Source organism: Sulfuriferula sp., from assembly GCF_054605375.1.
In genome coordinates, this window is record NZ_JBTSEG010000015.1 from 1 (window position 1) to 55,744 (window position 55,744).

56 protein-coding genes and 1 tRNA gene (1 of these 57 cut by a window edge) are annotated in these 55,744 nt (G+C 55.0%); 14 read left to right on the forward strand and 43 right to left on the reverse strand.

The window, feature by feature from the left end; translation table 11 throughout:
• Positions 1-124: 124 nt before the first annotated feature.
• The 6 genes from ACYCZJ_RS09725 to ACYCZJ_RS09750 form a co-directional block, all read right to left on the reverse strand.
• Positions 125-949 (reverse strand): type I-E CRISPR-associated protein Cas7/Cse4/CasC, encoded by an 825-nt coding sequence (locus ACYCZJ_RS09725; RefSeq protein WP_461554022.1) that lies wholly within the window; start codon positions 947-949, stop codon positions 125-127.
• Positions 950-994: 45 nt separating this feature from the next.
• On the reverse strand, positions 995-1,480 hold the full coding sequence (gene casB / locus ACYCZJ_RS09730) for a type I-E CRISPR-associated protein Cse2/CasB (RefSeq protein WP_461554023.1): 486 nt from the start codon (positions 1,478-1,480) through the stop codon (positions 995-997).
• A complete protein-coding gene (gene casA / locus ACYCZJ_RS09735) occupies positions 1,477-3,120 on the reverse strand; it encodes a type I-E CRISPR-associated protein Cse1/CasA (RefSeq protein ID WP_461554024.1) in 1,644 nt (547 codons plus the stop codon). The genes casB and casA overlap by 4 nt, the downstream gene beginning before the upstream one ends.
• Entirely contained in the window at positions 3,117-5,768 is a 2,652-nt protein-coding gene (cas3, locus tag ACYCZJ_RS09740; protein ID WP_461554025.1) for a CRISPR-associated helicase Cas3', read from the reverse strand. Before cas3 ends, casA begins: the two co-directional genes overlap by 4 nt.
• A 131-nt stretch (positions 5,769-5,899) precedes the next feature.
• The gene (locus tag ACYCZJ_RS09745; protein WP_461554026.1) at positions 5,900-6,904 is read right to left on the reverse strand and encodes a helix-turn-helix transcriptional regulator; all 1,005 of its coding nucleotides are present in this window, start codon (positions 6,902-6,904) and stop codon (positions 5,900-5,902) included.
• A gap of 571 nt (positions 6,905-7,475) precedes the next feature.
• A complete protein-coding gene (locus ACYCZJ_RS09750; protein ID WP_461554027.1) occupies positions 7,476-7,886 on the reverse strand; it encodes a hypothetical protein in 411 nt (136 codons plus the stop codon).
• 213 nt (positions 7,887-8,099) lie between these two features.
• Between ACYCZJ_RS09750 and ACYCZJ_RS09755 the strand changes: the two genes are divergently transcribed.
• From ACYCZJ_RS09755 to ACYCZJ_RS09775, 5 genes are all read left to right on the forward strand, one after another.
• A complete protein-coding gene (locus ACYCZJ_RS09755; RefSeq protein WP_461554028.1) occupies positions 8,100-8,444 on the forward strand; it encodes a DUF6164 family protein in 345 nt (114 codons plus the stop codon).
• Between the two features lie 224 nt (positions 8,445-8,668).
• Positions 8,669-8,821 carry a DUF3096 domain-containing protein gene (locus ACYCZJ_RS09760; protein ID WP_461554029.1) on the forward strand — a complete coding sequence of 51 codons (153 nt, stop codon included), beginning with the start codon at positions 8,669-8,671 and terminating at the stop codon, positions 8,819-8,821.
• A gap of 311 nt (positions 8,822-9,132) precedes the next feature.
• Complete coding sequence (locus ACYCZJ_RS09765; RefSeq protein WP_461554030.1) at positions 9,133-10,125, forward strand: hypothetical protein; 993 nt, start codon at positions 9,133-9,135, stop codon at positions 10,123-10,125.
• Positions 10,126-10,556: 431 nt separating this feature from the next.
• Positions 10,557-10,961: a hypothetical protein gene (locus ACYCZJ_RS09770; protein ID WP_461554031.1), complete on the forward strand. Its 405-nt coding sequence runs from the start codon at positions 10,557-10,559 to the stop codon at positions 10,959-10,961.
• Between the two features lie 68 nt (positions 10,962-11,029).
• A complete protein-coding gene (locus ACYCZJ_RS09775) occupies positions 11,030-11,293 on the forward strand; it encodes a putative signal transducing protein (protein ID WP_461554032.1) in 264 nt (87 codons plus the stop codon).
• An 88-nt stretch (positions 11,294-11,381) separates the two neighbouring features.
• Here the strand turns inward: ACYCZJ_RS09775 and ACYCZJ_RS09780 are convergent, their stop codons facing one another.
• The 5 genes from ACYCZJ_RS09780 to rnr form a co-directional block, all read right to left on the reverse strand.
• Positions 11,382-12,131 (reverse strand): S-methyl-5'-thioinosine phosphorylase, encoded by a 750-nt coding sequence (locus ACYCZJ_RS09780; RefSeq protein WP_461554033.1) that lies wholly within the window; start codon positions 12,129-12,131, stop codon positions 11,382-11,384.
• A 7-nt stretch (positions 12,132-12,138) separates the two neighbouring features.
• On the reverse strand, positions 12,139-12,972 hold the full coding sequence (locus ACYCZJ_RS09785) for a Tim44 domain-containing protein (protein WP_461554034.1): 834 nt from the start codon (positions 12,970-12,972) through the stop codon (positions 12,139-12,141).
• A gap of 102 nt (positions 12,973-13,074) precedes the next feature.
• Entirely contained in the window at positions 13,075-13,629 is a 555-nt protein-coding gene (locus ACYCZJ_RS09790) for a hypoxanthine-guanine phosphoribosyltransferase (RefSeq protein WP_461554035.1), read from the reverse strand.
• Positions 13,622-14,371: a 23S rRNA (guanosine(2251)-2'-O)-methyltransferase RlmB gene (rlmB, locus tag ACYCZJ_RS09795; RefSeq protein ID WP_461554036.1), complete on the reverse strand. Its 750-nt coding sequence runs from the start codon at positions 14,369-14,371 to the stop codon at positions 13,622-13,624. The genes ACYCZJ_RS09790 and rlmB overlap by 8 nt, the downstream gene beginning before the upstream one ends.
• Positions 14,372-16,720, reverse strand: coding sequence for a ribonuclease R (gene rnr / locus ACYCZJ_RS09800; protein ID WP_461554037.1), 2,349 nt, complete (start codon positions 16,718-16,720; stop codon positions 14,372-14,374).
• A gap of 40 nt (positions 16,721-16,760) precedes the next feature.
• Between rnr and ACYCZJ_RS09805 the strand changes: the two genes are divergently transcribed.
• A tRNA-Leu gene (locus ACYCZJ_RS09805) sits at positions 16,761-16,847 on the forward strand.
• A gap of 132 nt (positions 16,848-16,979) precedes the next feature.
• Here the strand turns inward: ACYCZJ_RS09805 and ACYCZJ_RS09810 are convergent.
• From ACYCZJ_RS09810 to ACYCZJ_RS09915, 22 genes are all read right to left on the reverse strand, one after another.
• Entirely contained in the window at positions 16,980-18,272 is a 1,293-nt protein-coding gene (locus tag ACYCZJ_RS09810) for an adenylosuccinate synthase (protein WP_461554038.1), read from the reverse strand.
• A gap of 27 nt (positions 18,273-18,299) precedes the next feature.
• A complete protein-coding gene (locus ACYCZJ_RS09815; protein ID WP_461554039.1) occupies positions 18,300-19,457 on the reverse strand; it encodes an ATP phosphoribosyltransferase regulatory subunit in 1,158 nt (385 codons plus the stop codon).
• Complete coding sequence (locus tag ACYCZJ_RS09820; protein WP_461554040.1) at positions 19,450-19,647, reverse strand: DUF2065 domain-containing protein; 198 nt, start codon at positions 19,645-19,647, stop codon at positions 19,450-19,452. The genes ACYCZJ_RS09815 and ACYCZJ_RS09820 overlap by 8 nt, the downstream gene beginning before the upstream one ends.
• Positions 19,648-19,650: 3 nt before the next feature.
• Positions 19,651-20,523, reverse strand: coding sequence for a protease modulator HflC (gene hflC, locus ACYCZJ_RS09825; protein WP_461554041.1), 873 nt, complete (start codon positions 20,521-20,523; stop codon positions 19,651-19,653).
• On the reverse strand, positions 20,520-21,707 hold the full coding sequence (hflK, locus tag ACYCZJ_RS09830) for an FtsH protease activity modulator HflK (RefSeq protein ID WP_461554042.1): 1,188 nt from the start codon (positions 21,705-21,707) through the stop codon (positions 20,520-20,522). The genes hflC and hflK overlap by 4 nt, the downstream gene beginning before the upstream one ends.
• Positions 21,708-21,711: 4 nt before the next feature.
• Positions 21,712-22,869 carry a GTPase HflX gene (hflX, locus tag ACYCZJ_RS09835; RefSeq protein WP_461554043.1) on the reverse strand — a complete coding sequence of 386 codons (1,158 nt, stop codon included), beginning with the start codon at positions 22,867-22,869 and terminating at the stop codon, positions 21,712-21,714.
• A gap of 74 nt (positions 22,870-22,943) precedes the next feature.
• Positions 22,944-23,183: an RNA chaperone Hfq gene (gene hfq / locus ACYCZJ_RS09840; RefSeq protein WP_124705921.1), complete on the reverse strand. Its 240-nt coding sequence runs from the start codon at positions 23,181-23,183 to the stop codon at positions 22,944-22,946.
• 89 nt (positions 23,184-23,272) lie between these two features.
• Positions 23,273-25,096, reverse strand: coding sequence for a putative bifunctional diguanylate cyclase/phosphodiesterase (locus tag ACYCZJ_RS09845; protein ID WP_461554044.1), 1,824 nt, complete (start codon positions 25,094-25,096; stop codon positions 23,273-23,275).
• A 103-nt stretch (positions 25,097-25,199) separates the two neighbouring features.
• Positions 25,200-26,285 (reverse strand): galactose-1-phosphate uridylyltransferase, encoded by a 1,086-nt coding sequence (locus tag ACYCZJ_RS09850; protein ID WP_461554045.1) that lies wholly within the window; start codon positions 26,283-26,285, stop codon positions 25,200-25,202.
• A gap of 26 nt (positions 26,286-26,311) precedes the next feature.
• A complete protein-coding gene (gene der, locus ACYCZJ_RS09855) occupies positions 26,312-27,724 on the reverse strand; it encodes a ribosome biogenesis GTPase Der (RefSeq protein ID WP_461554046.1) in 1,413 nt (470 codons plus the stop codon).
• A gap of 49 nt (positions 27,725-27,773) precedes the next feature.
• Positions 27,774-28,934 carry an outer membrane protein assembly factor BamB gene (bamB, locus tag ACYCZJ_RS09860; RefSeq protein ID WP_461554047.1) on the reverse strand — a complete coding sequence of 387 codons (1,161 nt, stop codon included), beginning with the start codon at positions 28,932-28,934 and terminating at the stop codon, positions 27,774-27,776.
• Positions 28,931-29,569 (reverse strand): YfgM family protein, encoded by a 639-nt coding sequence (locus ACYCZJ_RS09865; protein ID WP_461554048.1) that lies wholly within the window; start codon positions 29,567-29,569, stop codon positions 28,931-28,933. The genes bamB and ACYCZJ_RS09865 overlap by 4 nt, the downstream gene beginning before the upstream one ends.
• A gap of 2 nt (positions 29,570-29,571) precedes the next feature.
• Positions 29,572-30,837, reverse strand: a complete 1,266-nt coding sequence (gene hisS, locus ACYCZJ_RS09870) for a histidine--tRNA ligase (RefSeq protein ID WP_461554049.1) — start codon at positions 30,835-30,837, stop codon at positions 29,572-29,574.
• Between the two features lie 74 nt (positions 30,838-30,911).
• Positions 30,912-32,180, reverse strand: coding sequence for a flavodoxin-dependent (E)-4-hydroxy-3-methylbut-2-enyl-diphosphate synthase (gene ispG, locus ACYCZJ_RS09875; protein ID WP_461554050.1), 1,269 nt, complete (start codon positions 32,178-32,180; stop codon positions 30,912-30,914).
• Between the two features lie 3 nt (positions 32,181-32,183).
• On the reverse strand, positions 32,184-33,017 hold the full coding sequence (locus ACYCZJ_RS09880) for a RodZ domain-containing protein (protein WP_461554051.1): 834 nt from the start codon (positions 33,015-33,017) through the stop codon (positions 32,184-32,186).
• Positions 33,014-33,790, reverse strand: a complete 777-nt coding sequence (gene pilW / locus ACYCZJ_RS09885) for a type IV pilus biogenesis/stability protein PilW (RefSeq protein ID WP_461554052.1) — start codon at positions 33,788-33,790, stop codon at positions 33,014-33,016. Before pilW ends, ACYCZJ_RS09880 begins: the two co-directional genes overlap by 4 nt.
• Positions 33,787-34,869 (reverse strand): dual-specificity RNA methyltransferase RlmN, encoded by a 1,083-nt coding sequence (gene rlmN, locus ACYCZJ_RS09890; RefSeq protein WP_461554053.1) that lies wholly within the window; start codon positions 34,867-34,869, stop codon positions 33,787-33,789. Before rlmN ends, pilW begins: the two co-directional genes overlap by 4 nt.
• 39 nt (positions 34,870-34,908) lie before the next feature.
• The gene (ndk, locus tag ACYCZJ_RS09895) at positions 34,909-35,334 is read right to left on the reverse strand and encodes a nucleoside-diphosphate kinase (RefSeq protein ID WP_461554054.1); all 426 of its coding nucleotides are present in this window, start codon (positions 35,332-35,334) and stop codon (positions 34,909-34,911) included.
• A gap of 81 nt (positions 35,335-35,415) precedes the next feature.
• Positions 35,416-36,771 (reverse strand): tRNA lysidine(34) synthetase TilS, encoded by a 1,356-nt coding sequence (tilS, locus tag ACYCZJ_RS09900; RefSeq protein ID WP_461554055.1) that lies wholly within the window; start codon positions 36,769-36,771, stop codon positions 35,416-35,418.
• On the reverse strand, positions 36,740-37,708 hold the full coding sequence (locus ACYCZJ_RS09905) for an acetyl-CoA carboxylase carboxyltransferase subunit alpha (RefSeq protein WP_461554056.1): 969 nt from the start codon (positions 37,706-37,708) through the stop codon (positions 36,740-36,742). Before ACYCZJ_RS09905 ends, tilS begins: the two co-directional genes overlap by 32 nt.
• Positions 37,709-37,807: 99 nt before the next feature.
• Positions 37,808-38,287, reverse strand: coding sequence for an FKBP-type peptidyl-prolyl cis-trans isomerase (locus tag ACYCZJ_RS09910; RefSeq protein WP_461554057.1), 480 nt, complete (start codon positions 38,285-38,287; stop codon positions 37,808-37,810).
• Positions 38,288-38,351: 64 nt separating this feature from the next.
• Positions 38,352-38,816 carry a peroxiredoxin gene (locus tag ACYCZJ_RS09915; protein WP_461554058.1) on the reverse strand — a complete coding sequence of 155 codons (465 nt, stop codon included), beginning with the start codon at positions 38,814-38,816 and terminating at the stop codon, positions 38,352-38,354.
• A gap of 173 nt (positions 38,817-38,989) precedes the next feature.
• Here ACYCZJ_RS09915 and ACYCZJ_RS09920 point away from each other — a divergent pair, with 173 nt between their 5' ends.
• Complete coding sequence (locus tag ACYCZJ_RS09920; protein WP_461554059.1) at positions 38,990-40,048, forward strand: JmjC domain-containing protein; 1,059 nt, start codon at positions 38,990-38,992, stop codon at positions 40,046-40,048.
• 187 nt (positions 40,049-40,235) lie between these two features.
• Here the strand turns inward: ACYCZJ_RS09920 and ACYCZJ_RS09925 are convergent, their stop codons facing one another.
• The 3 genes from ACYCZJ_RS09925 to ACYCZJ_RS09935 form a co-directional block, all read right to left on the reverse strand.
• A complete protein-coding gene (locus ACYCZJ_RS09925) occupies positions 40,236-40,457 on the reverse strand; it encodes a hypothetical protein (protein ID WP_461554060.1) in 222 nt (73 codons plus the stop codon).
• Between the two features lie 138 nt (positions 40,458-40,595).
• Positions 40,596-41,768 (reverse strand): pyridoxal phosphate-dependent aminotransferase, encoded by a 1,173-nt coding sequence (locus ACYCZJ_RS09930; RefSeq protein ID WP_461554061.1) that lies wholly within the window; start codon positions 41,766-41,768, stop codon positions 40,596-40,598.
• The gene (locus ACYCZJ_RS09935; RefSeq protein ID WP_461554062.1) at positions 41,765-43,150 is read right to left on the reverse strand and encodes a DNA recombination protein RmuC; all 1,386 of its coding nucleotides are present in this window, start codon (positions 43,148-43,150) and stop codon (positions 41,765-41,767) included. The genes ACYCZJ_RS09930 and ACYCZJ_RS09935 overlap by 4 nt, the downstream gene beginning before the upstream one ends.
• A gap of 173 nt (positions 43,151-43,323) precedes the next feature.
• Here ACYCZJ_RS09935 and ACYCZJ_RS09940 point away from each other — a divergent pair, with 173 nt between their 5' ends.
• Together ACYCZJ_RS09940 and ACYCZJ_RS09945 are read left to right on the forward strand one after the other, a co-directional pair.
• Positions 43,324-43,842, forward strand: a complete 519-nt coding sequence (locus ACYCZJ_RS09940; RefSeq protein ID WP_461554063.1) for a DsrE family protein — start codon at positions 43,324-43,326, stop codon at positions 43,840-43,842.
• Between the two features lie 51 nt (positions 43,843-43,893).
• The gene (locus ACYCZJ_RS09945) at positions 43,894-44,556 is read left to right on the forward strand and encodes a cupin domain-containing protein (protein ID WP_461554097.1); all 663 of its coding nucleotides are present in this window, start codon (positions 43,894-43,896) and stop codon (positions 44,554-44,556) included.
• A gap of 12 nt (positions 44,557-44,568) precedes the next feature.
• Here the strand turns inward: ACYCZJ_RS09945 and ACYCZJ_RS09950 are convergent, their stop codons facing one another.
• On the reverse strand, positions 44,569-44,952 hold the full coding sequence (locus tag ACYCZJ_RS09950; protein WP_461554064.1) for a tetratricopeptide repeat protein: 384 nt from the start codon (positions 44,950-44,952) through the stop codon (positions 44,569-44,571).
• A gap of 98 nt (positions 44,953-45,050) precedes the next feature.
• Between ACYCZJ_RS09950 and ACYCZJ_RS09955 the strand changes: the two genes are divergently transcribed.
• Positions 45,051-45,596, forward strand: coding sequence for a YaeQ family protein (locus ACYCZJ_RS09955; RefSeq protein ID WP_461554065.1), 546 nt, complete (start codon positions 45,051-45,053; stop codon positions 45,594-45,596).
• 30 nt (positions 45,597-45,626) lie between these two features.
• The gene (locus ACYCZJ_RS09960) at positions 45,627-46,079 is read left to right on the forward strand and encodes a YaiI/YqxD family protein (RefSeq protein ID WP_461554066.1); all 453 of its coding nucleotides are present in this window, start codon (positions 45,627-45,629) and stop codon (positions 46,077-46,079) included.
• A gap of 9 nt (positions 46,080-46,088) precedes the next feature.
• On the opposite strand, the gene ACYCZJ_RS09965 is transcribed toward ACYCZJ_RS09960, so the two are convergent.
• Entirely contained in the window at positions 46,089-46,493 is a 405-nt protein-coding gene (locus tag ACYCZJ_RS09965) for a DUF4870 family protein (RefSeq protein WP_461554067.1), read from the reverse strand.
• Positions 46,494-46,542: 49 nt separating this feature from the next.
• Complete coding sequence (locus tag ACYCZJ_RS09970; RefSeq protein ID WP_461554068.1) at positions 46,543-48,438, reverse strand: pyruvate kinase; 1,896 nt, start codon at positions 48,436-48,438, stop codon at positions 46,543-46,545.
• Positions 48,439-48,699: 261 nt separating this feature from the next.
• Here ACYCZJ_RS09970 and rlmM point away from each other — a divergent pair, with 261 nt between their 5' ends.
• Positions 48,700-49,761: a 23S rRNA (cytidine(2498)-2'-O)-methyltransferase RlmM gene (rlmM, locus tag ACYCZJ_RS09975; protein WP_461554069.1), complete on the forward strand. Its 1,062-nt coding sequence runs from the start codon at positions 48,700-48,702 to the stop codon at positions 49,759-49,761.
• Between the two features lie 98 nt (positions 49,762-49,859).
• Here the strand turns inward: rlmM and ACYCZJ_RS09980 are convergent, their stop codons facing one another.
• Positions 49,860-50,867 (reverse strand): molybdate ABC transporter substrate-binding protein, encoded by a 1,008-nt coding sequence (locus ACYCZJ_RS09980; protein WP_461554070.1) that lies wholly within the window; start codon positions 50,865-50,867, stop codon positions 49,860-49,862.
• Between the two features lie 314 nt (positions 50,868-51,181).
• On the opposite strand from ACYCZJ_RS09980, the gene ACYCZJ_RS09985 reads away from it, so the two are divergent.
• Entirely contained in the window at positions 51,182-51,706 is a 525-nt protein-coding gene (locus ACYCZJ_RS09985) for a c-type cytochrome (RefSeq protein ID WP_461554071.1), read from the forward strand.
• Positions 51,707-51,731: 25 nt separating this feature from the next.
• Here the strand turns inward: ACYCZJ_RS09985 and ACYCZJ_RS09990 are convergent, their stop codons facing one another.
• From ACYCZJ_RS09990 to ACYCZJ_RS10000, 3 genes are all read right to left on the reverse strand, one after another.
• Complete coding sequence (locus tag ACYCZJ_RS09990; RefSeq protein ID WP_461554072.1) at positions 51,732-52,418, reverse strand: cytochrome b/b6 domain-containing protein; 687 nt, start codon at positions 52,416-52,418, stop codon at positions 51,732-51,734.
• 123 nt (positions 52,419-52,541) lie between these two features.
• The gene (locus ACYCZJ_RS09995; RefSeq protein WP_461554073.1) at positions 52,542-52,850 is read right to left on the reverse strand and encodes an H-NS histone family protein; all 309 of its coding nucleotides are present in this window, start codon (positions 52,848-52,850) and stop codon (positions 52,542-52,544) included.
• A 211-nt stretch (positions 52,851-53,061) separates the two neighbouring features.
• Complete coding sequence (locus tag ACYCZJ_RS10000) at positions 53,062-54,483, reverse strand: DHA2 family efflux MFS transporter permease subunit (protein WP_461554074.1); 1,422 nt, start codon at positions 54,481-54,483, stop codon at positions 53,062-53,064.
• Positions 54,484-54,728: 245 nt separating this feature from the next.
• Here ACYCZJ_RS10000 and ACYCZJ_RS10005 point away from each other — a divergent pair, with 245 nt between their 5' ends.
• On the forward strand, positions 54,729-55,744 hold the 5' portion of the coding sequence (locus ACYCZJ_RS10005) for a cation:proton antiporter (RefSeq protein ID WP_461554075.1). 232 nt of this gene lie beyond the right edge of the window; only the first 1,016 of its 1,248 coding nucleotides appear in the window; it begins with the start codon at positions 54,729-54,731; its stop codon lies off the right edge, out of view.

Consider the following 55,744-nt stretch of genomic DNA (forward strand, 5'->3'; position numbering starts at 1 on the left):
TTGACGTTCTTGGCTAATTCAGCTGCCAGTGCTTTTAGCTTGTCCAGATCCATTTCCCTACCTATCGTTTTTTAACCCGTGAGGGTAGTTACAAATAGGCAGTTACACAAACTGGTTTACAGCCTCACATGCGCCCGAACAACGCGAGATCAACAGCTTTGCCACCATCCATCACCTTGGCTAATACTTTCCCTAAAGCCGACAATCCCTTTTTCCCATTGTTTAAAATCTCGCCGACTTTTTTCTCCCACTCTGCCAACTCATCTTTCTTGCGCTTCTTTGGCGCTGTTTTTCCAGTGGCTGCCTCGTCAGGCGGGATTGGATTCACTGAATCCAATCCTTCTTTCAGCACAATGATAATTTCATCAAGATTATTTTCTATAGCGGTAATTTTCTCGTCGCTTATTTTTTTCACTTCCTTGTCAATTTCCAATGCTCTGAAAATGGCTTGCATCTTGATGTCATCTGGCTCATCAGCATAAAGCGCTTTCGATATGGCCTTCTTAAGGCTGGACAGTCGTGCAGATGGATCGCCGATTTCATCCCACTTCTCATGAATCAGGTCTGCCAGCTTTGCAATTTCAGTTTCACCAAGAAACATCAGGTATTCCGTTTTTTCATTCTCTTTGAACACGAAGCCCATAGAGTTCATTGCGAGAGTAATTTTTTCTTTCGCCGCTATTTCGGCTCTTTCATGTTTTTCAAGAAGTAGGGTGATAAGCTTACCAAGGATTCGTTTTGTCCGAATTGCCAATTCACCGTCTTGGAACAACCCTATTTTTTTCTTTTGGTCGAAGTGCTGTCGCACTGCCCGCTTGAGACACTGGCTGGAGACACGGGCGCGGCGAGTGCCGCCGAAAAAAGCATCCTTTGGAGCACCAGTGTCATCTCTGTTCAAGTTTGACGGGGCAAAGTTTTGCAAGGCATGAATCTCGATAATTGTTTTCATTCGTCAATCTCCTTTTTCGTGTGATGTTTTGTATCAGTTCGTAATTCAATCTCTGTAGAAGTCTCGCGCCCATTCGGTCTGGGTTCGCTTCTGCTCGTCATTCCAGTTAAGAAGACCCACTTTCTTGTCTTCGTCCCACAGCATCATTGAAAAGTCCAAGTTGTGTTTCTTAAGCAACGCAGCCATTTGGCGCAGGCGATGTGCTAGCTGATCGCGGTCGGAATCAAGCAGGTTAATGAAACGTCGTTCTGTGCTGCTTGAATTACTTTCATCTCGGTATTTTGCGCACGCTTCCCCGATGCCTATCGGTATACCAGTTCGACCTTCACGCCAATGGCTAGCCCAGAGTCCGGCCACCAGATAGTGCATTTCCCTCCTCCACGAATTGCCCTCATCCTTCACGAAGGGTTCCACATAGGGGAAAGCCTTAAAGTATTTTCCTGGGGCAAAGGCGAGGCTACGACGCAGCACTGCTCTCACCTTGGTGTCTTTCTCGTTTAAGCCTTCCAGCCTTTCGATGAATCCGCTCATACGACCTCCTTCTGTGGTTCGAGTTTTAGAATCTCAACATTCAGTTTTTCCAATTTTCGCTTCACCGGTTTCTCAGCTTTGACGAGAGCACGGATAGCCCAGATGTCGCCCGTAGAAACGGAAGCGCAATGCTGATCCCAAGCTTTCTTCAGAGCATCTCGGACGAATTTCAACCATTGGCAGAGAATGTCATCCGGGTCTCGCTCAAGCGTGTATTTCCCCAGAATTTCATGAAAGCGAGATTCAAGAGTTGACCAATACCATGGAACCGCGTTTACGGATTGAGCAACGCGTTTAATATCGGAAAGCTGTACATCACGCGTGCCAGTTGTATCGTGAGAAAGAAGCGTCTTTGCAAAGCTTCCGATACTACTGGCGAGACATGCCTTAATTCCATTATCTCCATTCCACAAAGATTTTCCGGCATCTTCAGCTTCAATCAACATAACTCGAATGTCATGTCGAATATCGCGATTCCCCAATATCGCCCCAGGAAGTGCGAAGTATTCCTTTCTCCAAAAAACGATATTAGGTCGAGGAGGAAAATATTTCTGCCCAAGAATCATCACTCCCCTCGGCAACCGAGTGCGATCCATCTTGGTTAGCGCTATGGCATGTTCAATGACTCTTGGAGCAAGTCGCGCAGCATCTGGAAGAAGAGAATCAAAATCTCTCCAAAACTCCTTTTCCTCAAAATGGATTGATACCTTCTTTTTTACCTTCTCCTTCGTTTCTCCATCAGTAACCTCAACAATGGCATATCCAAGCATCGTGTCTTGATCCGCTGATGCCTTGTATCCAATACCAGATGCAAAGCCTAATTCGGATGTTTCGCCCGAAGGTAATTCCTTAAAAAGAATCGAGCGGGTTCGCCACGTAAAAAGATCGACAAGCCCGGTAGCACCTCTTTCTACCGCACGATCTTTTTCCTTCCCCGATTTTTTATCCAACAATTTAGTCGCGGATTTCAGATACACCATAGTCTCCGGCTCTTTTTCCCACAAAGGAATATCGGCCTGCATGACCTCCCGATTTTGAGGAACAAGACAAAAGAGAAGGGTGTCGTGAAGATTTAAACCAACAGGAATTGCCATCACAGAGCCAGCCGACGGTGCCGTTCCGGTATGTGAGATTTCACTTTTCCCTGCGGACACGGCAAAGGTCTGGGTGGCAAGTAACCAACGAACGGCGGCAGCAGGTTTGATGCTGCCAGATGCAGTCGTATCCACATGATCGAAGAGAACCTTGGCAGTGTCGGCATTATGCTCCGCTGCAAGCGCCGTCCAAGCTCTCCAAGTCTTCGGTTCGAACGTTGGAATCTGTCCGAACGGATATTTCTCATCAAACAACCAGAACCTATCCCTCCACTTTTCCAGATAAGCCGTAATTTTTTCGCTGGGCAATCCTTCCTTGAATAATGACTTGGCCTGATCTATGTCGGTCGGCCCTTCCAGAGCGCGGTACAACACCGCGAGCAAGAAACGGTGAAGGGCTGTCACCACCAACGGTGACGAGTCCTCAATGGCGGCAATCTCTTTGGCTCGCAGCAGGGTTTCGCTGATGCCCAGTTCTTCGTCGCGATTTCCATTTAAGAATCGCACCGGAATCCATTTCTCGTCTATCAGGTTGAATCGGCTCATTCGGCCTCCTTTGGTTCGTATACTAATCCCAAGTCGTCATCCAGTCGCACGGATGCATCTTCAGTCCAGCTTCCATTCGCGTTCAGTATCAGCGGAAAACAGTTGCGCAAGAGCAGGGATTTCTTCCAGCCTTCCGGTATCCCCTGCTTTTGGAGTTTTTTGACGATGCTTTTGCGCGATAGGCTCATGGCGCGCAGGAACCAATGTTTCGATTGTGCAAAGTCTGGCGTTTTTGCTGCGTCGAATTCGTCTTCTGACCACAATGGGATCGCGACGACCGAATCATCGCCGAGCCGGGTCTGTGCCATGAGCGTTCGGTGTACGCCGGGTTCGTCTTCGTCGTAAAGAACGAATCGCGCTGGGTCGTTCCACGAAGCGTCGTCTGGGAAACCGATGATCGCCTGATTCGCCTGGCCGGTATGGGCAATGGCTTTGCCGTCGCCATCCATCAAGGATTTTTGCAGGCGATCCTGTAAAAACTCAGGCACCTCGACTTGTTCTTCATACACTGCCTGCACTAGTACGTCGATGTCGTCAGGCAGAATTAATTGCGCTCGCGCGCGCAACAGGCTCCAGGTGCGCAGAAGAACATCTTCGCGGTACACCGCGCCCCACCAGAGGGGCTTTGCAAACGAGGGTGGCTCGTCATCTTCGAGTCCTGCCACCAGCAGAGTCGGCTCGGCTACGGGTCGGGCGCTTCGTGTGTGCCGCCACAAGCGACCGGCACGCTGGAGCACAAGGTCGATCGGTGCCAAGTCGGTTGCGATCAGGTCGAAGTCGAGGTCGAGGCTTTGCTCTGCCACCTGGGTGGCGATGAGGATTTTGCGGCCTGTTCGATGGCCGTCCGTACCGAAAACCTCCAAAGCCTGATCCTCGCGTTTCTGTCGCCGATTTGCCGGGAAGCGTGCGTGGAAGAGCAACACTTCCGTGCCATCGGGCAGGCGCTTGCCGATGCGCTGGCCTTCGCGTTCCAGCGGTTCGCCGTCGGGGAAGAGTCGATACAGGTCTTGCGCACGCTGCACTGTGTTGACCAGTGCCAGTGCCATTCCGCCTGTGGCAAGATGCTCTTCAAGGGCAAAACGCATGTTCGGTAAATCGGATGGGATCGGCTTGACTCGCACCGACAGACGACGCGCGGGGTCGGGATCGAAATGCGTTTGACGCACTGCTTCGCCAAGGCTGAAAACGGAAAGGCGCGGGTATTCCACCTCGGGTTCAGGCAGATTGGCATCCACGACTTTCGCCAGAATGCGTCGTATCGAGGGCGGCAAGGTCGCAGAAAGTAGCACTACAGATGACCCTAGCGCCAGCAGCCAGCGCAGCAGGTGAACCAAGAGTGTTCCGGTATAGGCGTCGTAGGCATGAATCTCGTCGAACACCACGACCCGATTCGCCAGACCCCACAAGCGCACGAAGTGATGTCGCACCGGCAAGATAGGCAGCAAAGCTTGATCCACGGTACCCACACCGTATTCTGAAAGCAGCGCCCGTTTTTTGTTGGTGAACCATTCCCCAGCCCGGACTTCGCCGCCTGCCTTGGCGTCATGTATGCCGGATAGTTTCAGGTTCTGGTATGTGTCGTTCAGCAATGCGCCGCCATGCAGTAGCTGCATGTCGAGTCTTCTATTTTTGCCCTGGCCGCACAGAAAGCTGAGCGTTCGCTTGAACATCGCATTGCCGGTCGCCTTGGTGGGTAAAGCCACATACAAGCCGCGATGCCCGAAGCGGCGTTGCAATTCCAGATGCGCGTAGAAAGCCGCTTCGGTTTTCCCTTCTCCCATGGGGGCTTCCACCAATAGGATGGCTGGTTTTTGTAAATCAGCCAGGGAATCGGCAACCGCTTGTTGCAAGGGGCGGGGGGCAAAGCCAAATACTTCCTCGAACGATTTTGGCTCGCTGACAAGCGGCGTTCGGGGCTCCCAGCCGATGGCATTTAACGCCTGCTCCGCATTTTGGGTTCTTCGCTTTTGAAACCAAGACTCAAGGTCTTCACAGTCTCCTGGACATCCGAATGGAAACCAGTCTTCATTGGAACCGACCCAGTCGGCAAAGCTTGTAAGCCCGGATAACAACATGAAATCGGGGCCGGAAAGTTTTTCTTTGGTCGGGGCTTTGCCGGGTTTGAACACGCCTAGCAGCGCCTCCAACAGACTCCGACGCGCTTCAGTCCATTCGCTTTCCCCCAAGGCACGTCTGTCGCCCATTAGGTGGTCAAGGGTGTTGGGGGATGCACGTTCGCCGTGATGGCAGCCTACGGCATCGGCAACCAGTAGAGCCAATTCTTCAGGCCAGCCTCTGTCCATTAGCAATACTTCAAGCTCAATCTGGCTCACGAAGGCATGGTTGATCTCGGTATTGGGGTTCCGTCCGGCATCCATTCCCGAGAGGTTTTCCCACTTGCATTGAAACCCCGGGCAGGCTTTCCCCAAATCATGGCAGGCAATCACGAGCAGTAGCCACGGACGGGCTTCTTCCCAAGCCATGCCCAGAATGTCCGCGATTCTTTTACGCGTTGATTCTGGTTCGCGCGCCAGAATGGCGTCTGCGCTCGCGGCTACATCCAGTATGTGGAGGATGAGCGGATGCCACCGCTCATCGCCGCTTTTGCCGGTTTTCGCCCAGATATTTATCAGCGTGATATCCATCATTGCAAATACCACGTCCTGTAATCCGCGAGCGGATGCCAGGTTTGTGAGCCGACGTATTTCTCGTCGGCCTTGCCCCAGTAGCGGAGGGTGGTGGCTTGGTCTGGCTGTTCGATGTGCATATCGACTTTATATCAGGGTTCAGGCTCAAAACCTGAGCATGGCGTATCGCCGTGCCGATACTGGCTTGCAGCCGCATCGAGCTGAATTTTGACGGCTTCTTTCAGCGCATCCGGCGCAATCACTTCCACATCGGCACCATATTTGAGGATGTCCATGATGAGTTCTTTGTCGTTGGAATAGGGAATGCTGAGTTCATAGCGGCCGTCTTCGAGCCAGCGGGATTGTTGCTTGGGGTGCCAGGTTTCATCGGCGATCCAGCGGGCGCGGCGGGCGGTAAAGCGCAGGATGGCGGTGGCGACGGGTTGGCCTGCGAAGATGCCGTAGGCGCTGGCGAGTTGGCGGTTGAGGGTGGCGTCGGGCACGGTTTTAGCGGTTTTTTCCAGCGTGGTTGCCTGGCGGATGCATTCGACGGCGAAGATGCGCAGGCCTTTTTTCTGATGGCACCAGGCATCGAGGTACCAGTTGTCGCGGTAGTGGGTGAGCCGTTGGGGCGAGATTTCGCGTTCGCTGGTCTGGCTGCGGTCGCGGTTGTAATACTGGATGGTTAGCCGTTTGCGTTGCAGTACGGCACCGGCGACGATTTGAAAGTGACGCATGTCTTTGGCGCGGGCGGCCATGGCCAGGATGCGGATGCGCTTGTGTGCTTCGCCGCTGCCGAGATGTTCGGTTTGGAGGAGCGCGTCGATGCGGGTGCGGATGGGCGCAAGTGCGGAATCCAGCAGGCCGGGTTGGAGGGTTTGCAGCAGGTGATTAAGGGTGATGAGGGCATGGAGTTCTGCGCTGGTGAACCACAGGCCGGGCAGGGGGTGGTGGCCGTCTGCGGTGTCGTAGCGGTAGCCGTTATATGCTGCGTCGAAGATGAGGGGCGCGCCGAGCTGGTTGCGCAGGTCGGTGATGAGGCGGGTGAGTTTGGAGCGGGAAATTGCCAGTTCGTCCATCAATGCCTGGCGGCTGATGGTGCTGCGCCGGCCATCGAGCAGGCGGTGCAGCCGGTAGAGGTCGTCGGGTTTGCTCAAGATGGCTTGCTCACTTCAAACCCGGGGTGATTGGCAAGTTTGCCGGTGGCCTGAAATCGGCGTAGCGGTGGTGCTTCCCTCCAGCTTCGGCGTTGATGTTTATGTTGGCTCCAATAAAACAGAATCAGCGATTTCCTAAACCTTCGTCGATAATATCACCGCCTGCGTCCTCTGCAGATGCAGGTGGATTGCAGCACGTCGGCGATCTGGTGGGGCGCGTAGTGCAATGAGAGTCAGCACCCTCATTCAGGGAGGTTCCGTTGCTATCCTACACGTTCAGTTCTGTGTCCATGATTCCATTTCTTGAGCATTACGAAGCGGTCATTTTCTCAAAATAAATGATGTCGGGCACGGTTGTTTTCGTCAGGCTCAATCCTGCAGGACAAAGAGATGCGCATCTTGTTTAAGAGGCATTGTCGAAGGGCGAGGCTTGTAACGCGAATCCGCCTGACCTTGCTGTCAGAAAGACGGCAAGGTCAGGCAGGTTTTGTTTTTGACACGGAACAGGTTAAGGCTGCGGCGCAGCCCTATTCATGCTGCTGAAGGCTGTAGTCAGACCCAATGCAGGCTGCTATTTTTTGGAATGAACGATATCGCCACAGGCAACGTAGACCTGGATTTCGTCAGGGCTCTTGTGCACGTTGATCGCTGTTTTGTCCTTCACAATGGTTTTCAGGGAGGCCGGTACCATGGTGGTGGATTTTCCGTCTTTGACTGGCTCCAGTTTCCATTTCGGCTTTTTATCGAGTTTGGCGCAGGTGCCTTCATGGATATGCGCGGGCTGGGCAACGCCGGCAGGGGCATTCGACAGCTCGATCACAACTTTGGTTTTGTGACCTTCGGGGGTCAGTGTCGCGGTACCCGTTTCCCCTGAATTATTTTGCGCTCCGAGGTTGATGGTGAGCGGCATTTCCTTGGCGGCGAAAGCCGGAACTGCAAAAAAGCCCGCAAGTATTACGGCCAGAACTGTACGACGAATCATGATTCATCCTTAAAAATGGAATTGAGGGATTACTTGTATAGCATTTAGAAAAAATAACACAAGAATTTTGTAACGAAAGATTGTGGCCTCATGCCGGAGTGCGGTGTTGGCTTGGATGCCATGCTATATTTCCCATCTGGATCGCTTGAATTATATCCATAAATTATTGTTTAATTACAATTGATTGTATTTATGCCTGTCAGATTGTTTTCCTTGAATGGTGTGCCCGATGATGAGGCGGAAGAGGTGCGCATGCTATTGACGTCCAGTGCTATCGATTTTTACGAAACACCGGCAGGTAACTGGGGTATCTCTTCTCCGGCGGTATGGCTAAAGGATGAAAGTGAATTGGATCGAGCACGGTCGTTGATCGACGTTTACGAGTGTGAGCGCCAGGCTAAGGCAAGAGAACAATATGCGCAGCTGGAAAAAGCCGGTAAACAGCGCACGGTGGTTGACGTGATCAAGGATAACCCGCTGCGATTCATCATCTATTTGGCGGCCATTGTGGTTATCGTTTATTTATCCACCAAGCCATTTATGGATTTCGGGAAGTAACTACGATTTGTGTTGCGATTAGTAAGTAATCGATGCGAGTGGATGCCGATGGCGATGAATGTGTATCCAGGCAAACGCTTTGGTGTACCCTGCGTAGGGATCGAGTGTTCGCGCTTGGGCCGATTGGTTATGGAACAACGGCATTATGCTGTGAGCAGATAGGCGCCCGGAGCATTCGCCAGACCAAGCCATTTTTGTGCTTGTAATTATATAAAGGATATCCCATGAATCTGCATTTGGCCCTTACCCCTCTTGTGTCGTTGGTTGCTGGTATTCTGATTCTGGTAATGCCACGATTGTTGAACTACATTGTTGCCATCTATCTGATCGTTATCGGGTTGATTGGGCTGTTTGGAACCGGCAATATGTTTCGCTGAAAACAGGCCGGCAAGACAATAAGGTTGGTGCCGACCAGGTGATTGTGAAGATGCTTGCCTTCAAGCATGCCGAAAAATTTAATTACTTGAATCAAGCCGGTTACACATCACCTTGTTGCCGAGTGCCTACCTAATGAAATAGATGTAATATCCCATCCCTTCAAATCAGTTGAACTGCGCAAAGGAAGGCGATGGGGATAGAGATATGCGGGTTGGAAATGGCCGCTCTGGAAATGGCTCGACGCAATTTCCGGTTTCAACTCGAAACGCTCGGGCTTGTACACCATGTACAATTCATTGACGCAAAGAACATGGAATCTCCTTGCATCAGATTTCAGTTACCTGCGGAATTGGCCAATGAATGGGCACCCGATCAGGATACGATGCGGTTGTGCCAGGCGCTGGGTCTGGATAGTGAAAACAATTCCGGCGATCTGGAACGGGAAATCCTGCTGGCCATGTTGTTGAGTCCGGTGCCGTTCTCGTTTCCGGGTTATGACGAACTTGCATCCGCAGTTCGTATCAGAAAAAACATCGTTGTAGCAGCGCGCAAGACCACGCTGGTTTTTGACACCAATGAAGCAGAACGCCCAGCCGATTGCTGGATCTATTCCGAGGATCGCGGGTTTACATTGCGGCCCGGTAGCCACCTGGTGACTGCGTTACAGAAAGCGACACAGCCTGATGAGTCCGGAAAACGCTATTCCTTTTCATGTTATCGAGCCACCGAGTATGTGATTCTGCTCGGTATCGCCCAGGAGGTGATGCGCTGCAACCCAGAATTATTCCGGCGCCTGCAACAGCAAGCTGAGTGCAGAGCGATCAAGTCCGGCGAATTCCATGAGGTTTTCCTGTGCGAGTATGGCTCCATGAGCGAGCCTTTACCGCTGAAATATTTTGTTCCCGGAGACCGCACCTGGTTCCGCAACCCTGATGACCGTTCCTCGGATGTGGCAGGTTATGAGGGATCCTGGGTGTTGTATCTCGGCGCAGGGCAGTTTACCAATTTCTGGAAACGGGCCGAGCCCTACACGCTGACGACGAAGTGTCTGGAGTTGTTTCATTGGCGCAATGCGATCTATCGTGACCAGACGGGCGAGTTGCAGATTGACGAGGCGATCGTCGAGCAGCGGGTCCAAGCGTCGCTACAGAATCCGGTGGAAGTGGCGCGTATACTCAAGATAATGCTGCGGCTACGCGAGCCATCGGGTGTGTATGTCGATGGCGGTTGCATCGATACTTCGCGCGAATATCCGCGCCGGGTTTGCCCGGGCACGTCGGACTTGTCTCTACCGGATCATTGAACTTGCCTGCTTGGGCTTCGGGTTTATTCTGTTCAAGTTGCCACGGGCCGTAATTATGGGGCTGTTCTGCTGAACAGCTTGCTCCGGCGTACTGATATGGACCTTTTTCCTGACGAGATGGCTATATACGCAGCGGCACAAGGTGCGTTGTTTGCAGATCAGGCAAGTCGCGTAATGTCTAAGCTGAGGCGAATCCCGATAGACTGCATTCCCGGCGGACACAAATTTTCTATGCAGGCATTCATGACAGATAAGCATTTTTCCCCCTGATAGGCATGAATAGGGAAAGCTTATGTTTATATCATGTCAGGATGATGAAACTGTTATAGATCACCGCACAAAATTTCCGGACTGCTTTTGGAGTCTTGTCTTATTTACAGGCTCGGCATGTAAGGCAGAAATGCATGGCGGCAGTTTGAGGAGAAAATGATATGGCAATCAGCGTACTGACGGCATTCAAGATTATTCCATGGGGCGACGTTCTGACCGCGGCACCTTATATCGTTCAGGGGGCGGAGAAGCTCTGGAGCGTCATTGTGCGGAAACCGGCACCACAGCCCGGCAATGAAAGTGTCGAGAAGAAAGCCTCGCAAGCACAGGGCTTAGCGGCGCTTGATGCCCGGGTTCACGCGCTGGAATTGCAGAGTACGGAACTGCACAAAGCCATACTGCAGTCCTCGGAATTGATCAAGTCGCTTGCCCAGCAAAATATTCAGCTGGTTCGGGTGGTGGATATCCTGCGTGTTCGCACCCGTATTTTATTTGGTTTATGTGGCGTGCTTGGCGTTGTCGCTGTAACGTGTCTGTACTGGGTGTATTTCAATCACGGCCTTTGAGAAGGAAAACGGAGTCGTGTAGATGAAATGCAGTGTTTCCGGCAATGCTGTCACATACGGAGCACTCAATGGATGAAACCATAGAATTTGTAACCGTTGCACGCTCCCACGACACTTCCGAGATGTTCATATTGAGCGCTCGTCTGGAGGCGGAAGGCATCCCGTCATTCGTGGCGGACGCCAATATCAATCAGACCTATTCATTGCTGTCCATTGCATCGGGTGGCGTCAGGTTACAGGTGCCGGGAGAATTTGCCGTTGCCGCAAGAAAAATTATTGCGGATGTGAATTCGGGTCTGTTGGCACTTGATGACAAAGATTTTTCTGAGTAACCCGGCACCTGTGCCGGCTTGATTTTCTGGATATCTCCAGTTGGTCAATCTCCTGGCCGAGTCTGCTCAACGGGCAAAAAATATAATCTCAGGTCTCGTTATGCAGTGCCACCAAGTGGGCAAGTACGGAGCGAACCCGCCCCATGGCTTGCGCCAGCGTAGCTTGTACTTCGGCGCCACTGATGGCGATTTTGCTGTTGCCGCGACCCGCAGCGTGATTGGCAACCACGCCGATGGCAGCGTAGCTCAGTTCCAGTTCACGCGCGAGGGAAGCTTCGGGCATGCCGGTCATGCCTACCATGGTGGCGCCATCCCGCTCCAGGCGGTTAATTTCTGCGGCGGTTTCGAGACGTGGCCCCTGTACCGTGGCATAAACGCCATGCTCAATCGCACTTTCCCCAGCGTCGGCGATGGCGGCCATGATTTTGGTACGCATATCCTGACTATACGGTTCGGTAAAGTCGATGTGGACGACGGCTTTATCGCCACCGTTATAAAAACTGTGTTTGCGTCCGTGGGTATAGTCGATGATCTGGTCGGGGACAACCAGCGTACCCGGCGTAAGGTCTGGATGTATGCCGCCCACGCTTGCTACGGACACGATGTGGCTGATGTTTTGATCACGTAATGCCCAGAGATTGGCGCGGTAATTGACCTCATGCGGCGGTATGGTGTGGCCGTAGCCGTGGCGTGCCAGGAAAATCACGTGATGTCCGTTGATGTTCCCGAAAGTCAGCGCACCGGAAGGTTCGCCGTAAGGGGTGCGGGCAACCTGCCGATGGGTAATTTCAAGATTGTCGAGCTGGGTGAGGCCTGTGCCTCCGATGATGGCGAGCATGGTTGTATCAGGCCTGTTGGATGCCAGCTACAAACCACGCTGCATTGCGGTCTGTGACGGTTTTCTGGATATGCCAGGTTTCGTCGAATGGCGCAGCGGGTGCGTTGGCTTCTTCGCGGATCAGCCCATGGAAACGCACGCTGGCAATCACCTGATTGTTTTCGGTAACCACTTCCAGCACATCGGCATTGAGTAGGGTAACGTCGGTTTTTTGTGTGTTGGCACCGCGTTCCTGGATTTGCAGGCTGATCTCGGCAAACACTTCCGGTGTGGTGTATTCACGGATGTCGTCGAGATTGGCCGTGTCATAAGCGGCTTGCAGACGAATGAAGTGGGCTTTGGCATCGCGCACAAAGGCGGCATCGTCAAACCAGTCCGGGCGGCTGCCGGGCATGGAGGAAATTGCCTGACTTCCCATCGGCAGGTCGGCATTGCTGACCGGCATGGGTACTTGAATGCTTTGCCCGTGGGCAGTGTAAGCCGTAGCCTGCGATTCGGATTTACGCCGCATGGCGCGCATGATGAAGAATATCCCGGCAGCCAATGCCAGCATCAGCAGAATGTCCATGCCCTTGATGCCTTCGAAGCCGTGGCCCATAAACAGTGAAGCCAGCAAGCCGCCTGCTGCCAGGCCAGCGAGAGGACCAAGCCATCTATTACCCCCTGCAGCCGGCGCCGTGGGAGAAGGTGAGGCTGGCGCACGTGGTGCGGCTTGCTGAGTGATACTTTGACGTTGTTTGCCAAAGCTCTTGCCGCCCCCGAAACGCTTGGCATAGGCATCGCTGCTGATCATGCTCATGCTCAGAAACAGGGTCAGAAACAGGATTAAGAATTTACGCATTTGGAACTCCAGAATATAAAGCCATGAAGTACGATTCTATCAAGCCAAACGTACAAGTTTGACAGAATAATATTGCATGAGCATCAGAAAAAATCGATGTAATCAGGCTGGTTCATCTTTCATGGCATAGATAGCCGGCAAATTGCGCCAGGCCCCGTCTACATCCATACCACAGCCGAATACATAGCGGTTTGGCAATACCAGTCCGACAAAATCAGCGCGGATCGGTTTGTCCTGTCCGGTGTGTTTTTCAGTCAACACGGCGCAGCTCACTTCGGCAGCGCCCATTTCCAGCAGGCGGCTGCGGATGGAAGCCAGTGTGTGACCCTCGTCGAGGATATCATCAAGCAGTAGCACCTTTCGGCCAGCCACCGGTTCGCGTGGTTCGACCAGCCATTCCAGCTCACCGCCACGCATGTTTTTTCCATAGCGGGTCGCGTGTATATAATCGAAATCCAGTGGGAAATGCAGCCTGGGCAGGATTTGTCCGCTAAACACAACCGCGCCGCCCATCACCGATAGCACCAGCGGAGAAGTATCCTTGAAGCGTGCACTGATGTCATGGGCCAGCGAAGTAATGGCAGCCTGTACTTCGGCTGCCGTATAAATCAGATCGGCCTCATCCAGGATGCGCCAGGCGTTAGCGTTATTAATCATGCCTGTCAGTCGTGACGCGCTGGCGCCGGGTTTCGTACAGGCAGATTCCTGCGGATACGGACACATTCAGGCTTTCAACCGTGCCGTACATGGGGATTTTCACCAGCAAATCGCAGTGCTCGCGGGTAAGGCGGCGCAGGCCGCCACCCTCGGCACCCAGCACCCAGGCCACGGAGCCGCCCACATTGGCGGCCGGCAGTTCGGTCTGCGCTTCGCCATCGGCGCCGATGATGGTCACGCCGTATTCCTTGATGTCGCGCAGTGCCCGGGCGAGGTTGGTGACAGTGAGGTAGGGAACGGTATCCGCAGCTCCGCAGGCCACTTTGGCAACGGTAGGCGTCAGTCCCACCGCCCGATCCTTGGGGGCGATTACGGCATTGGCGCCCATTGCATCGGCGACACGCAGACAGGCACCGAGATTGTGCGGATCCTGCACGCCGTCGAGTACCAGCAAGAGCAGGTCGCCTTGCAATCCTTCGAGAACTTCATCTACGTGGCGCGGCTGCTGGACCATGGTCACGCGTGCCGCAATGCCCTGGTGGCGCGGGCCGCCGGCAATGCCGTCGAGACGCTTGCCATCCACTTGCAAAATGCGAACACCCAAAGTTTTGGCATGTTCCAGCAGCTCGCGTGCACGCCCATCCTGACGCGCGGCATCCACGAAGATTTCCTCAACGCTGGCCGGATTCTGGCGCAGCCGGGAAGTCACGGCGTGGAAGCCGTAGATCAATATGCCCGCCATTTAGTGCGCTCCCTTGCCGGATTTGCGACGACGGCGTGATTTCTTCTGCGTAACTTCTTGATCGGCGGCAGCAACGGGTTTTTCTTTGGGTTGTCTGTCTGCACCCGATTTTTTGGGCTGTTTTCTGCCTTGCGGTTGTTCCTGGCCCGATGTCCGGGCTGGCAGGCTGTCGCCAGCCAGGGCGAAATCAATACGCGCCGTATCCAGACTTACGCGCACGATTTTAACTTGCACGCGGTCGCCCATGCGATAACGTGTGCCGGTGCGTTCGCCCACAATCTGGTGGCGCGCCTTGTCGAAGTGGAAGTAATCGCTGCCCAGTTCAGAGATATGTACCAGGCCTTCCACGTAAATGTCATCCAGCGCTACAAAAATGCCGAAACCGGTCACGCTGGCAATGGTACCGGGAAATTCTTCGCCGACCCGATCCTGCATATAGAAGCACTTCAGCCAGGCTTCGACATCGCGTGTTGCATCATCGGCACGGCGTTCAGTTTTCGAGCAATGTCCGCCCAGTTCGACCCAGTTGCCGGGCTGGTATTTTTCGCCATTCAGTGCGGCCTTGATCGCACGGTGGATGAGAAGATCGGGATAGCGCCGGATGGGGGAAGTGAAGTGCGTGTAATGCTCGTAAGCCAGACCGAAGTGGCCGACGCTGTCCGGGCTGTATACAGCTTGCTGCAGTGAGCGCAGCATCACGGTTTGCAGCAGGGCGGCATCCGGGCGGCCTTTGATTTTTTCCAGTAGTGTGGCGTAGTCCTTGGCTTGAGGATCATCGCCGCCGCCCAGCGCAAAGCCGAATTCAGTCATGAATTCGCGCAAAGCGGCCAGTTTTTCCGTCGTGGGTCCTTCATGAATCCGGTACAAGGCGGGCTGTTTTTTCTTTTGCAGGAAATCCGAAGCGCATACGTTGGCGGCCAGCATGCATTCTTCGATCAGGCGGTGGGCATCGTTACGCGTGACCGGAATGATGCGCTCGATTTTTTTCTCATCGTTAAAAACCATTTGCGTTTCCAGCGTTTCAAAATCAATTGCGCCGCGCCGTCCACGTGCTTTCAGGAGCACCTTGAACAAAGTGTAGAGATTGTTGAGCTGTGGCAATAAGTCACCATGGCCGCCGGCATTTTGCGGATGCTCCAGCCAATCCCACACCTGATTGTAGGTAAGGCGTGCGTGCGAATACATGACCGCTGGGTAAAAGCGGTATTCCTTGACTGCACCGAGTGCGCCGATTTGCATGTCGCAGACCATGCACAGCCGCTCTACTTGCGGGTTGAGCGAACATAAGCCGTTGGAAAGCTCTTCCGGCAGCATGGGAATGACGCGCCGCGGAAAATACACTGAATTGCCGCGATTGTAGGCTTCGAGGTCGAGCGGATCACCCGGCTGGACATAATGTGACACGTCGGCAATCGCGACCAGCAGGCGGAAGCCCTTGCCTTGCGGCTCACAATATACGGCGTCGTCGAAATCGCGCGCGGTTTCACCGTCGATGGTGACCAAGGGCAGGTGCCGGATGTCTTCACGCTTGGCGTGGTCTTTTTTGAGCACCTTCTTGGGCAGTTTTTTGGCGATTTTTTCCACGTCTTCGGGAAAAATGTAGGGTAGTGAATGCTTGCGCAAGGCGATTTCAATTTCCATGCCCGGGTCGGCATAACTCCCCAGTACCTCCACAATGCGCCCCATGGGCTTGGCGTATTTTGCAGGCTGTTCGAGGATTTCTACCGAGACCACCTGGCCGGGCTGAGCGCTGCCTTCATTGCCGGCAGGAATAAGAATGTCCTGGGTGATGCGCTTGTTTTCAGGTGCGACCAGCATGATGCCGTGCTCCACCAGCAGGCGCCCGACGATATGGGTATTGACGCGTTCCAGCACTTCGACAATTTTGCCTTCGCGCCGCCCGCGCCGGTCCACCCCGATTTCGCGGGCCATGACGCGGTCGCCGTGCATGGCTTTCTGCATTTCGCGCGGTGACAGAAACAGGTCGTCGCTGCCATCCTCGGGAGAAAGAAAACCGAAACCTTCCGGATGACCCTCCACGCGACCTGTGATCAGGTCGAGTTTTTCCACTACGCAAAGGTCACCGCGCCGGTTCTGCATCAATTCGCCATCGCGCTCCATGGCACGTAAACGACGGGCAAACAGATCAATTTCTTCGGGCGTGATATCGAGTAATTCAGCCAGTGTTTCCGGCTGGAGAGGGGCACCCTGCTGGCGTAATACATCCATGATGAACTCGCGGCTGGGTAGCGGATGCTCATAGCGCTCGCGCTCGCGTTCCAGGTGCGGGTCGGTTGCGCGCAGGCCGGAAAGGCGCGTGGTTTCGGCTTGAGCCGTGGGTTTTTTCATTGACAAGTATCCTTGTTCATTTATAATGCGCGTCTTTCCAGCCCAGATGGCGGAATTGGTAGACGCACATGGTTCAGGTCCATGCGGTGGCAACACTGTGGAGGTTCGAGTCCTCTTCTGGGCACCAGATCAGCAGTACATCAAACATAAAAGGGCAGCGCCAGCTGCCCTTTTTGTTTTTCTGCACTGCCAGCCCGAATTCCGTCATTCGTATTGCCTTGAATACCGTATCCGTATGCGTACGAATACGGCTTTATTTTTAGTTGAACGGGTGACGCAACACGATTGTTTCTTCACGGTCGGGACCGGTAGAGATCATGTCGATCGGCACTTCGCACAAGTCCTGCATGCGTTTGAGGTAGGCGCGTGCATTTTCGGGTAAATCCTCATAACGCTTGATACCCACGGTACTTTCTTTCCAGGCAGGCATTTCCTCGTATACCGGCTCGCATTTGGCCAGCGTTTCTGCACCTACCGGCAGGATATCGGAGAAGCCGCCATCCAGATTGTAGCCTACGCATACGCGCAGCGTTTCCATGCCGTCGAGTACGTCCAGCTTGGTGACGCACAGTCCGGATACGCCGTTGATCTGGATTGAGCGTTTTAATGCGGCAGCATCAAACCAGCCGCAGCGCCGCGCGCGTCCGGTGGTAGAACCGAACTCGTGACCGCGTTCGGCCAGATATCGGCCATTGTCATCGAACAACTCGGTCGGGAAGGGGCCGGATCCGACTCTTGTGGTATAGGCCTTGGTAATGCCCAGCACGTAGTGCAAGGTATGTGGTCCGACACCGGCACCGGTAGCCGCACCGCCTGACGTACAGTTGCTCGAAGTGACGAAAGGGTAAGTGCCATGATCGATGTCAAGCAGCGTCCCCTGAGCACCCTCAAACAGTAAATTGTTACCGGCGCGGTTAGCTTCATACAGCAGTCGTGGCACGTCGGCCACCATCGGTTTGATGCGCTCGGCCAGCAGCAGCGTTTCTTCCAGTGACTGATTGAAATCAACCGGCTCGGCGTGAAAATAGTTTTTCAACACAAAGTTGTGGTAATCCAGCACTTCACCGAGTTTGGCTGCGAAACGCTCGCGGTGGAATACGTCCTGCAGCCGAATGGCACGGCGTGCGACCTTGTCTTCGTAAGCGGGTCCGATGCCGCGTCCGGTGGTACCGATTTTACCTGCGCCCTTGGCGAGTTCACGTGCCTGATCCAGGGCAATGTGGTGCGGCAGGATCAGCGGGCAAGCCTCGGAAATTTTCAGGCGTGATATCACGTTAATGCCGGCAGCTTCCAGCATGTCGACTTCTTCCAGCAGGGCTTGCGGCGAGACCACCACGCCGTTGCCGATGTAGCACGTTACATTATCGCGCAGGATGCCAGACGGGATCAGATGCAGGACGGTCTTTTTGCCAGCCACGACCAGGGTGTGCCCTGCATTGTGGCCACCCTGGAAACGGACTACGCCTTGAGCGTGATCGGTGAGCCAGTCGACAATCTTGCCCTTGCCTTCATCTCCCCACTGCGTGCCAATGACGACGACATTCTTGGTCATGTTGATATCCAAACGGTTTATCGAAAATTATTTTGTCAGGGGGGCGATTTCCCATTCGCCCTTGTTGTCGAGCAACATGCGATCGCAGTTGAGTTCGCTGCGATCGGCTTCGTGGCCGGGTAGCTCGACGACCACGATTTCACCACTGCTGCGCAATTGTTGAATTTTCTGTGCCAGCTTGGCGTTTTTGAGGTAGGGCGCGAGTATGCCCTTGGAGCCGGGAGCGCGCCAGAACTGCGTCGCAATTTCACGTAAATCGAGGCTGAATCCGGTGGCAGGGCGTGCGCGGCCAAACGATTTTCCGACCTCGTCATAGCGGCCGCCTTGTGCCAGAACGCTGGTATGCGTACCTGCATAGGCGGAAAATACAACACCGCTGTGGTAGTGGTATCCACGCAGTTCAGCCAGATCAAAGTTGATTTTGGCGCTGCCTTTGAGCTCGTTTTCAATGGCGCGCAATTGTTCCAGAGCCTGGGTAATCTCCAGGCTGCTGGGAAGAATGCGGAACGCTTCATCGAGCACTTCCACGCCACCATAAAGGGTGGGTAGCGCGATGAATGCGGCACGTGTAGCTTCATCCATACCATGCGTCAAATCACGAATGGCCGGGGTGTCCTTGGCCTGTAGCGCCTGAAACAGTGCGGCTTCCTTGTCCGCGGCAATGTGCCCATAAGCCATCAGACCGCCGAATACGCCGACATGACCAATATCCAGATACAGGTCGTTGACACCGGCAAGCGTTAGCGCATCCAGCATCAGTCGCTGAATTTCCACATCGGCTTCGTAGCTGCTGTGGCCATAGATCTCTGCACCCACCTGCAGCAATTCGCGTGAGCGATTCATGCCCTCAGGCAGGGTATGCACAACAACGCCCGCATAGCACAGTCGCGTCACGCCTTGATGATTGAGCAGATGAGCATCAATGCGCGCCACCTGGGGTGTAATGTCGGCGCGTAAACCCATCATGCGTCCTGATAATTGATCCACCAGTTTGAAGGTGCGTGTGTCGAGATCACTGCCGGTACCGGTGAGCAGCGATTCCAGGTACTCCAGCATGGGCGGCGTCACCAGTTCGTAGCCATGGGTACGGAACAGGTTGAGGGTGCTCAGACGCAGATACTCCAGACGCCAGGCAACCGGCGGCAGGAGGTCTTCGATATATTCGGGTAAAAGCCAGTTATGCATGAGAGTGAGATGCAAGCAGAATTAACAAACCGGTGAGCATAGACGCGAGACCGATTATGCGCAACTGGCCATCATTGAGTGTGGTCATTTTGCGAAAAGTCTCACGCCATAAATTAGGTGCCAGTAACGGCAACATTCCTTCCAGCACCAGCATGAGTGCAATCGCTGCCAGGAAGTTGTCACGGTTCACCGCCTACTTGCCCGAATTCGGGGATTTCATGTATTTAAAGAAAGCGCTGTTCGGCTCCAGTACCATTACATCGCTCTTGCTCTTGAAGCTGTGGCGATACGCATCCATGCTGCGATAGAAGGCGTAAAACTCGGGGTTTTTCGAGTAGGCGGAGGCATAGATGGTGCTGGCTTTGGCATCGCCTTCGCCCTTGATGGCCTGGGCGTCGCGATAGGCATTGGCAATGATCACCTGGCGCTGGCGATCGGCGTCGGCCTTGATTTTTTCAGCCTCGGCAGAGCCGGTGGAACGCAGTTCGTTGGCTACGCGTTTGCGCTCGGCCTCCATACGCCGATACACCGAATCACTGACTTCCTGTGGCAGATTCACGTGCTTGAGGCGTACATCCAGTACTTGCACGCCGATTTTGCGGGCATCCTGGTCGGCTTTCTGGCGCAGCGTGGTCATGATTTTGTCGCGTTCACCCGATACAACGTCATGCACGGTGCTTTTCCCCAACTCGGCACGCAGGCCGTCATTGATGGTCTGCCGCAGGCGTGTCTGGGCACGGATTTCGTCCCCGCCGACACTGACATAGTATTGCTGGGTGTCAATGATGCGCCATTTGGCAAAGTAATCCACCAGCAGGTTTTTCTTTTCCGACGTGATGAAACGGTCCGGTTCGGCCGGGTTCAGGGTCAGGACGCGGGTATCGAAGTAGCGCACGTTCTGTATCAACGGCAGCTTGAAATACAGCCCGGGTTTTTTATGGATGGCCACAATTTCACCGAGCTGGAAAACCATCGCATTCTGGCGTTGATCCACTGTGTACATGGTGAGGCTGGCGAGTATCAGTAAAGCCAGCACGGCCACAATAATGACATTCAAGTGTTTCATGGCCGATCCTCCCGATCACGACTGCGGAAGGTATCGCGCGAGCGATCGTCCTGGGGTGGCGAAGTCGCCGTGCTCGGCTTGGGCGGGCTGGAATCCAGCATCACCGGTGGCGGTGGGGCGGCTCCCTGGCCCGACATATTCATCAGTTTGTCGAGTGGCAGGTAAAGCAGGTTGTTGCCTCCTTTGCTGCTGTCCATCAGTACCTTGGTGGTGTTCGACAATATCTGCTGCATCATGTCCTGATACATACGCTCGCGGGTTACCGCCGGTGCCTTGTTGTATTCCACCAGTATCTGTTTAAAGCGGCTGGCATCGCCTTCCGCATTGGCAATCACTGACTGCTCGTAGCCGGCAGCTTCTTCCGCCAGCCGGGAAGCCATACCGCGAGCTCTTGGAATGACGTCATTGGCATAGGCCTGGCCTTCGCTCTTCAGACGCTCACGATCCTGTCCGGCTTTGACCGCGTCATCGAATGCACCCTGCACTTGCTGAGGCGGCTGTGCATTTTGCATGGTGACCTGACTGATGCTGATACCGGTCTTGTAGCGATCCAGCGCAGTCTGTATCTGTTTGGCAGCGTGTGCGGCGACATCGGCGCGGCCTTCGTAGAGGACGTAATCCATTTTGCTCTTGCCCACGATTTCGCTAATGACGCTCTCGGCAACCTGACGCACGGCATCGTCCGGAGAACGGTTATAGAACAGGTAATCTTCCGGATTTTTTAATGTGTATTGCACCGCAAACTGGATATCGACGATGTTTTCATCATCAGTGAGCATGAGTGATTCTTTCAGCATCTTGCTTTTGACATTGTTGCGATAGCCTATTTCCACGGTGCGTACTTGCTCGATATTGACGACTTGTACGCTTTCAATTGGCCACGGTAAATGCCAGTTCGGGCCGGGCATGGTGGTTTCGATAAATTTACCGAAACGCAGAACCACACCGCGTTCACCTGCATCCACAATGTAAAATCCACTGGCCAGCCAGACTGCGACAATGATCGCCGCAACAATGCCCAGACCGGCGGCGCCAACGCCATTCCCGTTCTGACCGGAGCCGCCGCCTGGCGAGTTTTTGCTGCCCAGCAAACTTTTGAGCTTGCTGGTAAATCGGCGCCAAAGTTCATCTAAATCCGGCGGTCCCTCGTTTTTCTTGCCCCACTGCGGGTCGTTCCAAGCCATGGTTTTAGTCCAGTTCTGGATGATATTCGTTGTTAATGATGGCGGTGCTCAATTGCGGGGCAGCAGGCTCATGGTGACGCTGCGACATTTGCGTCAGCACATCACGCAAGGCAGTAATGCCTGCGCCAGTTTTGGCGCTCACTCTAATTCTTGTAATCTTACCATACTCATCCTGCTCGACACCGGGTTCTATGGCTCCCAGGTCAATCTTGTTCATGACCAGAATTTGGGGTACGTGCAAAGCGCCAATTTCCGCCAGCACCTTGTTGACCTCGGCGATCTGCTTGTCGCGATTCGGATTGCAGGCATCGACGACATGCAGAAGCAGATCCGCCTGGATGGTTTCTTCCAGCGTCGCCCGAAAGCTTTCCACCAGGGTATGCGGCAGGCGGGTGATGAACCCGACTGTATCGGAGATGACGATTTCACCCGCATCCGGTAGATACAGTTGACGTGTGGTGGTATCCAGGGTGGCAAACAACTGGTCAGCCGCATAGCTGCCGGCATGCGTCAAGGTGTTGAATAGCGTGGATTTTCCGGTATTGGTATAACCCACCAGCGATACTGACATGACTCGACCCCGGCTGCGCGCGCGGCGCTGCACGGTGCGCTGGCGATGCTGCTTGACCAGCCTGTCCTTTAATAGTCTGACGCGTTTGCCGATCAGACGGCGGTCGGTTTCCAGCTGGGTCTCACCCGGGCCGCGCAGTCCGACGCCGCCTTTTTGCCGTTCCAGGTGTGTCCAGCCTCGCACCAGGCGCGTAGAGATGTGTCCGAGCTGGGCGAGCTCGATCTGCAACTGGCCTTCGGCACTTTGCGCACGGCGCGCAAAAATATCCAGTATCAGGCTGGTGCGGTCCACGACGCGGCACTGTAATATCTTTTCCAGATTGCGTTCCTGGGCCGGGGATAATGCGTGATTGAAGATCACGACACCCGCCTCGGTACCTTGCACCATGGCGGCTATTTCTTCCACTTTCCCGCTGCCGGCGAATAGGGCGGCATCAGGTCGGGCACGGCGACCTTCGATCAGTCCGACCACATCAAGCTGGGCGCTTTCCGCCAGCCGATGCAGCTCTTCCACGCTATCCGCGTAATCGGGCTCGCCAAAATCCAGACTGGCCAGAACAACACGTTCACTACCAGCGTGACGCTCAAACATGAAAAGATGCCACGATGGTTTTGCCCGGCCGGTGTGCTGGCACGCGCACCGGGCAGCAGTCTGATAGGCCGAAATTATTCAGCGCCTTGATCCGGGCGAAGATTGACCGCACGTGCAGGTACGACGGTAGAAATGGCATGTTTGTATACCATCTGTGTGACTGCATTTTTGAGCAACACAACGTATTGATCAAACGATTCAACGTGACCCTGTAATTTAATGCCGTTGACCAGATAGATGGAAACAGGTACGTGTTCCTTGCGTAGCACGTTAAGAAAGGGATCCTGCAATAATTGACCCTTGGATACGCTCATTTTTATGTACTCCCAAGCTTGTTGGATATTGGTTGATTATGCGGTCAAGCTGCATATCGGGCAAATATGGGAAAATGCTGATATGCAGGTCATGCCGTCAGTGTATCGAATTGCGGACGCCCGAAGTGGTAACCCTGCCCCCAATTGACGCCCATTTCACGCAGGAGTTCCGCTGTTTCCGCATCCTCGATATTTTCTGCAATGGTGGTAATGCCCTGCTTGCAGGACAGGTCGACAATACTTTGTACCATATCGCGAATTTTCAAGTTGTGACGTAAATTGGCCACCATCCAGCCCTCGATTTTGAGAAAACTGACAGGCAGCTTGGCCAGATACAGAAATGAGGAATAACCACTGCCGAAATCATCCAGGGCCAAGCGAAATCCCGAGTCCAGCAGCGGTTGTATTTCGCGCATCAGGAGATCGAAGTTGGCGATGTATTGGCGTTCGGTAATTTCGAATACCAGCGGCTTGATCGAATCCACCGTGACTGCGCAGCTGCTGCATATCTGCTGGGTGTGTTCAAGCAGTTGTTTGACCAAGTCGCCACGTGCCAGAAATTGCGGCGACAAATTCACAAAATGGGCGAAATCCTGTGTGGCACCGGCGTCCAGGCGCGCGGCGCAACGCATGATGGCTTGGCGGGTAACGCTTTGATCCACCAGGTGGATCAGGTGTAAACCTTCAGCGGCCTCGATGAATTCAGCGGCAGGTGCAGCTCGCCCGGTTTTTCCGATCAGGCGCGCCAGTGCTTCATCGGCGACCGATTCACCGGTCGAAAGGTTGACCATGATTTGATAGGCCGTAACAATGCGTTCGTCCTGTAATGCGGATTGCAGTTCTCCGGCATGCCAAAGCAGGCCACGCTGCGCCGTCTGGTGCAAAGCGACACGATCGCGCCCTGCGTTCTTGGCTTCGTACAGGGCACTATCCGCTTCGGCCAGAATACGGGTAATGGTTTTATCGCCACCACTGAAAACGCTGACACCGGCACTCAAAGTGAGATTCAAACTGCCGTGTGCTGTCGTGATCGGGTGTAGCGCATAGGCCTGGCGCAGCCTGTCCATGGCCGAAAATGCCTGGGTACCGTCCACTTTATGCAAGTAAATGAAGAATTCTTCACCACCCCAGCGGGCAATCCAGTCGCCGTCGCGCATCTGCCCGTGCAAAATGGCGGCCGCCTGCTGCAGGACGATATCGCCAGTTTCATGCCCATAATGGTCATTGATCAGCTTGAATCGATCCAGATCACAAATTGCAATGGCGAAATCTTCGCCGCTGCGTCGGGCGCGTGCGAATTCCTCGGCCAAACGGGTTTCTGCAGCGCGGCGGTTAGGCAAGGCAGTGAGCGGATCGGAAAGCGCCAGCGCCTTGAGTTCCTCGCGCTGTTGTTTCTGGAGTAAAAATTGCCCGAACCAGGCGGCAAGAAGCTCGATGTATGCGATATCATCTTGCGAACATGCATTTTCCTTTGGCTTGCGATGCAGAAAGGATAAGGTACCAAAGAGGTGGTCTCCTACCCATATTGGCGTGCCCACGTACACATGAAAACCAAACCGGGTGTGCAATATATGTTCGCGGTAGTGGATATCCAGGCTCAGATCAGGAAGGCACAGGCTGTTCCGGGAAATTGCAACAGCATGAGAAATCGAGTCATGTAACGGGATTTGCCACGGTATATGGCATATTCCCGTCGCATCGTATAAGTAATGCAGAGTGTAATGCTCATCGACTTCACCAACCAGGGCTGTTTCCATATTCATGGCCTGTGCTGCGGTTTCGAGCATGGCGTCGATTTTTTGCATTTCATCCAGGCTGCGATCTGTGGCTAATCGCCACAGGGCGCGCAACCGATCCTGCGAACTGGAGTCGGCGTGGCCTGAATCTGATGTTCCGGGTAAGCGCTTGTTCATCAGGGTGTATTTTTCAGGAACTGCATTTATGTGGGCATGATGACCTGCGGATCGGGCGATTTGCATTCGGTCTGGTCAACATGGCAAAAAGGCACAGCAGGCATTATTCCGGCGCAATTTGCGCGTTGCGCAAGCGTGCTGCGGCAGTTTCCGGACTGATTGTATTGACAAATAATCCGGAACCCAGTTCAAAGCCGGTCGGGATCGAGGTGCGCGGGCAGATTTCCAGGTGCCAGTGATAGCTGGCAGCATGTTCGGCGGTATGGCCGTCATGCGGCACCGCATGCAGGAAGTAGTTGTACTGGGCACCGCCGATCACGGCATCGAGACGCGCCATGGTGCGTTTGACCACGGTGGCCAGATCGGCCAGATCCTCCGTGCTGACCGCCAGGAAATCCGATTGGTGGGTCAATGGCAGGATGTGCACTTCCCATTCGAAACGGCTGGCGAACGGCTTGATGGCGATGAATTTTTCGCCGCGCTCCACCACGTATTGACCGACGTCGATCTTGCGCCGGATTTCACCGGAGTTACGGTCGTAAATGGTGGCTTCAAAGGTAAGCGCTTCGTCAATCAGCGCGCAGAAAATACAGTGATGGTGTTTGCGAAAATACTCACGGCTATTGTCCACTTCGGCCTGTACGTTCTCGGGCACCACTGGCATGGCAATGACCTGGCTATGGGTGTGCGGGATGGACGCGCCTGCCGCCGGGCCGAAATTCTTGAATACCAGGACATACTTGAGGCGGTCGTCCGAGGCATAAATCTGTTCCATGCGGTCTCGATAGGCGCCAAACAGCATGGCCAGGTGAGCGCTGCTCATGTCATGCAGAGCGGTGCCATGCTCGAAATGATCGATAATGACTTCGTGGCGGCCGTAGCCATCAATGGTTTGTTGCAGCCCAAAACTGAAATTGCTCTGGGTACGGTCATCACCCAGCACCGGGTAGAGGTTTTCCACGATGCGGATGTCCCAGTCACCGCTGGACGGATAGGTGAGGATTTGCGGGGGGGTCTTGTCTTCATTGCCACGGCAGAACGGGCAGGTTTCCACGTGCTTGCGGGTGTCACGCGGCGCCAGATCTTCGGCTTTTTTCGGGCGCATGCTACGCGCTGTGGCAACCAGCACCGATTCGCTGGGTACAATCGGGTTGATGCGAATTTCACGGGTTTCGTTGGCTTCACTCATATTGTTTCCTTCTTGTTTTTGACAGCTCAATCTTTTTTGCGCCGCTTGCCATAGAGCTTGCGTCCCACCATGCGCTTACGGTGCGCCTGGCGCTCTTCGTTCTCGGTGAGCGGCGCGGGTTTTCTGCCGGCGAACGGGTTTGCGCCCACGTTGAACTGCACCCGCAATGGCGTGCCTTCGAGCTTGAATGCCTGGCGGAAGGTTTTTTCCAGATAGCGTTTATAGCTGGCGCTGATTTTATCCAGTGCGCTGCCATGTACCACGATGAGGGGCGGATTCATTCCGCCCTGGTGGGCATAGCGGGGCTTGGGACGGAACGGGCCGGACTTGGGCGGCTGATGGGCAATCACGGCATCCATCAGGATACGGGTGAGCTGGGGAGTGGGCATTTTTGCCATGGCAGCGGCATAAGCCAGATCCACCGAGCCGATCAGCCCGCCCACGCCATTGCCCTTGAGTGCGGAAATGTAATGGAATTTGGCGAATTCCAGAAACTGCAGCTTGCGCGAAATCTCGCGTTTGACGGTATCGCGCTTGTAATCGTCGAGGTCATCCCACTTGTTCACTGCCACCACCAGTGCGCGCCCGGTCTCCAGGATGAAGCCGGCCATATGCGCGTCCTGCTCGGAGATATCAGTCTGCGCATCCAGCACCAGCACAACTACGTTCGCGTCCTCGATGGCCTGCAGGGTTTTGACCACGGAGAATTTCTCGATGGCTTCAAAAATCTTGCCGCGGCGACGCACGCCGGCGGTATCGATCAGGGTGTATTTCTTGCCGGCGCGTTCAAAATCGATGTAGATACTGTCGCGCGTGGTGCCGGGCTGGTCGAAGGCAATGACGCGCTCTTCACCCAGGAGCGTATTGACCAGCGTGGATTTGCCCACGTTGGGGCGGCCTACGATGGCAATTTTCGGGTGCCTGTCTGACTCGTCTTCGGTGGCATCCGGGAAGGTCTCCAGTGCCAGATCCACCAGTTCCTGTACCCCTTCGCCGTGGCTCGCGGAAATTGCCAGTGGATCGCCCAGCGCCAGTTCGTGAAATTCGGCTGTCACCACTTCACGGCGCATGCCTTCGGCTTTGTTTACCACCAGATACACCGGGCGTCCGCTCTGGCGCAGGCGGTCGGCAATGATCTTGTCCTGTGCGGTACAGCCGGTACGCACGTCCACCATGAACAGGATGACATCGGCTTCGTCGACAGCCTGCAGGGTCTGACGTGCCATTTCGTGCATGATGCCGTCTTTTACCACGGGTTCGAAGCCTCCCGTGTCAACCACCAGATAGGGCTTGTCGCCCACCTTGCCATGACCATAATGGCGGTCGCGGGTAAGGCCGGGAATATCCGCAACAATGGCGTCGCGCGTCTTGGTCAGACGGTTAAACAGGGTGGATTTGCCCACATTGGGGCGGCCGACCAGTACGAGAGTGGGTTTCATGGTTTATGCATTGCCGTGTATTGAGCGGCGGTTGGTTCCGGTTTAGATATTACAACGCGAGTGCGTAGACATTGCCATTGGCTGTTTGCACGACGACCCCGCCGCTGCGAGGCAGCGGACGGCTGATAATAGCCGAGCCGTCGGTAGCGCTACGTCCTGCAAAATGACCATCATCCAGTGCCAGCAGGTGGACATAGCCTTGAGCATCGCCTACCGCCAGATAAGCGCCGGCCCGGTGGGGTGCGGTGGTGCCGCGCGCACGCAATTTGTCCTGCGTCCACAGGCTCGCGCCGCGGGTTTTTTCCAGCGCAACGACTTCGCCTTTGTCATTGGTTACATAAAGATTGCTGTCATCCATCGTGATGCCGGCTACGCTGGACAACTCGCGCGCCCAGTTGAGATTGCCGGAGCGCAGGTCAAAGCATGCCACGCGCCCCTGATAAGCAGCCGCACACACCTGCTTGTTATCGGCGACCGGCGTGCTGGTGACATCCGCAATACGTTCGATTTCGGAAGCGCCTTTGGGAATGGCTACACTGGCTTCCCAGCCCACCGCGCCTGTATCAAGTGCCAAGGCAACCAGTTTGCCGCCAGCGTAACCGGCAAATACGGCGCCCTGGGTAATCAGGACGCCAGGCTGGCTGCGCAGCGTCAACGCAGGCAATGTGTGTTCGTACATCCATTTGCGTTTGCCGTCCTTGGCATCCAATGCGTAAATATGGCCGTCCGCGGTGCGTGCCACGACAATGCCGTCGGCCACTTGCGGAACACCCAGGACTTCGCTGGAGAGTTGCGCCTGCCAGCGCGGTTTGCCATTGCTATCGAATGCCAATAGCTTGCCTTTGGGTGTACCTACCAGTTCCAGGTCCTCTCCTATGCCAACGCCGGCGGACAGCTTGTCACCCGTTGCAATTTGCCAGACGGTGGCGCCATTGCCGGCATCGAGTCTGGCCAGTTGTCCATCGTATCCTGCAACATAAATCGCGTCGGCACTCAGGCCGGGTGCAAAGGCGTAGCCATGCGCTTTTCCTATCTTGGCCTGCCAGCCGGCCTTGAGATTGACTGCAGGCTTGAATTCCACCAGCGGCGTGGGTTTTTCTGCAGGGGAACTGCTGAACCAGTTCATGGGATTCATGCTGGAGCAGCCGGCAAGTGCCGCGACGAGTGCGAATACGCTAATGCGTGGCAGCATTGGGATGAGTTTGTTCATTTGGGTTCCCCGCCGAGGGCGTCGAGTTTGACTTCAATATATTTGCGGAATGTGTTTTGGGCGTCGAGCTTTTCCAGTGCAATTTTGTAACTGGCGCGCGCTTCAGCAATCTTGTTTTGCTGTACCAGCGCATCGCCCTTGAGATCATTGAAACGCGCTGTGAAGGCCTCATTGTAAGGGGCATCCAGCAATTTAAGCGCGCCTGCCGGATCTTTCTGTTGCAATAGTATGGCGGCCAGACGCAGCACTGCCAATTGCTTGATCCCGTCTTCACTGGTGTGATCGATGACCCATCGCAACTGTGTTTCGGCTGTTTTCGTATCGCCCGTCTGCATACTCTTGCTTGCGGAAATCAATGCGGCACGCGTTGCATAGGGAGTGCCTGGATATTTGTCGATAAGGGTTGCGGTATCATCCTTGATGGCTTTGGATTGATTCGCCTGCAAGCCGAGCTGTAACGCGCCGTATACTACGGCAGCCTGGGCAGCTTTTTCGTGTTGATGATATCGCCACCATTGCGCGCCAGCTGCACCCATGGCCAGTATGACCAAGGCGCCTGTTAGCCATATGCCATAGCGTTTCCACCAGTCTTTGAGCGCGTCGAGTTTTTCCTGTTCTTCCAGATCGAAAGTCATGTTCAGTTCCTTGATTGCAAAATGGCTGTCACCTCAGCGAGGCTGCAACGTGCCTGTTCAGCGGTTTCTCGTAATGATTTCAGGGTAACGCTGGCATCTGCTGCTTCGTCGTCGCCGATAATCAGCGCAAAACGTGCGCCGCTGGCATCGGCTTTTTTCATTTGGGTTTTGAAGCCGCCGCCGCCGCAGTGTAACACCACGTTCAACCCGGCCTGACGCAAGCTGTTGGCGACCTGCCAGGCAAACACCGTGGCGGCATCACCCTGGTGAACGAGGTAGGCATCAATAGAGGCCGGAGGTACAGCGATGCCGGATTCATCCATCAATGCCAGCAAACGCTCCACCCCCATTGCGTAACCGCATGCTGGCGCAGGTTTACCGCCGATCTGTTCGATCAGGCTGTCGTAGCGGCCGCCAGCGCAGACGGTGCCCTGCGCACCGAGTTTGTCGGTAACCCATTCGAATACGGTGTAATTGTAGTAATCCAGCCCGCGTACCAGACGCGGGTTGATCCGGTATTCGATGCCATTGCCACGCAGCAGGTTCTGTACCGCCTCGAAGTGCTTGAGGGCTGCTTCGTCAAGCTCATCCATCAATCGCGGCGCAGATTCGACCAGCGCCTGCATGGCGGGGTTCTTGGTGTCGAGAATACGCAGTGGGTTGCTATGCAGACGGCGCTGGGCATCTGCGTCGAGCTGATCCTGATGAGCTTCGAAATGGGTGATCAGGCGCGCACGGTGGCGTGCACGGCTGGCGGCATTGCCGAGCGTGTTGAGCTCCAGCACGATGTCGCTGAGCCCAAGACGTCGCCACAGGTCGGCGGTCATTACCATATGCTCGGCGTCAATATCCGGCCCGGCGTAACCAAGCGCCTCGACACCGACCTGGTGAAATTGCCGGTAGCGGCCTTTTTGCGGGCGTTCATGGCGGAACATGGGGCCGGCATACCACAATCGCTGAGGTGCGTTATAGAGCAGGTTATGCTGGATTACGGCACGTACGCAGGCGGCCGTACCTTCCGGGCGTAATGCGAGATGTTCGCCGTTCAGGACATCCTCGAATGCGTACATTTCTTTTTCGACAATGTCGGTGACCTCACCGATGGCGCGTTTGAACAAGGTGCTCTGCTCGACGATGGGCGTGCGGATTTCCCGGTAACCGTAAGCCGCAAGCCAGTCGCGTATGACAGCCTCGAAATGCTGCCAGCGCGGGCTGTGCTCGGGCAGGATGTCGTTCATCCCGCGGATGGCCTGGATAGTGTCACTCATGTTTAAAATCGTTTCTTTTGCTACACAGGGCAGGGTACATCAATTGATATCCCGTAATTCTGCGGTAAATGTTTTCAGGCAACGGCAATCGGGATGGTCTTGGGTTTGTTGACAGGTTGTCCGTCAGCATAGTGGGTCTGTACATAGTCTTCGACAATCTGCTGAAACTCCTCGGCGATGCGCTCACCTTTCAATGTCACGGTTTTTTTGCCATCCACATACACGGGTGCGACCGGCACTTCACCGGTGCCGGGCAGGGAAATACCGATGTTGGCGTGTTTGGATTCACCCGGTCCGTTCACCACGCAGCCCATCACCGCGACGCGCATGTCTTCGACGCCGGGATAATGGTTGCGCCATACCGGCATCTGATCGCGCAGATAACGCTGGATATCCTGCGCCAGATGTTGAAATACGGTGCTGGTGGTCCGGCCGCAGCCAGGACAGGCGATGACCATTGGGGTGAACGAGCGCAAACCCATGGTTTGCAGGATTTCCTGCGCCACCACGACTTCCTGGGTACGGTCGCCACCGGGTTGCGGGGTCAGGGAAATACGCAGGGTGTCACCAATGCCTTCCTGCAGCAATACCGCGAGCGCGGCGGTCGACGCGACAATGCCCTTGGAACCCATGCCCGCCTCGGTCAGACCCAGATGGAGCGGATACTCGCTGCGCGTGGACAATTCGCGGTAAGTGCTGATCAGGTCCTGAACACCGGACAGCTTGCACGACAGGATGATGTGATCGCCCGGCAGGCCAAGTTCTTCGGCTTTATGTGCGGAATCCAGTGCCGAGACGATGAGCGCTTCGCGCATCACCCATTCAGCCTCGCGAGGTTCGGCCTGCTTGGCGTTGTCATCCATCATTTTTGCCAGCAGGGCCTGATCCAGGCTGCCCCAGTTGACCCCGATGCGCACCGGTTTGTCATAACGGCAGGCAGTTTCGATCATGGCCGCGAACTGCTCGTCGCGCTTGCTGCCCTTGCCGACATTGCCGGGGTTGATGCGATATTTCCCGAGCGCTTCAGCACAGGCCGGAACGCTGGTCAGCAGCTTGTGGCCATTGAAATGAAAATCGCCGATCAACGGTACATCACAGCCGCGCTGATCCAGCAGGTCACGTATGCGTGGCACGGCCTCGGCCGCTTCCTGTGTATTTACGGTGATACGCACCAGCTCGGAGCCGGCGCGCCACAGCGCATACACCTGCTCGGCTGTCGCCGCGACATCGGCGGTGTCCGTGTTGGTCATCGATTGCACCACAATCGGCGCGTCGCCACCGACTGCAATATTGCCAATACGTACTTTGCGTGTGAAGTGGCGCGGAATGTGGAAATCAAACATGGTTTACTCGATCGTCAGACGCGCGACGTTTGTGCCAGGGCGTGGTGTGAGGGTAACCGGCTTGCCGTTGTAGGTTATTGTGACGTCCGATGCATTGCCAACGATAGCGCTAAAAGGTGCTTTACCCGAAAGTTGTGCGGTTTCTCCGGCACGATAGATGCGCGAGGTGAGACGCCGTTTGGCGGCATCGGTAATTTGTACCCAGGCATCCTGTGCAAAGCTGAGCTGGATGTGATCGTTGCCCTCTGTCTGGACAGGTGCCTCGGCTGGTGTCACAACCGGAGCGGTGGATGGTATTGCAGGCTCGGTCTGGGGCATCTCGTGTGGCTGCCCAACCTTTGGGGTATCCGGTGTCGGGGCAATTTTTGGGGCGGGTATGGATACTCGTGGTGCCGCTATGGGTGAGGTGGGGAGCATTGCCCGGGAGGTGTGGTCGGTGCGTAACCACTGATACACCGCTAACGGCAGCGCGACCACGATGACCAGCGCCAGCAGAACGAATTTGAGCCAATGCCGGGAGAGACTGCTGGTAAGCGCGATGTGTTCATCGTGGATAGTGAGTGTTTCTGAAGTACCGGCTGGCGGAGCTTGCATGCTATCCAGCAGCGGTTGCGGATCAATCTGTAACAGTCGCGCGTAGTTGCGTACGAAACCCCTGCTGTATATCGGACCCAGGCTGGCGAAGTCGTCCTGTTCGATCGCTTCAATCTGGGTGGGCGTTAGTTTGAGGCGATAGGCGACATCATTCACACTCATTCCTTGCCCCTGGCGGAGAGCAGTGAGCCGCGCCCCTACAGATTGAGCGGTATCATGACCGAACTGTTCGTCTGCGCTCATTCGTATTGTCCACTCAGCAGCAAACGCGTTTCCGGTGCATCGGGGAAATTCTTGCGCAACTGGAAGCCGTAGTTTGCCTCGGCATTGCGTTCACCCATTTTGCGCATCAGGCGCACACCGAGCCAGAGTGCTTCGGCACTGGGTCTGCTGACATCAAAATAGCGTAAAAGCAATGTACGTGATTCGGCATAACGGCCCTGGCGAAAATAGATCTCGGCAAGCTGCGAAAGGGCTTGCGGCTGGTTGGGCTGAAGCTTGAGCGCGCGTTCGAAATAGGCCACGGCAGCGGTCTGATTACCTGCCTTTAGCGAACACACTCCGGCATTGGTGAGTGCGCGTTCAGGCGAGGGATAGAGTGGATTGCGCAATGCCATGTTGAATTGTGCGATGGCAGGTTCGTAGCGGCTGCGCGTGCACAGGAACCAGCCATAATTATTATGTGTCTCGGAGTCATTGGGCGCCAGCTCGATTGCGTGGAGAAAGTTGCTCTCGGCCGTTTTGTCTTCGCGCAGCTGCATGTAGACCAGGCCAAACATGTTGTAGGCGGGCGCATAGGTGCTGTCGGCGCTGATCGCATCGCGCAATTCATGCAACGCAATCGCATATTGGGTGCGAGTGTAATAGTCGGCGGCGAGCTCGGTGTGTATGCGAGCACGATTTTGTGCTTCACTCAAGTTGCTGGTTGAAGTCTGCTGAGAACTGAGGTCTGCGCCGGGTGGCTGCGCACAAGCGCTCAGCAGCAGACTAACGAGCAGAACAGCAAATTTGTTCAAAGTGATACCTCCATGCGGCGCATGACTCGCCGGGTTTTATCCTGAACTTGTCCGGCCAGCTGGCCGCAGGCGGCATCAATGTCGTCGCCACGGGTTTTACGGGTGGTCACGATATGGCCCGCCTGCATCAGCATATCGCGAAACCGGCGTATCGCATCACTGCGCGAACAGCGGTAACCGGAATCCGGGAACGGGTTGAACGGGATCAGGTTGAATTTACAGGGTACGTCGCGTACCAGATCGATCAGCTGGCTGGCGTGTTCGGGCTGGTCGTTGATGCCATCCAGCATGACATACTCGAAGGTGACAAAATCACGTGGCGCTTTTTCCAGATAACGCAGGCAGGCGTCCATCAGCTGCGCCAGGGGATATTTCTGGTTGATCGGCACCAGAATATCGCGCAGCTTGTCGTTGGGTGCGTGCAATGAAACAGCCAGTGCCACCGGACAATCCTCGCGCAACCGGTCCATGGCGGGTACCAGGCCGGAGGTGCTGACTGTTACCCGGCGCCGCGACAGGCCATAGGCATGGTCGTCGAGCATGATATTGAGCGCGGTGACCACGTTGGAATAGTTTGCCAGCGGTTCACCCATGCCCATCATGACCACGTTGGTGACGATACGCTCACCTTTCGGGTCGCGTCCCATCGCGTGGTTTGCCCACCATAGCTGGCCGATGATTTCAGCCACTGACAGGTTGCGGTTGAAGCCCTGCCGGCCGGTAGAGCAGAACGTGCATTCCAGCGCGCAGCCGACTTGCGACGATACACACAGGGTGCCACGCGTGCCATCCGGAATGAATACGGTTTCCACACCGTTCATGCTGCCCACATCCAGCAACCATTTGCGGGTGCCGTCTGTGGATGCCTGCTCCGCCATCATGCTAGGCGGGGTTATCGTCGTCAGCTGCCCGAGTTTCTCGCGCAACGACTTGGCCAGATCGCTCATTTCAGCGAAATCCGCGGCGCCGAAATGATGCATCCAGCGCATCACCTGCTTGGCGCGAAACGGCTTCTCGCCAAGTTCGGCGAAATAGGCGGCAAGGCCGGGCAGGTCGTAATCAAGCAGGTTGACGGGCATGGATTGAACGGTTTAAGTGTCTTAGAGCGACCAGGATGCTTAACGCGAGTAAACGTTCAGTGCCGGGAAATAGTAGGCGATTTCAACAGCAGCAGTTTCTGCTGCGTCCGAGCCGTGGACGGCGTTGGCATCAATGCTGTCCGCAAAATCGGCGCGGATGGTACCAGGAGCCGCTTTTTTCGGGTCAGTTGCACCCATCAGGTCACGGTTTTTAAGAATTGCGCCTTCACCTTCGACAACTTGTACCATGACAGGGCCGGAAATCATGAACTCCACCAGATCCTTGAAGAACGGACGCTCGCGGTGGACAGCATAAAAGCCTTCGGCTTCAGCGCGGGACAAATGCATCATGCGCGCGGCGATAATTTTCAGGCCGGCATCTTCAAAACGCTGATAAATTTTACCGATTACATTTTTGGCAACTGCATCGGGTTTGATGATGGAAAGGGTGCGTTCGACAGCCATTGCGGTACTCCGTGGATTTATAAAGGTTTTAGGGATGAAAATCCCGATCAAAATACCACGAAACGCCCATAAAATAAAGGCTTAGCCGACGCTTTGAGTCCATTCAGGCAGTACCCCTGCCGCGTCAGCCCGGGTCTGCCAGGCACAATCCACACCGATTCCGGCCACCCACACCAGTGTATCGCTGCAATATAACAAGGGCAGGTGATCACGTTGCCATGGTGGAATAGCGTATTCCTGCAACAAATTTTTCAGGCTGCGACGGGGTCGGCGGCAATCGGGCCGGAAATGTTCGCCTCCCCGGCGCAGACGGATGGTGACTGAAGGCGCCTGATCGAGTTTGGCACGATCCAGACCTTGGCCAGTCGTCGGGGTAAAGCCCAGGATGCCGCCGAGTTCCTTGAGGATGAGTTGTGTTTCACCTTGCCAATGCCAGTTTAGTGAGGGCTGGATAGGGGATGACAGGCTTACCAGATGTATCCACCCCTGATACCGGTGAAGTTCCCAATGGGCATGACAGATACACGGCTGGCTATCCGCGCTGGCCCCTGTGAGTTGCGTCAACATGGTGGCGAGCCGCGCCTGACTGGGCATGGGGATGTGATTGAGCGCCAGAAAATGACGTAGCAGATTCCGCGCGCGCGCCGGGGTCAGGGCTGCCAGCTTGGCGCAGTTCAAACGTTGATCCTGAATGCAACCGGTCGCGTCAAGCGTGGCAAGCTGGTCGAGCAAATCTGCGGCTTCCGCAAGGTTTTGCGCGCTTCTTGAGAGAGTGGCCCGCCACGCGGGGAATCGCTCACTCAGGTGTGGCAGCACGGTGTGGCGTAAAAAATTGCGATTGAAATGGGTGTCCTGATTGCTTTCGTCTTCTACCCAGTGCAGCCCATGTTGCCGCGCCCAGGCTTCGATATCACTGCGATCGATATCCAGTAATGGACGCAGATAGGGGGGGTGGCCGGCTGTTACACGTAATGCCGGCATGGCCGCCAGACCCTTGGCGCCTGCACCGCGCAGTAATTGGAGTAGTAGCGTTTCAGCTTGATCGTCGCGATGATGGGCCAACGCAATGAAGTCGGTATCGAGTTGCGCGTAGGCGGCATAGCGGGCTTGGCGTGCAGCTGCCTCCAGCCCAAGCATGGGCGCATCCTCAATGCGGATGGCTTGTACCTGTAACGGAATGTTATGGGCAGCACATAGCGTGCGGCAAGCATCGGCCCAATCGAGTGCGTGAGGGTTGATCTGATGGTTGACGTGAATGGCACTGAGTTGAAAAGGGAAGCTGGTTGCCAGCCGTGCCAGCAGGTCAAGCAAGACTACCGAATCCACGCCGCCGCTCAAACCCAGGGTGATGCGTGCACCCGGCTGAACGTATCGAGCCAATTGCGCCTGTGCTGCTGCCAGCAAATTATTTGGCTGGCGTGTCCTTGAATCGGCCATAGCTCATCAGACGCTCGTAACGGGTCTTGAGCAGGGCGTCGAGCGGCCGGTTGGTGAGGCCGTCCAGCGCGCCCTGCAAAGCGGTTTTCATGGATTGCATCATCAGTGCCGGGTCGCGGTGCGCGCCGCCTAGCGGTTCGTCCACGATACGATCAATCAGGTCGAAAGATTTCAGCCGGGTGGCGGTAATGCCCAGCGTTTCGGCGGCGACCGGTGCCTTGTCCGCGCTTTTCCATAAAATCGACGCGCAACCTTCCGGAGAAATCACTGAATAGGTTGAGTACTGTAGCATCATGGTTTGATCGCCCACGCCGATCGCCAATGCACCACCGGATCCGCCTTCACCGATGATGGTGCAAAGAATCGGCGTTTTCAGCTCCGCCATGACGAACAGGTTGCGTGCGATGGCCTCGGACTGGCCGCGCTCTTCAGCACCAATGCCTGGATAGGCACCCGGCGTATCGATGAAAGTCATCACCGGAATGCCGAATTTCTCAGCCAGCCGCATCAGGCGGAGTGCCTTGCGATATCCTTCCGGGCGCGGCATGCCGAAATTGCGGTAGATCTTTTCCTTGGTGTCACGGCCTTTCTGGTGACCAATCAGCATCACGCTCTGGTCATTGAAGCGCGCCAAACCGCCGACGATGGCCGGATCGTCACCATAGGCCCGATCTCCATGCAGTTCTTCAAAACCGCTGAACAGCGCACCCACATAATCCAGCGTGTATGGACGTTGCGGGTGGCGAGCCACCTGGGAAATTTGCCAGGGCGTGAGTTTCGCGTAAATGTCTTTGGTGAGCTTTTCGCTCTTTTTTTGCAGGCGGCCGATTTCTTCAGAGATGTCCAGCGCAGAATCGTCCTGCACATAGCGCAGTTCTTCGATCTTGGCTTCCAGCTCGGCAATCGGCTGCTCGAAATCCAGAAAAGTCGTTTTCATAGGCAGTCAGGGCCGTGAAAAAAGCGGCATTGTAGCCGATTCAGGCGCCAGGCTGCTGAATCGCATTGCAGCCTGTACCGCACACAGATAATTGTTGTATTAATGATGATGGCCGTGTTCGCCGTGGGCATGGCCGTGGGTGATTTCGTCAGCGCTGGCGGTACGCACATTATCAACGTGGCAGGAAAATTTGAGCGTTTGGCCTGCCAGCGGATGATTGCCATCCACCATCACGGTGTCTTCTGTCAGTTCGGTGACTGTATAGAGCATGAATTCCTCAGTGCCCTCAGCCGCACCTTCGAACTGCATCCCCACCGTGATTTCCGCAGGGAACAGATGACGTGGCTCGGCGCGTACCAATTCGGCCTCGTATTCGCCGAAAGCGTATTCCGGCTCCAGTGTGACATCGACGTTGTCGCCTTCCTGCTTGCCTTGCAGCGCTTCTTCCACGGTCGGGAAAATCCCGTCGTAGCCGCCGTGAAGGTAGCTTACCGGTTCGCTGCTTTTTTCCAGGATATCACCTGCCAGGTTGGTTAATTGGTAGGAGATGGTGACAATGGTGTCTTTGGCTATTTGCATAATGTCCTCAGTGGGCCGGTGGTTGATCGATGGAAGTGGTATGGCATGAATGTCGTGCCGCGAATCAAAGTTGCTTGATTAATCCCAGCACTTGTTGAGCGTGCCCTTTGCTTGCAACTTCATACAGTGCGTGACGCACTGTGCCTTGCTTATCAATGATGAAGGTAGAGCGCAGCGCGCTTTTACGGTTTACACCATCTACTATTCTATCATGTAACACGTGATATTTCTGGCATACCACGGCATCCTTGTCTGCCAGCAGGCGCGTACCGATGCCATGCTGGTCACGCAATGCTGCATGGCTGTGACAATCATCCCGGGATATACCCAACAGTACAGTGTCATGTAGGGCGAATTCGCCGGCAAGATCGCTGAATTCTATGTTTTCCTGCAGGCAGCTGGGCGCGCTGTCGCGTTTGTAGAAATATAACACCACATTTGCATGGCCTTTGTAATCAGCCAGCTTGATGAGTTCCATGTCGGCATCGATACAACTGAAATTTGGCGCGACTTGACCTGGCTGCAACATGCTGATCTCTATGTGATGTGCGATGGTTTCATCAATGGATATTTTAACCCATTTAAAAATTTGACTGTGGCTAATCTCGCTGGCTGTGGCGTTATAATCCGCCTATGGACAAACACTTGCTTGGAGGCATGAGCCCCACCCGGTTTTTACGCGAATACTGGCAAAAAAAGCCTTTGCTGATCCGCAATGCAGTTCCTGGATTTGCCGGTCTGATTAATCCTGCTGCCCTGCTCGAATTGTCATGCGAGGACGATGTTCAAGCCCGGTTGATACGCCAAAAGAAGCGAGACGATTGGCAGCTGCAACATGGACCCTTCACCAGAACGGATTTCAAACGCATCGGCAAGCAGCCCTGGACATTGCTGGTGCAGGAACTCAACCACCATCTGGATGCTGCCGAAACCTTGCTGGCGCGTTTCAATTTTATCCCGCATGCGCGGCTGGATGATTTGATGGTGAGTTATGCAGTGGATGGGGGTGGTGTGGGCCCCCATTTTGACTCTTATGATGTGTTCTTGTTGCAGGGTGAAGGACAGCGACGCTGGCAAATCAGCGCGCAAGACAATCTTGAACTCGTGCCCAACGCGCCGCTAAAAATTTTGCGTCATTTCCGGATGGAACAGGAGTGGCTGCTTAACCCTGGGGATATGCTTTATCTACCGCCACGATATGCGCACAATGGCGTGGCTGTGGGCGAATGCATGACCTATTCGATCGGATTCCGCTCACCCAGTGTGCAAGAGATTGCCACCCAGTTTCTGGTTTATATGCAGGATAGGATTGAGTTGACCGGCATGTACCAGGACCCGGGGCTGAGCTTGCAAAAACACCCTGCACAAATCAGCGATGCAATGTTGGCGCAGGTTGACACGATGCTTGAACGTATTCGCTGGAGCTCAAAAGAGGTTGCGGATTTTCTCGGATGCTATCTCACCGAGCCAAAATCCCATCAGTTTTTTGAACCGCCTGACCAGCCTTTGAGTAAAGCGGGTTTTAACCGGCGAGCACTGCAATCAGGCGTACATTTGGCAGCTCAGTCACAGATGTTGTTTCGTAAAGGTAATTTCTTTCTTAACGGGGAGTGTATTGGCTTCAAGGAGGGAAGCGCACGCGCAGTTTTGCAGGCGTTGGCAGATAGAAGGCGGTTAGTGCCCGAAGAGGTGGATAAGGATTTACTACCTTTGCTGTACGGGTTTTATCTCGATGGTTTTATGAGGCTAGGTAGCCGATAGGGACAGCCGAAGTCATAGGGCTTGTGTAATGAAAGTAAAAATAGGGAATTTTGCATGAGCCCGAATGTAAAATATAATTGCGTTAAATACCATATACCACTAGTATATTTCTTGGATTTTGCTAGAATTTTGCCCGTCGGTCATCATAAATGACTTTAGGCCGATTTACTGTTGCTTGTCATCATTCTTAACGAGGGAACATAAATGAAATATTCCATCCTGCTCGCCGCGCTTTTAGCTGTTTCTTTGTCTGCTTGTGGTAAAAAAGAAGAAGCTGCTGCTCCTGCACCAGCTCCTGAGGCTGTCGCTCCAGCTCCTGAGGCTGCTCCTGCTGCCCCAGCTCCTGACGCTGCTGCTCCAGCTCCAGCAGCTCCTGACGCTGCTGCACCAGCCCCTGATGCTGCTGCACCAGCTCCTGACGCTGCTGCTCCTGCTGCCAAGTAATAAACCCGGCAAATCAGTTTGCTGTTAAAAAACCGACCCTTGGGTCGGTTTTTTTTCACACTGGATTTTTGTTATTTTGCCAAACTTGGAAGTTTTTTGATTTTTATGGCATGAGGTAGGCGCGCATCCGTCGTACCGCTTCCCGTAAATCAGGCAATGAAGTTGTGTAGGCAAAGCGTACGAAACGCTGTGCCTGATAAGTGCCAAAATCCACTCCGGGTGTGATGGCAACGCCGGTTTGTTCCAGAATTTGTGCTGCGAAAGCGAAACTGTCCTGGCTGAATCGTTCACAGCCTGCATATAGATAAAACGCACCCTGCGGAATAACGGCAAGATCAAAACCCAGGTCGCTTAATGCGGCTGAGAGGTAGTCGCGGCGTACTTTCAGTTCAGCCTTGCGTGCTTCCAGAATGGCTAATGTGGTCGGCGTAAAAGCAGCAAGCGCGGCATATTGTGCAGGCGTGGAAGCGGCGAGATACAGATTTTGCACCAACCGATCCAGTGCTTCAATTGCCCACTCCGGCGCTACCAGCCAGCCCAGCCGCCAGCCTGTCATCTGAAAGTACTTGGAAAAGCTGTTCACCACGAACACCTGATCCGAGTGCGCCAGCGCCGTGTGATAGCCGCCTTCGTAAATCAGTCCGTGGTAAATCTCGTCCACAATCAGCGTGGCGCCGCGCGCGGCGCAGATAGCGGCAATGGCACGCACGTCGGCATCCGGCACTACGGTGCCGGTGGGATTGGACGGCGAAGCCAGCAGCACGACCTTGATCCCGGAAGTCCAGTAACGCTCAACCAGGTCGGGTGTGAGCTGGTAGGCGGTACCGGCATCCACAGGCACGGACAGGGTGCGCGCTTCGATAAAGCGGGCAAAATGACGATTGCATGGATAACCCGGATCGGCCAGCATAACTGTTTCACCTGCATTGACCAGTACGCCCAAGGCGAGGAGCAGTGCGCCGGATGCACCCGGCGTGACCACCACGCGCTGAGGTGTTATCGGCACGCCATAGTGCCCTGCGTAAAAACCGGCAATGGCGCTGCGCAACTGCGGCAGACCGAGTGGGGGCGTGTAATACAGGTTGCCCTGCTCCAGTGCAGCGATGCCTGCCTCGACAATCGGACGCGGCGTGGGGAAGTCCGGCTCGCCGATTTCCAGATGGATGATCGAACGCCCTCGTGCCTCCATCTGGCGTGCGCGTGCCAGGATGTCCATCACATGAAATGGTGCGATGTCTGCCATGCGTGCGGCAATGTGCGGGTGCGATGTATTCATGCTTCGGCGTCGGGCAATAATGGCGCTGCGGGCTGCAAATGCTCCAGGTCCACCGATTCAATCTGGCTGAAGCGCTTGCTGATTTTCTGGCTGCTGATGTGGACTTCGGTGGCGTCTTCATTGGCCAGGCGGATATGGTCGGCGAGTTTTTTCATGCGCACGTCGAAACGGGAAAAATCCTTGCCCAGCTTGGACAGTTCGTCCTTGATGATGTGTACCTGACGCCGTGTTTCCACGTCCTTGATCACCGCGCGCGCGGTGTTGAGCACCGCCATCAGCGTAGTCGGCGAGACGATCCACACGCGCCGGCTCATGGCGTATTCGACCAGATCCGAATGGTAGGCGTGGATTTCGGCGAACACCGCCTCGGCCGGCACGAACATCACCGCGCCGTCCGAAGTTTCGCCGGCGATGATGTATTTGGCGGCAATGTCATCCACGTGCTTTTTCACGTCGGCCTTGAACGCACGCGTGGCCAGGGTACGATCGGCTTCGGCGGCGTCGCGGGCAAACATGCGGTTATAGTTTTCCAGCGGGAATTTCGAATCCACAGCCACGCGCCCGGTCGGTTCCGGCAGTACCAGCAGGCAGTCCACCCGGCTGCCGTTGGATAATGTGGTCTGGAAACTGTACCCATCCGGCGGCATGATATTGCGTACCAGCCCTTCCAGCTGCACCTCGCCGAACGCGCCGCGCGAGCGCTTGTCGCCAAGCAGTTCCTGCAGGGTGAGCACGTTGCTGGACAGTCCGTCGATTTTCTTTTGCGCCTCGTCGATGGTGGCCAGACGCGCCATCACATTGGCAAAGGTCTCGTTGGTTTTCTTGAAGCCTTCATCGAGGCGTTCGCTGACCTTGCCGGAAATTTCCGCGAGACGCGCATCCACGCTCTTTGCCAAGGTCTCTACCGAGGCCGATAGCTGGGTGGTGGCATTTTGCATGGTGGTCTGGATCAGCGCCTGTTCTTCGCGGCCCTGTTTGGCCAGGGTTTGCAGGGTCTGGGCGAGAATTTCGGCTTGCGCAGCCTGGGTTTTGGCAGAAAAATCCGCCAGCTGCGCGTTCTGCGCGGTGCGGCTGTCCGCGAGCTCGCGTGTTTGGGTTTGCTGCAATGCCAGCACTGCTTCGCGCGTGGCGCTCAGTTCACCTGCTACGGTGTGGCGCAGACGCTCGGATACCTCGGTCAATGCACTCTGGGTGCGATCGGACTGATTCGCCAAGCCGTTGTGTAAATCGGTGAGCATGGTTCGGTGGCGTGCTTCCAGACCCTCCTGAAGCATACCTGGCAGGCCAGCCTGCGCCTGCGTCAGTGCGTTGATTTTGAACCCGAGCCATAGCAGCACAGCAACGATAATGAGCGCCACCAGGGCAATGACGATTTCCAGCATGATTCCTCCAGTCGGGGAATTATAACCGCGCGCGCCACGGAAACCGTATGGCAAATTTCCCGTACCAAATTAGTTTGGACGCATTGGCATAGGAAATTTTGCTGGAAATTACGACTGGCAAAGGCGGGCGAATCGAGCTATGTTTAGCGTGTTTAAGCAAGAGGAGAATAACGATGATCCGTCAAACCGGCCTGATTTTTTGCCTGTTGATCGGCTGCCTGTCTGGAATCGCACCCATTACGGCTGCTGCAGCAGCGCAGCAAGCAGACATAATCGGCGTGCAAAAACGCACCGACATCAAGGTTGTATACGATGACAAGGACGATGTGTGGGAGGCCGGGATCGGCAAGGGATTGTATTATCTGCGCGGCCTGCTGGAAGCGTACAAATCCCAGGGCGTTCCGCAGGATCAGTTGCATATCAGCATCGTGCTGCACGGCCCTACGGCCTACTGGCTGCTCAATGATCACGCTTATCAGCGTGACAAAAAAGACCCGTTTGCCTACAACCCGAACAGCCAGGTGGTGGCCGAACTGATACAACATGGCGTGAGCGTGGAAATCTGCAATGTCACCATGCGTGCCAAGGGGTTTACTGCCGAGGACCTGCTGCCGGGTGTGGTCATTGTCCATGATGCCTACACGCGCCTGATCGATTTGCAGCAGCGTGGTTATGCCTATATTCGTTTTTAATGGGCGTTCGTCAAATCGAAACTGTTTCAAATCCGGATTCACTCATTGCTCATGATCGTCAATGCAGACCACAGCCAGCGCGCACTGGTTGATCCCGCCCAATTGCCCTGGATGGATTCGCCGCTGCCCGGTGTGGCGCGCCGCATGCTGGAACGCAACGGCGCGGAAGCGGCGCGCGCCACTTCGATAGTGCGCTATCAGCCTGGTGCCGGGTTTGATGCGCACGCGCATCCGCAGGGAGAGGAAATCCTGGTTCTGGAGGGTATCTTCGAAGATGAGAACGGTGCCTATCCTGCCGGCACCTATCTGAAAAATCCGCCCGGTTCGTCGCACCGGCCGTTCAGCCGCGACGGTTGCACTATTTTTGTGAAACTACGTTATATGCAGCCGGACGACACGCAGCAGGTGGTCATCCATACCCGTGAAGCGCAATGGCTGCCGGGATTGGTGGAAGGGTTGCAAGTGCTGCCGTTGTCCGAATACGGCGGCGAACATACCGCGCTGGTACGCTGGCAGCCCGGCACGCGTTTCCAGCCGCACCGGCATTACGGCGGCGAGGAAATTCTGGTGCTGGACGGCGTGTTTCAGGATGAGTTTGGCGACTATGGTCAGGGCATGTGGTTGCGCAGCCCGCATCTGAGCGTGCATCAGCCATTCAGCGAGCCGGGTTGCACCATCCTGGTCAAGGTCGGGCATCTGGACGTGGTCACTTAAAATACCGCTATTTCAGTGTTTTCGCGAACTCACGCTGAGCGCATTGATTTCCGCCAGTTGATCCGGCGTTGCCTCGCGCTGGATCGCTGCCATGCCTTGCTTTGCGCGTTCATCGCCGTGTGTGGCGGCCAGACTGAACAGTTCGTAGGCATGCAGCAGATTTTTCGGCAGACCCATGCCGTGATAAAACATCAATCCCAGGTTGAACTGCGCCTGGCGGTCGCCCTGATCTGCCGCAGCACCATACCATTTGGCGGCCTCAAGATAATCCTGAGGCGCGTCCTTGCCCTCGAAATACATGACGCCAAGGTTGTATTGCGCATCTGCATCGCCGCTTTGTGCGGCTTCAAGCAGTTTTTTCATGGGGCCGTAACCGGCGAGTTCGATAATGTCCATCAATATTCCCTTGTGTTGGGCGAATTTTACCCGGCGCTGCGCGGATCTGCGCGAATCAGCTAAACTGTCGCGCTCACGCCCCCCGATACTCCTAACCCATGGCCCTCAAAGCAACCATCTTCAAAGCCGATCTGCAAATTGCCGATATGGACCGGCACTATTATGCCAGCCATGCGCTGACCCTTGCGCGCCATCCGTCGGAGACCGACGAGCGCATGATGGTGCGTGTATTGGCTTTCGCCCGTCACGCACACGAATATCTGACGTTCGCCAAAGGCATTTCCGAGGCGGATGAGCCGGATGTATGGCAAAAGGATTTGACCGGTGCGATTGATCTCTGGATAGACGTGGGCCTGCCTGATGAAAAACGCATCCTCAAAGCCAGCGGCCGCGCGAATCAGGTAGCGATTTACACGTATGGCGGCCATGGCGCCAACCTGTGGTGGGCTGCCATCAGCTCCAGGCTTGCGCGACTGAAAAACCTGACCGTAATTAATTTGCCATTGCCAGTCACCCAGGCGCTTGGAAAACTGGCGCAGCGCAACATGCAGCTCGGTTGTACGATAGAAGACGGCGCAATCTGGCTGTCTAGCGACGCCGAAACGGTGGCGGTGGAATTCGTCGTGCTGCAGGCGTCGGCCTGAAAGTACGCCATTGATTGCCGGGGTTCAGTCATGCACATCTGGGTAGATGCCGACGCCTGTCCGGGCGTCATCAAGGATATCCTGTTTCGCGCCGCCGAGCGGGCGCAGATTTCCATGACCCTGGTAGCCAACCAGCTGCTGCGCACGCCGCCTTCGCCGTATATCCGCGCGCTGCAGGTACCCAGGGGTTTCGATGTGGCAGATAACGAGATTGTGCAGCGGCTGCAAGCGGGTGACCTGGTGATTACCGCTGATATTCCGCTGGCGGCGGACGTCATCGAAAAAAGCGGGCACGCGCTCAACCCCAGAGGCGAGTTTTACAGCAAGGAAACGATCCGGGCTTTACTCACCATGCGCAACTTCATGGACGAATTGCGCGGCAGCGGTGTTCAGACCGGTGGCCCGGCGGTCTTTTCAAATAGTGACCGCCAGGCGTTTGCCAATCAGCTGGATAAGTTCCTGGCGCGTCAACGCCAGCCATAATCCGTAGAGCTATACCGGCATCGCCAGCTTGTCGTTAAGCCTTAGCCAGCCGCGTGCCACGCGGTACAGCACCCATAGCCCGGCGATGGAGACGACCGCAATCGCCAGCGGAATGCCGATCAGCGTAAACACCAGCAGCCATGCCACCACCACCCACAGCAAGGCAAACCAGAAAGTGCGGATCTGCCAGCGGAAGTGCGATTCCAGATAGGTGCCGCGCGCTTCGCTGCGCTTGATATAGTTGAGCACCACTGCCAGGATCGACGGCCAGCCGGTGAGGAATGCCGTCACGATCAGCATCGGACTCAGCAGCCCGGTGATCACGGTGAAGGCATGCAGACCATAAATCACATGGGTGATCGTCACCAGGCCATCCGCCGGCAACTTGCCGGACTCAATCATGTTTTCAGCCATCTTGGACTCCAGTGCACACATTTCAGCGAGCTTCAGTATAACGCGTGTTTTACCAGTGCAATGCCCGGTATTGCGAGGTCTTTTTGTCCAGGTGCGCCTGCATGCGGGTAACAATGTCATCCAGTACCGACAGCGCGTGCAGGATATAGGGACCTTTGTTGAGCATCACACATTCGGCGCGTCCGGACATCGCAGCGTCGCTGATTTCGGCGCGTGACGGCAGACCCAGTTTGACCAGGCTTTCCAACACCTGGGTGGCCCAGGTCACCGGGATATGGGCAGCCTCGCATAGCCACAGCATTTCTTCCTGAATCTCCGCCATGCGTTCGTAGCCTATCTCCACGGCCAGATCGCCGCGCGCGATCATCACGCCGAACGGGCCATGCCCCGCGCCGCGCACGATGATTTCCGGCAGGTTCTTTACCGCCTGGCGCGTCTCGATTTTAGCGATGATGCCGAGGGCGCTGGCATTGCGTTGTTTCAAAGCTTCAGCAAGCCGGTCCAGGTCATCTGCACTCTGCACGAACGACAGGCCGATGATGTCGGCATGCTGCACGGCAAAATCCAGGTCGCGCAGGTCTTTTTCGCTCAGTGCGGGCAGTAGCAAATGGCTGTCGGGGAAGTTGAGCCCTTTCCGCGCACCGACATGCTCTCCTTCCGGGCGCACCTGCGTGACCCGCAGCCACGCGCCCTCCGCATCGACCCGCTCGATCACGCAACCGATGCGGCCGTCGTCTATCCATACCGCATGGCCTGCCTCCAGAAAGGCAAAAACCTCGGGCTCGCTACATGAAATGCGCGCGGGGGAGAGGATGCGTCCGGCTTTGTCGCGTCGCTCGGCGCGGCCAGGTGAAGGATCGCGGGCGAGCAGCAGCGCGCCGTTCTTGCGCAAATGGATGCGCATCGGTGGTGCCAGAAAATCCCCGCTGGCGGTTTTGCCGGTTGCCAGTTTGTGGCGCTGTTCCTTTTCGGTAATCCGTTCGAGGACGGTGCCGGGTGCGATATAGGCACCGTCCTCGCAACTTACCTGGACTTCCGTGTCTGACAGGCACTGTTCCACGACGAATTCACGTTTTCGCTTGCGCATGTCATGGAACCTGATTTTGTCGCCGGGCTTGAGTTTGTGCAGCCACTTGGCAGGCACACTCAGGCGTGCAGGCGACGCCTTTCCCAGCTTGTCGGTGGTGGCTGGCTGTCCTGGGCTGCCCGTGCCGTCGAGGATGATCCGGGTGGGGTAAAGCCGATCCCCGAGGTCGTCGCGCTTGATCCTGGCATGCAAAACCTCGGGACCGGGTGCGATCTCGCCGGTGCGCAGTTTTGGGCCGGACAGGTCGAACATGATGCGGCAGGGGCGCCCGGTTTCGTGCTCTGCCTGGCGAATGTTGGCGACCATTTTTTCCCAGCTTGCAGGGGTGTCGTGGGCGCAATTGATGCGTGCACAATCCATGCCCAGCATGAGCATCTCGCGTACGACAGGGTGATCGTCCGCCGCTTCGCTCGGCAGTGTCACCATGATCCGCGTGCTGCGCTTGCCTTGAGATTTTCCGAACAGGAGGTCGGTGTTGTGGCGCAACAGCTGCCGGTCATGCTGCATGGCGTGGCCGGTTTCATGCACCGGGCAGGGCAGCGATTGCGCGCCATTCATCATCGCCAGCGCATAACTCACTGCATCCAGCGTAGCCATTACATGGCCTTCGCAGCGCCCCAGCGATGAAAGCCCCACAGCGGCAAGGGCGGCTTGCAGTTCACGCAAATCATGCCGTCTCAGGCCGATATAGGCGGCCAGATTTGCAGCGCTGGGCAGGTAATGCCGATGGTGCAAATGCGGATGCCAGCGTTCCATCAATTGCTGCTGGGTTGCCAGGGTGGCGTCGCGCAATTCCTGCAGGCGATGTGCCAGGTTTTTGATTTTGCCGGTAGCGTTATCCATTGGCTGCATATTCATTCACCTTGGCTGATGCACAAATTTCGAACAACCATCCTAGTCTGGGGGTGATTTGTGAAAAATTTGTTACGATAAAACGGCGTCGAGAGTGTCATGGCAACCGTCCCCTCACCCGGCTAGCCATGCAGCCGGTTATACTGGTGGGTATAGCGCGCTGTGGAATTGGCCGTATGGCGAACAGCGCAACCCATCACAGCAGCGGCTCACCCCGTTGCCAGACAAACACTCCGTTAATCGAATAAAGGAATTTCCATGGGCAGCATGAATGCACTGCTACTCTACTGTCGCGCAGGGTTCGAAAAAGAATGCGCCGGCGAAATCATGGCTGGGGCGACCGAGCTGGGCGTGCATGGCTACGTCAAAGCCGCCGAGCAAACCGGCTGGGTCTTGTTCCAGGCTGAAACGCAGGATGAAATCGCGCTGATTACCAGTGAATTGTCTTTCGCACGGCTCATTTTTGCGCGCCAGTGGGTGCAAGTCGCGCCGCTGATCCAGGGCATGCCCGAGGGCGACCGCCTCACCGCAGTCAAGGCGGTCGTGACCCAGCTCGCGCCGCGCTACTCCGAAGTATGGGTGGAAACGCCCGACACCGATACCGCCAAAACACGCCTGGGCTTTTGCGGGCGGTTTACGCGACCGCTGATCGCCGCACTGGAAAAATCCCGTCAGTTTTTTGCCGGTGGAAGCGCACCGCGGCTGCATGTGTGTTTTGTAGCCGATGATGCCGCTTATGCGGGTATCTCCGACCCCGACAATTCAGCGCCGTGGTTCATGGGTATCCCGCGCGTGCGCGTGGGGCGCGACGCTCCGAGCCGTTCCGCCGGCAAGCTGGCGGAAGCGCTGATGGTGTTTCTCGACGACAGCAATGCGCATGAACTCAAGGCCGGGATGCGCGCGGTCGACCTGGGTGCTTCGCCCGGCGGCTGGGCGTGGGTGCTGGCACAGCGTGGTATCCGCGTGACGGCCGTCGACAACGGCCCGATGGCCGCAGCGGCAATGGCCACCGAAATGGTCGAGCACGTGCGCGGCGACGGCTTCACCTATCGGCCGCACCATCCAGTGAATTGGCTGGTATGCGACATGGTGGAAAGCCCGTCGCGTGTCGCCCAGTTGGTGGCGGAATGGATCGCGCGCGGCCATGCCCGACACGCCATTTTCAATCTTAAGCTGCCGATGAAAAAACGCCTGGAAGAAGTGCGGCGCTGCGAAGAAATTATCGCCAAACGCCTGGAACGCGAAGACATGGGTTATACCGCGCAAATCAAGCAGTTGTATCACGACCGCGAGGAAGTGACGGTGTGTTTGATGCGTGACAAAGCGTAAAACCAGCCGCAATCTCTTGCCAAGATGACAAAATTGCGACTGATTTAATTCCTGAAACAACAGTCAGATAGGGCGGTTCTGTTAATGCGGAGCCGAACTCATTTTGCCGCGCTATATGCCTTGAAACCATAACGTTCGAAAATAGCCAATGCCGTTGGCGAATGCAGGAACTCTACCCATTCTTTGCCGGCTTCGGGGTGCGCTGCACCCTTGACGACTGCCGAAGCGTAAACTGCGGTCGTGTTCTGGTCGGCCGGAATCGCTATGTTACTGATCGGGTGGCCCACCTGCTCCTGAAAAATGGCCTCCGATTTCCAGGTTACGCCCGCATCGACCAGGCCCTGCATCATGAACAGCGGTGTCTGACGATGGTGGATATGGGTCAGAATGGTCTGGCCATCCTTGACCTTGTCTTCATAAACATTTTTCTCCAGTGCGGCGCCGCCCGCCTTGACCAGTGATGCCTTGATTTGTCGAGCCACACCTTCCCATTCCGGGTTAGGCATGGACAGGCGTACGCCAGGTTTGCCCAGATCGGCCAGGCCGGTAATGTGCGCCGGGTTGTCCTTCGGAATCATGATGGCCAGGTCGTTGGTCACATAGGGTACAGCCGGGGCGGTCAGGATACCGTCGGCGATTGCGGTCTTGATCTTTTTCAACCCGGCCGCATACACATCGGGTTTGATCGTCCAGGTCATGTTGCCCACGGTAATCGTACCTCCAGCGGCCATCTGCTTGAGCAGAATGCCCGGCGGCAGGGTTTCGAAATAGATGCGCCCCTTGTATTGCGGGTGCTCCTGCTCGAACGCAGCTACCAGTGGCGCCATCGCGAAGTAATAGTTGCCGGCGACGAAAATTACCAGCTTGGGATTATTCAGATTGCCGTGGAAATCCGCCAGAACGTTGACCTCGGGCACGGTGAATTCCAGCCCCTTGACGGTTGCCGGCGCATTGGCGCCATGCTGCCAGGGCGGGAAAATCTCACCTTTATACTGGGGCGGTTGCACCTTGCCGCTCCAGCCGGCAGTAGTGGCATAGGCAGGCAATGCGAATAACAGTGTTACACCAAATACAGCAGAGATAGCATTTTGAACGGTCGATTTCATCAGTATCGCTCCAAGTGAATTTGCTGGCGCAATCATAATCCGAGTTTGGACGTTTCGCCAGTAGGTAGCGACATCCTTGGTATGAGGCAGATACGAACGCCTACATCGATCATGAAATGAAATTTGCGATGTAATTGAACTGCCTGGATATTTATTAATCTAGGGATGCATGCCGAATCAGTGTGGCCGGGAACCATGCAGATTCGATTTTGTTGCCGACCCTATACTACGCGCCTGGTAAGGAAGGAGTAAGGCTAGTTGTGACAAGATAACCGGATACGTGATCAGCAATGAATTTAAAAAGGAATATGGATATGCCCGGCTTCGGAATTTGGTTTGGTAAGACAGACAAGGTGGCTCTCGGCCACCAATACAGGCTTAAGTGGTCGCTGCGCGCACCGCTCATACTGCTGGCCTGCTTTGCGATGGCGGCTTGCGGGCCCGCTAAAGACACCCATGTCGGCCAGCCGGGAACCAAACGCAAACTGGTATTCAAACAGATGCTGCGCAATTTCGAACCGATGGGATTAATGCTGCGTGGACGCAAGCCGTACGAAAAAGACCGTTTTTTGCGATATGCAGTGGAACTGCAAACTCTGAGTACTCAACCCTGGCAATACTTTACGCCGGGGAGTAATTACTCCCCCACCAGAGCCAAGTCTGAGGTATGGCAGAAGCCTGCACAATTCAAACAGGCACAACAGGTTTTCATAGCAGCGTCAGCCCAACTGGCCGATAGCGCCAAAACCGGGGATATGGATGTGATCCGTGCGAGTTACGGGAAAGTGGCTGACAGTTGCAAGGCCTGCCATCGCGACTTCCGGGGCGGCCCACATTAATTCCAGGTTAACCTGAATTACGCATTCAGGCGATGGAAATAGGGACCAGCACGCCTACCATTACCAATCCGAATAACAGAACGGCAAGCCAGTTACTCACAAAATGTAATTTGGGTGCCGAAATGCCGCCAGGCAGGCTTTTGTATCCCGTAATCATGGGAGCAACCAGATTGTCATGCTTGAAGAATCGGTAAAACAGGATTGCACTGATATGCAGGCCGATCAACGCCAGAAGAAAGTTAAAAAGCTGGTGGTGAATACCGCTCAGGGTTTCGCTAAGGGTGTCGCTCACCCAGAATGCCAACGGCCCTTGAGTTGCCACATCATCATTCGAAAATAGGCCGGTGCCTGCCTGGGCAAATAAAAATCCCAGCATCGCGATGACCATCCAGCCACCCAGCGGGTTGTGTCCAATTTGCGGACCTGGATGTGGTTCGCGCAAGCTTCCGGCATATTTCAATGTGACGAAAAAGCTCGGGATGAAATTTTTGAAACGTGCCGTCGTGCTGCCAAAGAATCCCCACAGTACCCTGAACAGGATGAGCACCAATGTGGCATAGCCCGCATACAGATGATATTGCATGGCATTGTCAAAAAAATCGGCGCTGGCCCATGAGGCCGCAAAGCAGACGGCCAGGCTCCAATGGAAGATGCGTACGGGAAAATCCCATACCTTTATTTTTATACCGGGAGAAGTAAAGCTTTTCGACATGATTTCTACTGAGAAACGATCAGATCGTTGGATCGGGATTGATTAAATAGTTCCTTATCTGCTACGAAAAACCCAAGCGCGAAAACCAGGCCTATCTGCAAGGAAAATCATCAGCCGATTCGGCTAACCAATAAAAAATCCCATATCTTCCAGTGTCTTGCCTGTTGCCAATGCTTCCGCCACCCACTTCGGTTTACGGCCTCTTCCACTCCAGGTTTGGCCTTCCTTGTTTCTGTATCGGGCCGGGCTGGTAGCCCCAGGCTGCTTTTTGGACTTGCTTTTAATTACCCCGAGATCCTTGCTGGTGATACCGTACTCAGCCATTTTCGCCTTGATTTCGGTAATGACGGCGGCCATTTCGGCTTTGCGTAATGCTTCCGTCTCTTGTTCCAGTTTGGCAATTCTGGTTTTAATTTCTTTGTAAGTTGTCATGGTTATGTGTTCCTGTGCGGTGTGTTGAAAAACATGAATCATTTTATGATAATTGTTAATACAATTAAAGCCAGATACGTATAAATCATCACGAGCTGTTTTCAATCTATAAAAAATCAATATCAAATTTATATATTGATATTGATTTATTTAATTCTGAAATTTGAAAAAATTGCTGCAAATCAATATTTATTATTTGTACAGGTATTTATCACGTATTTGATTCTGCCGGAAGCAGACTGCCTTTGCTCATGTTGTCTCCATCCCGTGAACGCAATGTCCAGAACGATAGCGAAGACAGGATCGTCAGGCCGGCCAGGGTCATGAATGCGTGATGTAGCGCGCTTGTCACTGCCACATGGTCGGTTTGTGGCAGATTGCCCAGGTACCAGGCTGCGATCAGTGAACCGCATGCCAGCCCAAAGCTCATCGATATCTGCTGTAACGTGCTGGCGATGGTGCTTGCCATGCTCGAGTCCGATGTTTCGACGTCGGCATAGGCCATTGAGTTCATGCTGGAAAATTGCAGAGAATTGAACAAACCCAGCGCCAGCCCCAGCAGGACGATCAGCATGATCGGCGTACTCGGGACGACCAGCGAAAATAGGCCGATGGTGATTCCAATCAGGACCGTGTTCACAATGAGTACCTTCCGGTATCCGTAATGGCGTAATAACGGAGCGGCAATAAGCTTCATTGCCATGGCCGCGATAGCGGTAGGCATCATCAACAGCCCCGATTGCCATGCGGGCATGCCCAGGCCGAGTTGGTACAGTAGCGGAAGCAAAAACGGCAATCCGCCTACCCCCAGTCGCGTAATGAAACCGCCCGTTACCGAGATACGAAACGTGCGTATCCGGAACAGTGCAAGATGCAATAACGGATAAGCGGTTTGACGGGCATGCAGGACGTAGGCAGCCAGCAGGCTGATGGAAAGCAGCAGTAGAATGGCCGCTGATGTTGCGTCCAGATGATGCTCGCCGAATATTTCCAGCAACCACGAAAGCAGCGCTGTACCCGAACCGAACAAAACCAGGCCGACTATATCCAGTGGCCGCCGCACTTCGCCACGGTAATCCGGCATGTGACGGTGAATAAGTAATAAAGCCAGTAAACCTACCGGCACGTTGACGAAGAATATTTCCCGCCACGACAGCCAGTGCACGATGAGGCCGCCCACGGTGGGGCCGAGCAGCGGGCCGATCAGTGCCGGGATGATCACAAAATTCATTGCGGTCAGTAGTTCCGTTTTGGGAAAGGTCCGAATGATCGCGAGCCTGCCCACCGGCATCATCATCGCGGCACCGATTCCCTGCAGGATACGCGCTGCTACCAGCATCGGTACATTGACAGCCAGGCCGCACAGTATCGATGACAGAATGAATACAGTGACTGCACCGCCAAATACACGCCGGGTGCCGAATCGGTCCGCCATCCAGCCGCTCACTGGAATAAACACAGCCAGGCTCAGAATGTAGCTGGTCACCACGGCTTTCAGACTCAGCGGCGCCACATGCAAACTCGCTGCCATAGCCGGCACCGCCGTGTTGACGATGGTGGAGTCAAGTTGCTCCATGAATAGCGCCGCAGCGACGACCCAAGGCAGATAGCGTTTAATGGTAGGGTTGTGCATCAGGGATATATGTCATCAAGCCTGTTGTTTGTTAAATTTGAAAGAAATTGAGTGTGAGAAGACAATGTAATACACGGTTCATTCGTCACCGAACATTTTTATATGCGAAGGCGACATGGCAGCGCAGCCCAGTTTAAGCTCGAAACGGTAGGCGTATCCTTGCACTGCTCCAAATTGTGTACCATGTGTTCTTTTTCGCGATCAATCAATGGCGAGCCGGCAAATAAATAAAGCAAAAATAACCAATGACCTTATTCAATATTATCAGCATCCTTATTTCGCTAACTGCGGCTTTTGCCTATATCAACTACCGTTTCATCCATCTTCCTTCGGCGATCGGATTGACCGTTGTCGCTTTGGTGATGTCGCTTGCTGTAGCCATATTTGGGCGTTTTGAGCCAGGGTTAGTGGTATGGGCGCAGCAATTGATAAAACAGATTGATTTTACCGACGTCGTCTTTCATGGAATGTTGTCTTTTCTGTTATTTGCAGGCGCTATTCACGTCAACCTCAATGAAATGGCTGAGCAAAAGTGGTTTATCGGGATACTGGCCACGGTGGGTCTCGTTACCTCCATGTTTATCATCGGCATACTTTTATATTATGTTGGTGTGATGCTAGAGATAAAATTACCGTTTTTGTATTGCCTTATTTTCGGTGCCTTGATTAGTCCTACCGATCCTATCGCCGTACTGGGTATTTTGAAAAAGGCAGGCGTGCCAAAAAGTCTTGAAGTAAAAGTGGCTGGTGAAAGTTTGTTCAATGATGGAGTTGGCGTTGTTGTATTTATTACCCTTGTCGGCATAGCCAGTGGGGGACACGAAGTCACGATCGGGGATGTAAGCAAGCTGTTTCTACAGGAGGCAGTGGGAGGGATCGTGGTGGGTATGATCCTCGGTTATCTTGGTTATTTAATACTGAAAAGTGTTAATGATTATGTAGTGGAAATTACCGTTACCCTGGCAATGGCAACAGGAGGGTACGCGTTATCGGAGGCGCTCCATACTTCAGCGCCATTAGCCGTCGTGGTAATGGGGCTGATTATCGGTAATCACGGTAAAGTGTTTGCCATGAGCAATAAGACCCAAGAACATTTATTCAGTTTCTGGACCCTGATAGACGAGCTTTTGAATGCATTATTATTTACCCTTATCGGGCTGGAAATGATCGTCATTCTGTTTGTGCCGGAACATTTCAAACTCGCTTTGCTGGCGATAGTCATCGTGCTCTTCGCGCGCTTTGTTAGTGTCGGAATACCGGT

What these genes read in the sequence shown, in the direction of transcription:
- ACYCZJ_RS09910 (WP_461554057.1), bottom strand. Translation starts at nt 38,287, where the DNA reads ATGCAAATAGCCAAAGACACCATTGTCACCATCTCCTACCAATTAACC.
- ACYCZJ_RS09815 (WP_461554039.1), bottom strand. Translation starts at nt 19,457, where the DNA reads ATGCATAACTGGCTTTTACCCGAATATATCGAAGACCTCCTGCCGCCG.
- ACYCZJ_RS09760 (WP_461554029.1), top strand. Translation starts at nt 8,669, where the DNA reads ATGAATCTGCATTTGGCCCTTACCCCTCTTGTGTCGTTGGTTGCTGGT.
- ACYCZJ_RS09785 (WP_461554034.1), bottom strand. Translation starts at nt 12,972, where the DNA reads ATGCGTAAATTCTTAATCCTGTTTCTGACCCTGTTTCTGAGCATGAGC.
- ispG (WP_461554050.1), bottom strand. Translation starts at nt 32,180, where the DNA reads ATGTTTGATTTCCACATTCCGCGCCACTTCACACGCAAAGTACGTATT.
- rlmN (WP_461554053.1), bottom strand. Translation starts at nt 34,869, where the DNA reads ATGCCCGTCAACCTGCTTGATTACGACCTGCCCGGCCTTGCCGCCTAT.
- ACYCZJ_RS09985 (WP_461554071.1), top strand. Translation starts at nt 51,182, where the DNA reads ATGCCCGGCTTCGGAATTTGGTTTGGTAAGACAGACAAGGTGGCTCTC.
- ACYCZJ_RS09865 (WP_461554048.1), bottom strand. Translation starts at nt 29,569, where the DNA reads ATGACTTTCGATCTGGAAGAACAGGAAAAACTCGACGCGCTCAAAGAC.
- ACYCZJ_RS09770 (WP_461554031.1), top strand. Translation starts at nt 10,557, where the DNA reads ATGGCAATCAGCGTACTGACGGCATTCAAGATTATTCCATGGGGCGAC.
- ACYCZJ_RS09725 (WP_461554022.1), bottom strand. Translation starts at nt 949, where the DNA reads ATGAAAACAATTATCGAGATTCATGCCTTGCAAAACTTTGCCCCGTCA.
- ACYCZJ_RS09775 (WP_461554032.1), top strand. Translation starts at nt 11,030, where the DNA reads ATGGATGAAACCATAGAATTTGTAACCGTTGCACGCTCCCACGACACT.
- ACYCZJ_RS09940 (WP_461554063.1), top strand. Translation starts at nt 43,324, where the DNA reads ATGATCCGTCAAACCGGCCTGATTTTTTGCCTGTTGATCGGCTGCCTG.
- ACYCZJ_RS09790 (WP_461554035.1), bottom strand. Translation starts at nt 13,629, where the DNA reads ATGATTAATAACGCTAACGCCTGGCGCATCCTGGATGAGGCCGATCTG.
- hflC (WP_461554041.1), bottom strand. Translation starts at nt 20,523, where the DNA reads ATGAAACACTTGAATGTCATTATTGTGGCCGTGCTGGCTTTACTGATA.
- ACYCZJ_RS09930 (WP_461554061.1), bottom strand. Translation starts at nt 41,768, where the DNA reads ATGAATACATCGCACCCGCACATTGCCGCACGCATGGCAGACATCGCA.
- ACYCZJ_RS09990 (WP_461554072.1), bottom strand. Translation starts at nt 52,418, where the DNA reads ATGTCGAAAAGCTTTACTTCTCCCGGTATAAAAATAAAGGTATGGGAT.
- tilS (WP_461554055.1), bottom strand. Translation starts at nt 36,771, where the DNA reads ATGGCCGATTCAAGGACACGCCAGCCAAATAATTTGCTGGCAGCAGCA.
- ACYCZJ_RS09955 (WP_461554065.1), top strand. Translation starts at nt 45,051, where the DNA reads ATGGCCCTCAAAGCAACCATCTTCAAAGCCGATCTGCAAATTGCCGAT.
- ACYCZJ_RS09810 (WP_461554038.1), bottom strand. Translation starts at nt 18,272, where the DNA reads ATGACCAAGAATGTCGTCGTCATTGGCACGCAGTGGGGAGATGAAGGC.
- ACYCZJ_RS09950 (WP_461554064.1), bottom strand. Translation starts at nt 44,952, where the DNA reads ATGGACATTATCGAACTCGCCGGTTACGGCCCCATGAAAAAACTGCTT.
- ACYCZJ_RS09780 (WP_461554033.1), bottom strand. Translation starts at nt 12,131, where the DNA reads ATGCTCGCCATCATCGGAGGCACAGGCCTCACCCAGCTCGACAATCTT.
- ACYCZJ_RS09980 (WP_461554070.1), bottom strand. Translation starts at nt 50,867, where the DNA reads ATGAAATCGACCGTTCAAAATGCTATCTCTGCTGTATTTGGTGTAACA.
- ACYCZJ_RS09880 (WP_461554051.1), bottom strand. Translation starts at nt 33,017, where the DNA reads ATGAGCGCAGACGAACAGTTCGGTCATGATACCGCTCAATCTGTAGGG.
- ACYCZJ_RS09965 (WP_461554067.1), bottom strand. Translation starts at nt 46,493, where the DNA reads ATGGCTGAAAACATGATTGAGTCCGGCAAGTTGCCGGCGGATGGCCTG.
- ACYCZJ_RS10000 (WP_461554074.1), bottom strand. Translation starts at nt 54,483, where the DNA reads ATGCACAACCCTACCATTAAACGCTATCTGCCTTGGGTCGTCGCTGCG.
- ACYCZJ_RS09750 (WP_461554027.1), bottom strand. Translation starts at nt 7,886, where the DNA reads ATGATTCGTCGTACAGTTCTGGCCGTAATACTTGCGGGCTTTTTTGCA.
- ACYCZJ_RS09905 (WP_461554056.1), bottom strand. Translation starts at nt 37,708, where the DNA reads ATGAAAACGACTTTTCTGGATTTCGAGCAGCCGATTGCCGAGCTGGAA.
- bamB (WP_461554047.1), bottom strand. Translation starts at nt 28,934, where the DNA reads ATGAACAAACTCATCCCAATGCTGCCACGCATTAGCGTATTCGCACTC.
- ACYCZJ_RS09765 (WP_461554030.1), top strand. Translation starts at nt 9,133, where the DNA reads ATGGAATCTCCTTGCATCAGATTTCAGTTACCTGCGGAATTGGCCAAT.
- hflK (WP_461554042.1), bottom strand. Translation starts at nt 21,707, where the DNA reads ATGGCTTGGAACGACCCGCAGTGGGGCAAGAAAAACGAGGGACCGCCG.
- ndk (WP_461554054.1), bottom strand. Translation starts at nt 35,334, where the DNA reads ATGGCTGTCGAACGCACCCTTTCCATCATCAAACCCGATGCAGTTGCC.
- ACYCZJ_RS09945 (WP_461554097.1), top strand. Translation starts at nt 43,894, where the DNA reads ATGATCGTCAATGCAGACCACAGCCAGCGCGCACTGGTTGATCCCGCC.
- ACYCZJ_RS09995 (WP_461554073.1), bottom strand. Translation starts at nt 52,850, where the DNA reads ATGACAACTTACAAAGAAATTAAAACCAGAATTGCCAAACTGGAACAA.
- ACYCZJ_RS09850 (WP_461554045.1), bottom strand. Translation starts at nt 26,285, where the DNA reads ATGAGTGAAGCCAACGAAACCCGTGAAATTCGCATCAACCCGATTGTA.
- casB (WP_461554023.1), bottom strand. Translation starts at nt 1,480, where the DNA reads ATGAGCGGATTCATCGAAAGGCTGGAAGGCTTAAACGAGAAAGACACC.
- hisS (WP_461554049.1), bottom strand. Translation starts at nt 30,837, where the DNA reads ATGAGTGACACTATCCAGGCCATCCGCGGGATGAACGACATCCTGCCC.
- ACYCZJ_RS09960 (WP_461554066.1), top strand. Translation starts at nt 45,627, where the DNA reads ATGCACATCTGGGTAGATGCCGACGCCTGTCCGGGCGTCATCAAGGAT.
- casA (WP_461554024.1), bottom strand. Translation starts at nt 3,120, where the DNA reads ATGAGCCGATTCAACCTGATAGACGAGAAATGGATTCCGGTGCGATTC.
- rnr (WP_461554037.1), bottom strand. Translation starts at nt 16,720, where the DNA reads ATGAAAAAACCCACGGCTCAAGCCGAAACCACGCGCCTTTCCGGCCTG.
- ACYCZJ_RS09970 (WP_461554068.1), bottom strand. Translation starts at nt 48,438, where the DNA reads ATGAATATGCAGCCAATGGATAACGCTACCGGCAAAATCAAAAACCTG.
- der (WP_461554046.1), bottom strand. Translation starts at nt 27,724, where the DNA reads ATGAAACCCACTCTCGTACTGGTCGGCCGCCCCAATGTGGGCAAATCC.
- ACYCZJ_RS09915 (WP_461554058.1), bottom strand. Translation starts at nt 38,816, where the DNA reads ATGTTGCAGCCAGGTCAAGTCGCGCCAAATTTCAGTTGTATCGATGCC.
- hflX (WP_461554043.1), bottom strand. Translation starts at nt 22,869, where the DNA reads ATGTTTGAGCGTCACGCTGGTAGTGAACGTGTTGTTCTGGCCAGTCTG.
- rlmM (WP_461554069.1), top strand. Translation starts at nt 48,700, where the DNA reads ATGAATGCACTGCTACTCTACTGTCGCGCAGGGTTCGAAAAAGAATGC.
- rlmB (WP_461554036.1), bottom strand. Translation starts at nt 14,371, where the DNA reads ATGGCGGGCATATTGATCTACGGCTTCCACGCCGTGACTTCCCGGCTG.
- hfq (WP_124705921.1), bottom strand. Translation starts at nt 23,183, where the DNA reads ATGAGCGTATCCAAGGGTCAATTATTGCAGGATCCCTTTCTTAACGTG.
- cas3 (WP_461554025.1), bottom strand. Translation starts at nt 5,768, where the DNA reads ATGATGGATATCACGCTGATAAATATCTGGGCGAAAACCGGCAAAAGC.
- ACYCZJ_RS09935 (WP_461554062.1), bottom strand. Translation starts at nt 43,150, where the DNA reads ATGCTGGAAATCGTCATTGCCCTGGTGGCGCTCATTATCGTTGCTGTG.
- ACYCZJ_RS09845 (WP_461554044.1), bottom strand. Translation starts at nt 25,096, where the DNA reads ATGAACAAGCGCTTACCCGGAACATCAGATTCAGGCCACGCCGACTCC.